Below are 56496 nucleotides of genomic sequence, written 5' to 3'. Positions count from 1 at the left end.
CGTCCACGCCGAGCTGCGGCCCCAGAAACAGCGCATTACCCTTGGCCGCGACGATCTGCGGCCAACTGATCGTCGCCTGGTACTGCGAGTGGCTCAACGCGGATTCCCAATCCCAGTGCTGCCCCAGTCGTCCCTTGAACCCGGTGGCGAGACTGAAAGTCTTCTGCCGGTTGCGAACCGTGCCGGCGTCCAGGCCGCCCATCTCCTCGGGCGCGAACTGACGCTGCCAGTATTCGACCTGGTCGGTGGCCCGGTTGAAGAAGTAGCCCCGCTCGTTGCCGTCGGGCGCTTGATAACTCCAATGGCCGACATCGCGAAACATCGACAATTCGTGATAACCCAATTGCATATCGGCGAACCACTGCGAGCCGCTGTCCAAGCGATACCCCAGCGAAGCGTAAGCGTTGAGGCCTTCACGCTTGCTGGTGATGGTGCCGTAGCTGATCGCTTGCTCGCTGCCGCAGAAATACCCTTCTCCGCCGTCGGGGCCCAAGCGCGGGCGCGAGGCGCGGCGGGTGGTGCCACCGTTGAGATACGCCAGGGGTCCGCATGCGGTACCAGGGTCCAGGAATTCGTCGTCGCCGTTGGTGCGCAGAAAGCCGCGGCGCGCAGCGCGAGCCGATGCGGTCGGCGCGTCGCCAGTGGAGTCCTGCCGCGCGCGATCGTAAGCCCACAACGGGTTCTGCGCTCGCAGTTCCACGCCGTAGATCGCATCGAAACGTTCGCCGCTGTAGCCGCTGGACACGCTGAGGTTGAACGACTCGCCGCCGCCGCGGGTGGTGTCGCCCATGCGGAAATCGACCGTGGTGCCGTCGGCCTGTTTCTTGAGGATGAAATTGACCACGCCGGAGATCGCGTCCGAACCGTAGATCGCCGACGCGCTGCCGGTCAGGATTTCGATCCGGTCGACCATGCCGAGCGGAATGTTCGAGATGTCGGTGAAGTTGCTGCGGCCCTTGAACGGCATCGGGAAATCGGCGATGCGGCGGCCATTGACCAGTACCAGGGTGTGGTTGGGCCCCAGTCCGCGCAGATCGACCTGTTGCGCGCCGGGCGAAAAGTCGCCGCCGCTGTTGGACTGCTGGCTCTGCGTCTCCCCGCTGTTCTGGGTCATCGCGCGCAGCACGTCGGGTACGGTAGTGAAACCGTTGGCCTTGATCTCCTGCGCGGTCATCACCGTTACCGGCGCCGGGCCTTCGATCTGCGCGCGCGGAATGCGCGAACCGGTGACCTGGACGACCTGCAGGTCGACGGCGGCCGGCTCATCGAGGTCGAGGCTGGCGCCGCGCGGCACCGGTTGCGGCCGCGGCGCCGCCGGCCGCGCGGGCGCGGCGGCCTTGACGATCGCGATCGCACCAGAAGCGTCGCGACGCGCGGCGTAGCCGCTGCCCTGAAGCAGACGATCGAGCGCATCGGCGGGCGTCATCGTGCCCTGCACGCCCCGAGTGCGCAGGCCCCTGAGCCGATCGGCCGAATACACGAACTGCACGCCCGACTGGCGCGCCAGCGCATCCAGCGCGACGGTCAGATCGCCGGCCGGAACGTCCACGCGCCCACTTTGCGCTTGCGCGGACAAGGCCGCGCCGCACGCCAGAGTCAACCACATCCCCCGCAGACGTCTCACCATCGACTCTCCCCCTCCCCGGTCCGGCGCTCGACGGCACCGTCGATTTAACTCAGACGAACCCACCCGACAAATCCCGCATACCCGCGGGTGCAGTGCGGATCGCGTCTTCGAACTAATCAAAAACCCGCGTACCAAGCCCCGCTCGCGCGAGAGGGTTGGGATGAGGGCGCGCCGGCGCCTGCAAATCCGCCCCGCTCCGCACGCCGCCGAAGAAGAACCCATCAACTTCGTATCGAGCCCCTCTCCCGCTTGCGGGAGAGGGGTTGGGGTGAGGGTCATCGCCGAGCGCAGCCTCCCCGCCCTACTCAGCGGCTGTGCAACACGATCCGATCCTCCAGCCGCTCCACCCGCACCGGCATCGCCTGTTCCAGCAGACCGACGAACACCTCGGCATTGGACCAGCGGAAATTGCCCCCGACCCGCAACTGGCCCGCCGCCGCGTCGCCGATCACCAGCTTGCGCGCGTTGTAGCGGTTGAACTCCGCCGCCGCGACGGCCAACGGCGTATCGCGGAACACCAGGTAGCCATTGCGCCAATCGACGTAACGCTCTGCCTCCTCGACCGACACGCTGCGCACCAGCACGCCGTTGGGTCCGGCCAGAGCGATGCTGCCGGCCGGCAACAGCGTGGTCGGCTGGTCGTGGCCGCCGATCGGCTGCGATTCCAATCGCACCGTGCCCTCGGTGACCACCACCCGCAGCTCGCCACCATCGCGGCGGACCGAAAAGTGGGTGCCGACCGCGACCACGCGGCGGCCGCCTGCTTCGACCGCGAACGGTCGGCGCGGATCCTTGGTCACATCGAAGAACGCCTCGCCCCGCCGCAACTCGACCCGACGTTGTCCGCGCGAGAGAGCGACGTCGATACTGCTGTCGCTGCTGAGCGTCGCGCGCGAACCATCGGCCATCGGCACCGTGTCGGTGGCGCCCATCGCGGTGCGGTAGGACGCGTGTTCGACCGCGCCGTATTGCCACCATCCCCACCACAACGACACCGCCACCAGTACCGCCGCGGCGACGGCGACATAACGCGCGCCGTGTCGGCGCCGCGCGCGCGCACGCGGCGCGAACACCAGCGCGTCGGCGCGCGCCGGCATCGCCTCGCCATGGCTGTCCTGCGCTTGCTCCGTGCGCGCCTCGGCGGGCCCCGCGAACGGCGACGACGCCCATTGCGCGCGCGCGGGCGCCTCGCCGGCCGTCGTGCCGGCCGCCAGCGCCTTCAAGCGGTCGCTCTCGTCCCACGCCGCGCTCAACCGCACGAATGCGACCCGGTGCGCCGTGGACTGCGTCAACCAGGCATCGAGCTGCGATTGCGCCTGCGCCGACCAGTCGCCGCCGTCGCGGCGGACCAACCATTCGGCGGCGGCTTGCTCAATCTGTCTGCTTTCCGCCATGTTCGCGATTCCTGTCGTCCTGCGCCGGTACTGCGCCATGGGATTGCGCCGGCCGCGCGTCCGGCGCGACGTCTTCGTCGCCGCCGCGCAAGGCCTGCTCGCCGCCGTAGTAATGCTCCGCCAGCAGGCGCATGCCCTTGGCGATCTGTTTCTCCACGGTCTTCTCGGTGATGCCCATGCGCTGCGCCACCTGTTTTTGCGACAGTTCCTCCACCCGGCGCAGCCAGACCACCTCCCGGCAACGTTCGGGCAGGCAGTCGAACGCGTCGGCCAGGCGCCGCAGGTTCTGCCGGGCGCTGAGTCGGCGTTCGGGAGAGACCTCGTCTATCAAGACGTTCAAGGACTCGAAATCACCCACTGGCTCGATCGACACCACCCGCTCGCGCCGCTGGCGGTCGGTCATCAGATGCCGCGCGGTGGCGAACAGGAACGATTTGGGCTGGTGCGGGCGGGCGTGGCCGGCGGCTTCGTACACCCGCACATACACTTCCTGGCGCAGGTCGTGGACCTCGTCGGCCCGCGGCCAACAACGCCGCAGATAGTGGACCAGCGCCTGTTCGTGCACGAGGATTTCACTGGCGAACCAGGCGTCGAGGGCGGTCTGCATGCGCGGACATTAGCCCAGCGCCAGGGCCGCCGCCACGCTCGCGCCCGGCATCGGCGCGATCTGCGACGGCCGTGGGGGATTGGGCCGTCTTGCTTCGTCACGGCTTGGGATCGATGCGGAGAACGAGCGATGCGCAGTGGTTCGACCCCCGACCGGCCCCGCTGGCGCGCGATCGCGCTGGCGGCGTTGTGGTTGACGGCGGGCGGCGCGGCCTGCGCGCAGCCCGCAACCGACCCGGCGCGCGACGCCACCGCGCCCGATCCCTCGCGACGCGACGGCTATCGCTATTACCAGATCGGCGATGTGTCCGCGCCGCGGCCCGCGCCGACCCAGGCCGGGCTGATGCTGGTCGGCGGCGGCGAATGGCCGCGCGAAGCCTTCGCCTGGATGATCCAGCGCGCCGGCAACGGCCGCATCGTGATCCTGCGCGCATCGGGCACGGTGGAAGCGCAGAACGAATTCTTCCACGACATCGGCGGCATCACCGCCGCGCAAACCCTGGTGTTCGACGATCGCCGCGCCGCCAGCGATTCGCGGGTGCTGGAGATCGTGCGCCGCGCCGACGGCATCTTCATCGCCGGTGGCGATCAATCCAACTACGTGCGTTATTGGAAAGGCACCCCGCTGGCGCGCGCGCTCGACGCGCACGTGCGCGCGGGCAAACCCATCGGCGGCACCAGCGCGGGGCTGGCGATCCTCGGCGCCTACGCCTACGGCGCGATGGACGGCGGCAGTCTGGTCTCGTCGACCGCGCTGGCCGATCCGGCCGGGCCGCAGCTGACCTTGGTCGAGGATTTTCTGCACATGCCGCATCTGCAGCGGGTCATCACCGACAGCCATTTCGGCAAGCGCGACCGCCTCGGCCGGCTGATCGCCTTTCTGGCGCGGCTGTCGAACGAGCACAAGCGCCAGGACCTGATCGGCCTGGGCGTGGACGAACACACCGCGCTGTGCATCGATGCGCGCGGTCAGGGCCGCGTATTCAGCGGCAACGGCGGCAAGGTCTGGCTGGTGCGAGCGCAGCAACCGGCACAGGTCTACGCGCCGGGCCGGCCGCTGAGCCTGCGCGCGGTGCCGGTGATCGGCCTGGACAGCGGCAGTGCGCTGCGGATGCGCGATCTCAAGATCGAACGACCCGCGTTCTCCGAGCTTTATGATGTCCAGGCCGGGCAGTTGATCCGGCGCCAGCCCGGCGCCTGAAAGCCGTGGCTTCGACGCCGCGCGGTTCGCCCGATCCGACCCCGCCCTCAGCGATCTCGCCCTCACCAATGTGGAGCCGCAGATGAAGCAGCCGTTGCGCCCTCGCCCTTCTCGCCTCCATCGCCGCGCGCGCGTCGCCGCGCTGTCGATGGCCTTGTCGCTGGCGCTGGCCTTGCCCGCCGCGGCGACGCCGCCGCCGATCCAGCCGGTGCTGGTCATCCACGGCGGCGCCGGCGTCGAACGCGCCGGCCTGAGCGAACAGGACCAGAAGGACGCGCGTGCCGCGCTGGACAAAGCGCTGCGCGCCGGCCATGCGCAACTGGCCGCCGGCAAGCCGGCGCTCGATGCCGTCACCGCGGCGATCACCGTGCTCGAAGACGCACCCCAGTTCAACGCCGGCCGCGGCGCGGTGTTCACCCACGACGGCAAGAACGAACTCGACTCGGCGGTGATGGACGGCGCCAGCCTGCGCGCCGGCGCGGTCGCCGGCGTGCAGCGGGTCAAGAATCCGATCCTGCTCGCGCGCACGGTGATGGAAAAATCCAAGCACGTGATGATGACCGGCGACGGCGCCGAAGCCTTCGCCAAGGAACAAGGCGTGAGCCTGGTGGAACCTTCGTACTTCCGCACCGAAAAACGTTGGCGACAGCTGCAGAAGGCGCTCAAGGAAGAAGCCTCCGGCCGGGCCCACGCCGATGTCGAAACCGCGAAACACTTCGGCACCGTCGGCGCGGTCGCGCTCGACGCGCAAGGCCATCTGGCCGCCGGCACCTCCACCGGCGGCATGACCAACAAACGCTACGGCCGCGTCGGCGATTCGCCGATCATCGGCGCCGGCACCTACGCCAACGCGCGCTGCGCGGTGTCGGGCACCGGCTGGGGCGAGTACTACATCCGAGCCGTCGCCGCGCACGAGATCTGCGCGCGCGTGCAATACGCCGGACAGAGCATCCGCGAAGCCGCCGAGGGCGTGATCAACGGCGACATCCCCAAGGCCGGCGGCGACGGCGGCGCGATCGCGCTGACCAGCGACGGCCGCTTCGCCCTGCCGTTCAACACCGAAGGCATGTACCGCGGCTGGATCGGCGCCGACGGCGTGCCGCACGTGGCGTTGTTCAAGGATGAGAAGCTCGCCGAGCCTGGGGGCGAGTAGTAAGTACAGATACCTGCTTGGTTGCAGCAAAATTCAATCGAGAATGGTGCATGACAACCTGACACGACTAGACTTCTACGCGACCTTGTTGATTTCACTGGTACTTACTGCTGCTTCGACGCTGTTCATACCAAGCATCCGCTGCCATTGGTTCCGTCTCAACATTACAGACAGCGCGGCCATACAATAGAACTGTACGTCTCCACTACTTTCAATCTCAACGCCGCAACAAGGATGTCTATGATCCACACGAATCGCCGCGCAGATCTCGTACTCGCCGGCATCGCCGCGTTGGCTTATTGTTCTAGCGCTTCTTGCGATGGCTTGGTGGGAAGTGGCCTGTCCTATCGAGAGTCTATTCTGGTCGAACAGCCGATGCTAAGTTCGGTCAATTCGAACTTGTACATAGGTACGCACGACAAGACTGGCCCCTGCCGCGGCCCTTCGGTTCCCGGACAATTGTCGTACTACGAAATGGCCGGTGGGCGTAAAGTATCCTCGATTCCTCAGGATCAGATGAACATGGTGCTGTGGGCCGATGACGAAACCGTACGCCTTCATGCCGCCTCGTCTTCGACTCACTTCACCCCATGGACAGGTCTACAAGTCGATTCGCCGTACGCGCTTCATCAAGCCGCGACCGATGCCTTGTGGCCGGGCTCCAGCGGCTTTCAAGTCAAGGATGGCGAGATCGGCATAAACATCCACTCGCCTGACTTCCCAGTACACAACGAGTACTGCAAAGCGACCTCGGTTCTGCAATACGACTTCAGCCGTTGGCATTACCCATTTCGCTATTCTTACCAGGACGAGATCGAGTTTTCGTTCGATCTTAGGGTGAAGACCTCCGACCGCGACACCCTCAACAAAGGACAGCTCAACGTCCTTGGCTACCTTCTCATCAACGAAGCCACCAGCGGCCACCAGCGCACCATCTGTCTCGGCGCCGCCGCATTCGACCCGCGTATCGACCAAGCCGAGTTCAATGTCATGAACGATCCCGATTCGGGCTGCCTGATAGTCAACTTGCCGCTAGGTCATATCCCAGAGCTCAACCTGTCGGATCAGGCCACGACCGCAATGAGACAGGATGCTTCACCCGATTACTATCCGTACAAACTGACAGTCAACGCCACCGGCTTCCGTGAAGTACTTAAAAGATCCAATGAATTCCTCAGCGCCAATAAGAAACCCCTGCTGTCCTATCGCCCTGAGGACTACTACGTTTCGACTCTGGTATTCAATCCTGAGGCTTATCTACCGGATAACTCGAATACTTATGCCCACCTGGGATTGAGCGTCAAGAATCTGAAGCTCGTTGCGCGGCAGACTTATCCGCTGATGGGCTATGTCGATGAAATACGCCAGCAAGGCGCGAATTGGATCGTCGATGGCTGGGCCTGTGCGCGCGCCTGGAATACACCGATCACCGTGGCGTTGTTTGGTGGCCAGTCCCACGAACGGGGCGGCGATTTGTTGACCGTCGCCACCGCGAACCTGCCGAATCTGGCGAGCGAGAATCAAGTCTGCGGCACGACCACGGGCACGCCCCATCGGTTTCAAGCGACATTGCCCGCATCAGCGGTTTCCGCCACGAACACCGCGCCTCTTTACATCCACGCGGTACGCAGCGGCAGCCCTGACCCGTCGGTACTCCTAGCCAAGTCCGGGCAATATCAAATCGGTAACGGCGCGGTCTCGGTGCTGCCGACCAAGCAGGTCTACCGCTGGGTGTCGGGCAACGACCGCGCCTACAGCACCGATCCGCATGAGTACGACGGCACCGGCTATGTGCTGGACACCAAAGCATCGCCATTCCGAATCAAGAGTACCCCGTCGACTGGCGCTGTACCGCTGTACCGTTGTTCAGTGATCGGTCGGGTCGATCACTTCCTGTGGACAGCGGCCGACTGCAATGGCCAAATCCAGGAAGGCTTGCTCGGCTATATCGAGGCCAACGCCATTCAAGGCACGCGCCCCTTGTACTTGTTCTACCACCCGAGTTCGCAAGTTCACTTGTCGACGACGGAACTGGGCGAAGGCTGGAGTTCAGAGTACGAGCTGCAGTACACGCCGCAGGCGCAGTTCGGTTACGTCTGGTAAGCGCAGATGTAGCGAGCATGCGCAGTACCGATGAAGATCAGGGAAACCGGGGCGCGCGGCATTCGCCGGCGCCGTGGCCGTTGGACGTTCGAACCCAGGCGGCAAAGAGTAATGGTCACCGCGCCGCCCTGCGCGGGTTCGGCTGTTTCTAATTGTTCTTCTTGTTCTTCTCGTTCTTCTTCGCCAGGCGCGCCAACACCGCTGCGCTGTTGAGCTCACGCAACGCATCCTTGCCGATCCAGCGCGGTGCGGACTGCTCCGATGCGGCCAGCCGCGTGGCCGTGGCCACGGCCGCTCGGTGCAGGGCCAGGTTGCGCTTGCCGATCGAACGCAGCGCCCAGTTGATCGCTTTCTTGACGAAGTTGCGCTCGTCGCCGGCGTGGGTTTCGATCAGTTCCAGCCCGCGCAGAAACAACGCGTCGTCGGCGGCCTTGTCGTGCACGGTCTTGCTGGCGAGCAGCGCGAACGCGGCGCGGCGGACGTATTCGTCGCGACGCGGCGCCCATTGTTCGATCTTGCGCCAGGCCAACGGGATGCGGTCGAACAAGGCGAAGCAGATCGTGTCGCAAACCGCCCAGTTGTCGAAGTCGCGGCTCCAGGCGTCCATCTGCGCGGCGGTGACTTGGGCGGGATCGTCGACATAGGACGCGAGCAGTCGCGCTTCGTACCAACCGCTGCTCCACAACGCGGCGGCGAGGTCGTGGTCGCGGCCTGAACGCTTGGCGATGGCCTGAATCGAACCCATGGGCACGCCGAAAGCACGGTCGGAGGGAATGGCGTAGCGCGCCAAACCGTCGCGATAGGCTTCGCTGGACGAGGTCCTGAGTTGATGCATGGCATCGTCGAGACGGGTCGCCAGCGTGCGCGGGGATGCGGCGCCATGGTCTGGACTGCGCGCTGTGGCGGCCTTCGTTTTGACAGGTACGGCCGGTTTCGCCGGCAGAACTGTCTTGACCGTTTTCTTGCTCGCAACCTTCGACGCCGCAGGCTTTTTCGCCGCAGGCGGTTTCGCTACGACTTTCTTTGCAGCCGGCTTGCTAGCCCCGGCCTGCTTCTGGGTCGCGCGCGTGATCGTCGATCGGCCCGCCGCCTTGGCGATGGTGGAAAGAGTGGCGGCTCTGGCCATGTCGCGACACCGTCGTTGGAGTTGGAAACGAAAAACGGACCGCGGCACCAATGTAACCATGGCGCCGCGGTCCGTCATGTCCCACGACTGGTGTTCGGGTGTTTCAGCCGGCCGTTCGTCCGATCGGGCCAGGTACGATCAGGCTGGGTACGATCAGGCCGCGCCCGAATCGGGCTTGGCCGGCGCCGGCTTGAGCAGGCTCAGCGCCACCGAGGTACCGATGATCGCCGCCACGCCGAGCAACGACACCAGGATCGGCACCTTGTAGATATCGATCAGCAGCATCTTGGTACCGATGAACACCAGCACCAGGGCCAGGCCGTAGGGCAGCAAGTGGAAGCGGTCGGCCATGCCTTGCAGCAGGAAGAACATCGCGCGCAGGCCGAGCACGGCGAACACGTTGGAGGTCAGCACGATGAAGGGATCGTCGGTGATGGCGAAGATCGCCGGAATCGAGTCCACCGCGAAGATCACGTCGGTTACGCCGATCAGCACGATCACCGCGAACAACGGCGTGTACCAACGCTGGCCTTCGCGCAGGATCGACAGCTTGCTGTCGTGATACTCGTCGGTCAGGCGCAGATGTCCGCGCATCCACTTGAGCACCGGGTTGTTGTCCAGATCCGGCGCCTTGCCCGCGGCGAGCAGCATCTTGACGCCGGTGATCACCAGGAACGCGCCGAAGACGTAAAGGATCCAGTGGAACTTGGCCAGCAGCAGGGCGCCGGCGAAGATCAGCACCGCACGCAGCACGATCGCGCCGAGCACGCCGATCACCAGCACGCGCTGGCGCTGTTCCTCGGGCACGGCGAAATACGAGAACAGCATCAGGAACACGAAGATGTTGTCGATCGCCAGCGATTTCTCGACCAAGTATCCGGTTAAGAACTCAAGCCCGATGCGGTTGCCTACTTCAGCGCCAGCTTGCTGGCTCAACCACCACCACAGGCCGGCGTTGAACAGCAGCGCGAGCACGATCCAGCCCAGACTCCACCAGGCGGCTTCCTTGAAGGTGACTTTGTGCGGCCCGCCATGGCGCATCAGCACCAGATCGACGAGCAGGGCGACGACGACGAAGGCGGCGAATGCGCCCCACAACATCGGACTGCCGATGGTTTCCATTTGAATCTCCCGATGAAAAAGCTCTGCGAAGAGCCGTGCTCCGCGAAGAGCCAGCCTGATGGCCGCAAGCCGCGAAGCGTCGTCCGGAGGAGATCGGGAGACGTGCCTTCGCCGCGTTCGGCGAAGGTCTTGCTCGCATCCGTCCGGCGCGTGGCTGGGGTTCGGACGCCTGTCGCACCGGAGCCGTGGGCCCGTAATGACGATGCGGCAGTTGGGAGCTACTCCCCTTCTGCAGGCACGATAGCACGCGGGCGGCTGAATTGCAGTTCACAATCCGCGACTTAGCGGATCTCGCCGCCGTATTCGCGGGGCTTTCGAGGCCGGGTGCGGTGCAGCGCTTGCGCACGTCAATTCACGAATCGCGCCGACGTGAAAGGCGCCGTGGCTGCAACACGACGGCGATTCGATCTGCGCCATTCAGACCGACCCGACCTGCACGGCCGCATCACCGCCAACAGCGATGGTTCGTATCCGCGCGTACCCGAACCTCGTGCCGACAACGAGTTGCGCAAACACGCGCTTGCTCGATAGCGCCGCGAACAGGCGCATCGCGGCGACGGCGCGCAGGCGGCGATCGCATCGCCTGCGAACCTGCCCGATACGATCGGACACGCCGATCGGATTGGCTCCGACCGAACGCCGGGCATTTAAGAGCCAACACTCGTTCAGGTACCTGATCGGCCCGCATCGGCGCGGGTGCCGCAACGCGTATCGCTTGTGTCGCGCCGGGTCAGTTTGTCATGGTCCGGCCGGTCGGCATCACAGTTCACACGCGACGAAACTCAAGAAATAGTCTTTATTTTTCAGTTTCTTACATTCTTTTTCATCACACCGTCTTTACGTAATGCCCTCGTAAATACAAGGACGTCAGGGGGCGTCATACATGAAAAACATCGAGGTTTTCAGCATTGCCACCGCGCGAATCTGCGCGGCGGCGCTTGAGCGGCATCCCGTCGTAGCCCGATTCAACGCCGAGGAATCGGCGCGTCATCTTCCGGGTGTGGACCCGTCCAATCGCGAAGCCATGGCCGCGGCGGTGCTCGCCTGCGGCGCGACCTTCGAGTGGCTGATGGACGAGGGGTATCTGCGCAGTACCGCTTGCGTCAAGGAGTCGTTGAACGGCGTTCCGTTCGTGCATCTGGCCTTGCGTTACCGGTTGACCGAAAAAGGTCTGGCGATTCTCGGAGCGCACGCCAGCAACACCACCGACGAACACAAGACCATCGGCGATCGCCTGATCGCCGCGGTCAAGCTCGGTGGCGCCGAACGCATCAAGGAATCGGTCAAGTTGATGATCGGCGCGGGCGCGAGCGCGCGGCCCGCGTTGCAAGCGTTGAGTTGAATGCCGCGGTCCGGCAGCGGACCGATAGCGATGGACCTACAGCGGTAACGACAACGCCCGCGATCGCGGGCGTTGTCGTTGTCGTTTATCGCGCAGCCGATAGCGCCGAAGCGCATCGCGCGATTCAGGCCACCGCGTTACGGCGTGGTGTAGCTCAGGATCAGCTGCGGCGCGTTGGCGCCTTCGCGCGAGGACCAGTCCACGCCGTCGGTGACGCCCGAGGCCGGCACCAGGATGACGCCGTTGTTGGCGACTGCGCCGGAGGCCCAGTTCTTGACCAACTGCAAGCCGGCCGCATTGAGCGTCACGTATTGCGCGCCGGTCGCGTTGGGCGTAACCGAACCGAGCTTGGTGCCCAAGGTGGCGCCGCTGTAGGTCGCGTTGGCTTCGGTCCACGTGGCGGCGACCTGGTACAGATCGTAAGCGCCGCTGGATTTGTCGCTGACCTGCAGCTTGATCTGCGCGCCGGTGAGGTTCAGACCGGCCGCGCTCGACAGGTTCCAGCCCATCAGCCCGCGCAGCACCTGGCCGCCGTCGCTGCCGTCGGCGAACAAGGTCGCGGTGTTGTCGCGGGTGCCGCCGGATTTCACCGTGACGTCGCGCACCGCGTTGAGCGTCAGCGATTGCGAGGGGCTGCCGCCCTTGTTGCAGGTGCCGGTGAAATGATCGGTGTAGCTGCTGCCCGCGCGCGGCACGAAGTCGCCGGTGTAGCCGCTCGCGGTCAAGCTCAGCTTGAGCACGCCGAAGGTGCTGTCGTTGCTGGCCTCCAGCAACGGATGGCTGCCGCTGATGTCGTAGAACGCGCGACCGCCGGTGCCGACCAGCACTTGGCGGATGCCGTCGCTGGCCGCGCCCTGACTGGCGTTCATCTTGCCGTAGCGCTGGTAGTTGTGGTCGTGACCGACCAGCACCAGATCGGCCTTGGCCGCATACAACGCATCCCAGAACGGCTTGACCTGGCTATAACCGCTGTAGCTGCCGCGGCTGACCAGCGGGTGATGGAAGTACGCCGCGGTGCAGGGCTTGGTGTTGGCGGCCAGATCGCTCTTGAGCCATGTGACTTGCGCGGTGGCAACCGTACCGCCCGACATCGTGTTCAGGGCAATGAAATGCCAGTCGCCGACATCCCAGCTGTAGTAACCCTTGCTGCGATCGCCGGCCGGGCCGGTCTGATTGCCGGCGCCGTTGAAGTAGTCGAAGTACCCCTTGGCGCCGGACGTGCTGTAGTCGTGGTTGCCCGGCGACGGGCTGGTCAGCGCCTTGAAGCGGCCCCAGGTCGGCGCGTAGCGGTTGTTGTATTCGCTCAGCGTGCCGCTGTTGTAGGCGTTGTCGCCGGCGGTGAACACCGCGGTCGGATTGATCGCGACGATCAGGTCGGAGGTGCCCTGGCAGGCGTTGCCGCTGGTGTCGCAGATATCGCCGGCGCCAGCGACCACCACGGTGGCCTTGTCCAGCGGCACCGCGCTGTACTCGTAGCGATCGAGCTGGAAGCCGCTGGCGGGCTGGCTGAAGTAAGGCTTGATGTCGACGCATTCGCCGCGCAAGGCGCGGGTGGTGAAGCTGCGATCGTTCCAGTGGCCGCCTTCGAACACCAGCTTGTCGCCGCCGCTGCTGGTGAGCACCAGCGAGTCGTAACCGGCCAGCTTGAGTTCCTTGAAGCCGATGCGCAGCCAGCGGGCGCCGGTTTCGCAGACCCGATCGGCCGCGGCCTTGGCCAGCGGCGTGGCGCGCAGCGATGCGGTCGCCGCGGCGATCGGCTTGCTGTGGGTGTCGTCTTCGGACAGTTGCAACGTGCGCTGGCCGGCCTGCGCGGGCGCGAGCGCGGCGGCGCCGATCAGCAGGGTGGCGATGGCGCCGTGGGCGGGCGCGCCCTTGAGCTTGGAATTCACTGGCTGTCTCCGGAGACGGGAGTGGCTGGGAAGGATCGGGCCAAGCCGCCTGCAAGCGGCCCACGATGGCTGCGGAGTGTGGCCGGAAAACTGCTACACGATTGCGACGGATTTCGCGGCCGTTGCGTGGCTGGCTGAGGCTGCGGTCACAAGTTGGGCGCTTGGCCGACGATCGGTGACGGAAGATGCGCCTGGAGCGCGGGCGTTTGCTGCGGCCGAGCGTAAAGCGTCGGGGCTGAAGCCCCTCCTACAAAAGGCCTCGATGGTCCGAAGTTTTTTGTGGGAGGAGCTTCAGCCCCGACGCTATTGCTTCCGGCCGAATCGATACCCGCCCTCACTCATCGTGCGTCGGCGTGCCCTGCCCGGCGATCTCCAGCAACTCGATCTCGAAATCCAGCACCGAATTGGGCTCGATCTGTCCGGCCATGCCGCGCTCGCCGTAGGCCAGCGAGGCGGGAACCCAGAAGCGGAACTTCGCGCCTGGCGTCATCAGCTGCACCCCCTCGGTCCAACCCGGCATCACCTGCGCCAGCACGAATTCGGCCGGGTGATCGGTGTCGTAGGTGCTTTCGAACTTGCTGCCGTCGAGCAGCCGGCCGACATAGTTCACCCGCACCGTGTCGCTGGCCTTGGGGTGCGCGCCCTTGCCTTCGGCGAGCACCCGGTACTGCAGGCCCGAAGCGGTGGTCTTGATCCCTTGCGCGGCGGCGTTCTTTTTCAGGAACGCTTCGCCCGCGGCGAGGTTGCGCGCGGCGATCGCCTTGACGTCGGCGTCGTGCTTGCCGCGCAGATGCTCGCTGAAGCCTTCGCGGATGCGCTGGCTCTGCGCCTGGTCGAACAGCGAGGCGCGTCCGGCCTGGGCGTCGCGGATTGCGCGCAGCACCAACGCTTGGTCGAGTTCGCCGCGGATCGGTTCGATGCTGGCGGCGAAATCGCGGCCGACGATGTAGCTGATCTTGGCTTTCTCGCTGCTGACCTCGGCCGCGGTCAGCGCCGGCGCGGCGGCCGCGGCGGCGCCGCGGTCGCTCGGCGAGTTGCAGGCGCTCAGCGCGAACAACATCGACAGCGACAGCGACATCGCGGAAAGACGAAAACGGGGACGCGGCATGACTATGCTCCAGGAATGGCGTAGACGAACGCCGCGATCAATCCGTCACCGCGAAGGTCAGCATCATACCCATGTCCTCGTGTTCGAGGTTGTGGCAATGAAGCATGTAGCGCTGGGTGCCGGCGAAGGGTTGCGAGAAATCGATGGCCAGCCGCACGATCTCGCCCGGCCACACCACCACGGTGTCGTTGAAACCCAGATCCTGCGGATTCAAACCGCCCGGCGCGACCTGACGGCCGCGGATGTCGGGCGGGCTGATCGCGCGCGACAGCACCCGGAACTGGAAGCCGTGCAGATGGATCGGGTGCGGCATGCTGGTCATGCTGTTGCGGATTTCCCAGACCTCGCGGCTGCCGCGCTTGATCGAGAACGACGGCTCGTGACCGCTGAGATGGAAGTTCCAGTCGTTGATGAACCAGCGCCCTTCTTCGTCCATGCGCAGACGCAAGGCGCGCACTGGCCAGCCGGCGGTGTCGGGCATGGGATCGATCTTCGACAGCGCCTGCAGGTCAGGCAGTCGCGCCGGCGGACGGTCGCGCGGCGCGCACTCGATCACCCGCAGCTCCATCAGATCCAACGCCTCGCCCATCGCCGCGGCGCCGGGGTGGTCGCCCATCGGATCGGGCAGGAACGCGCCGGACTCGTCCTCGTTCTCCATCGCCACGTAGTCCAGGCTGCGCAGCAGCACTTTTTCGCCCGGGGGCAGCGCGCCGAAGTCGACCAGCACATCGACCCGCTGGGCCGGCGCGAGAAACACGTCGTCGACCGGCCAGGCGCGTTCGAGCAGGCCGCCGTCGCAACCGATCAACTGCATCGGCAAGACCTTGTCGCCGTGCATGAAACACGGGCGCAGCATGCGCGCGTTGGCGACGTTGGCCAGGCGGAACCGGTACCAGGCGGGAATCACTTCCAGGTACGGTTCGGGCGTCCAGTTGATCAGCACCCGGTTGCCGATCCAGTCGTCGGCGCCGTCCTTGTAGACGATCGCGTTGTCGGCGCCGACCTGCTTGTCGCTGATCATCAGCGGCAGATCGCGCTCACCCCAACGCATGCCCAGTCGCGCGCGCAGCGCGAGTTCTTCTTCGTCCTCGATCAGCAGCAAACCGGCCAGGCCGCGCTGCAACTGCACACCGGTGCGGCCGTGCGGATGGGCGTGATACCAATACAGTCCGGCGCGATTGTCGATGCGCAGGCGATAACGCCGCCGCGCACCGGCCTCGACCGGATGCAGGCCGCTGCCGTCGTTGGCCTCGTCCACCGACAGGCCGTGCCAGTGGATGGTGGTGGCTTCGGCCAGACGATTGTCCAGGCCGACGTCGATGACCTCGCCGCGGCGCGCGCGCAATACCGGATTGATCGCCTCGCGTCCGCCGACGGTGGCGACATAGGACCACAGCGTGGTCGCCGCACCCGGAAACAAACCTTGGGCGATGCCGCGCGCGGCCAGTTCGAGCGGCTGCTTGAGATCGATTTGCGCCATCAGCCCGTCGCCACCGGGCAGGCGCAGCGGTTGCACGAAGCGCGCATCGGGCGGCAGCAACTGCAGATCCGGCGCCGAGGCCAGGCGATGGCCGTGGCCACCGGTCCAGCGCCACATCGCCACCGGCCCGGCCACGCAGGCCGCGCCGCCGACGGTGAGGCCGATCAGGAAACGGCGGCGTTGCGGATCGCTCATCGGTACGCGGTTTCCGATTGGTGGCGGGTTGGGGCCCTCGCACGCGACCGGCGCGAAGGACCCGACATCATCCATGCCGCAGATTGCAGTTTCCGCTTTGGCGCTGCGCTTCTGTGACGTGGATCAATGCCGGTGGCCGCAGCGGCTCAGCGCGCGGCGGCGGTCACAGCGAATCGTCGAGTTTGGCCTGCCAGACCCGGTCGCCCATTTCGTGTTCCTCCACGCCGGCGAAGAAGCTCTCGCCCAGCGCGTCGTAATCCGGATCGCTGACGCCGCGCCAATCGAGAAACTTGGGCCGGTGCACGGCGAAGCCCTGCGGATGGGCGGCGTTGCGGTAGGGCACGGCCATGGTCGCGGCCAGATCGCCGGGGTAATCGCGCACGCTCAGGATCAGCGCATCGGTGCGGCCCGAAGGCAGGGTGACGTAGCCGTCGTGGACCAGGACCGCGTGGCGGGCCTGATCCGGGTTGAGCGACAGCCGCGCGCGCGCCTCGCCGACGCCGGTCTCGATCTGCTCGCTGGCGTAGCGGACCATCTGCCGTTCGCCCTGCTCGGTTTCGAAGGCATAGATCGGAATCAGGTCTTCGCCATCGGCCACGCACCATACCGCGTGTGCGGCGAAGAACCCGGCCAATCGGATCGCTTGATTCATTCCCTTCCCTCGACATCGCTGCGCTCGCCCCCCGGCGCGGCCACTGTACACGTTGAGGGCGGATTCGATCAGGTCTCGTGTTTTTGCGTTGACGCAGTCGTTTCGCGGCGCAAGCCGCGACCGCGAAACCTCAACGACGTCGCGGGCCGAATATCGCGGTCGCGGCTTGCGCCGCTCCTACAGGAGGCTGGCCGATGCCTTCGCGGGCCGGGCGGGCGCCGGCAACGGCTCGCGGCTCACCCACTTACGGAACGCCACATAGAACACCGGCGTCAGGAACAAGCCGAACACGGTCACCCCGAGCATGCCGGCGAACACGGTCACGCCGGTCGCCACGCGCACTTCGCTGCCCGCACCCTGGCCGAACAGCAGCGGCACGGTGCCGGCGATGAAGGCGATGGAGGTCATCACGATCGGACGCAGACGCAGGCGGCAAGCCTCCAGCGCGGCCTCGACGATGCCGCGGCCCTGCAGTTCCAACTCGCGGGCGAATTCGACGATCAAAATCGCGTTCTTGCACGCCAGCCCCATCAGCACCACCAGGCCGACCTGCACGAACACGTTGTTGTCGCCGCCGCTCAACCACACCCCCGCCAACGCCGACAGCAGCGTCACCGGCACGATCAGGATCACCGCCAGCGGCAGGGTCCAGCTCTCGTACAACGCCGCCAGCACCAGGAACGCCAACAGCACCGCCAACGCAAACACGATCAGCGCCGCCTTGCCCTGAGTCGCCTGCTGATAGCTCAGGTCGGTCCATTCGATGCGCATGCCGTTGGGCAGGGTCTTGCGCGCCAGCTCGGCCAGGGTGTCCATCGCCTGGGTCGAGGACAGCAGACGCGGATCGGCCTCGCCGGCGAGGTCGGCGGCCGGATAGCCGTTATAGCGGATCACCGGATCGGGCCCGTAGGTCTGGGCGAAACTCACCATCGAACCCAACGGCACCATCTGCCCGCTGTCGTTGCGCACGCGCAATTGACCGATGTCCTCGATGCTGTCGCGATGCGCACCGTCGGCCTGGGCGATGACCTGATAGGTGCGGCCGAAACGGTTGAAGTCGTTGACGTAAGCCGAGCCCAGATAGGTCTGCAAGGTGTCGAACAACTCGCTCAGCGGCACGCCCTGGGCCTTGGCCTTGACCCGATCGACCTGCGCATCGAGCTGCGGCACGTTGGCCTGATAGGTGCTGATCGGATAGCCCAGTCCGGGCACTTGCGAAATCGCCGCGGTGTAGTCGTTGAGCGCGTTCTGCAGCGCGCCGTACCCTTGTCCGTCGCGGTCTTGCACGTACAGCGCATAACCCGAGCCGGTGCCCAGGCCGAGAATCGGCGGCGGCATGAACGAGAACGCCACGCCCTCCTGCAAGGCGGCGAATTTTTCGTTGAGCTCGGCGTTGATCTGCTCGGCGCTGCGTCCGCGTTCGGGCAGCGGCTCGAGTTCGAAGAACAAGGTGCCGGTGTTGGGAGTGTTGGTGTATTGCAGCGGATTGAGCCCGGGGTAGCTTTCCGAAGCGTGCACGCCCTCGGTTTTCATCGCGATCGCGCTCATCTTGCGGATCATCGCGTCGGTACGCGACAGCGACGCGCCTTCTGGCAGCTTGACTCCGCCGATCAGATACAGCTTGTCCTGGGTCGGAATGAAACCACCCGGAACCGCCTGGAACATCAGCCCGCTGCCGAGCAACAGCGCCAGATACACCGCCAGCACCGCGCCGCGACGGCCGAGCAGGCGGCCGATCGCGCCGTGGTAGCGCTGCGATCCGCTGCGGAAGAAGCGATTGAACGGGCGGAACAACCAGCCGAACCCGCGTTCGATCAGCCGCGTCGGCGCATCCTGGGCGGCGCCGTGCGGCTTGAGCAGCTTGGCCGCTAGCGCGGGCGACAGGGTCAGCGAGTTGATCGCCGAGATCACCGTGGAAATCGCGATGGTCACCGCGAACTGCTTGTAGAACTGACCGGTCACGCCCGACAGGAACGCCATCGGCACGAACACCGCGCACAGCACCAGCGCGATCGCGACGATCGGCCCGGACACTTCCTTCATCGCCTGATGCGCCGCATCCAGCGGGCTCAGTCCGGCTTCGATGTTGCGTTCGACGTTCTCCACCACCACGATCGCGTCGTCGACGACGATACCGATCGCGAGCACCAGACCGAACAGACTCAGGGTGTTGATCGAGAAGCCCAGCACGTACAACGCGGCGAAGGTGCCGACGATAGAGACCGGGACCGCGATCAGCGGGATGATCGAGGCGCGCCAGGTCTGCAGGAACAAGATCACCACCAGCACCACCAACAGCACCGCCTCGCCCAGGGTCGTCGCGACCGCGCGGATCGAGTCGCGCACGAACACGGTGGGATCGTAGACGATGCGGTACTCCAGACCGGGCGGGAAGCGCCGCGCCAACTCGTCCATGCGTTCGCGCACCGCGTCCGACAGCGCGATCGAATTCGCACCCGGCGCCTCGAACACGCCGATGGCGACCGCGTCGGCGTTGTCGAGCTGCGCGCGCATGGTGTAGTCGCCGGCGTCCAGATCGACCCGGGCCACATCGGACAGCCGCACGATTTCGCCGGCCGCGCCGCTCTTGATCACGATCTGTTCGAACTCGGCCTCGGTCTGCAGACGGCCCTGGCTGTTGATCGGAATCAGGAACTCGTTCGCGCCGGGCATCGGCTCTGCGCCGAGTTGTCCGGCCGAGACCTGCACGTTCTGTTCGCGGATCGCCGCGACCACGTCGCCGGCGCTGAGGCCGCGCGCGGCGATGCGCCCGGGATCTAGCCAGATCCGCATCGCGTAATCGCCGCTGCCGAACATCTGGGTCTGGCCGACGCCGGGCAGGCGCGCCAACTCGTCCTTGAGTTTCAAGGTCGCGTAGTTGCGCAGATACAGCGAGTCGTAGCGGCCGCTCGGCGACACCAGATGCACCAGCAGGGTCATGGTCGGCGACTGCTTCTGGGTGGTCACGCCTTGCCGGCGCACGTCCTCGGGCAAGCGCGCCTGCGCCTGGCTGACCCGATTCTGCACTTGCACCTGGGCCTGATCGGGATCGGTGCCGGGGCGGAAGGTGACCGTGGTGACCAACACGCCGTCGGTGCCGGCCACCGACTTGATGTACATCATGTCCTGCACGCCGTTGATCGCTTCCTCCAGCGGCGTGGCCACGGTCTGGGCGATGACCTTGGGGTTGGCGCCGGGATACACCGCGCGCACCACCACGGTCGGCGGCACCACTTCGGGGTATTCGCTGACCGGCAGTAACGGCAGCGCGATCAGGCCGGCGGCGAAGATCAGGATCGACAGCACCGCGGCGAAGATCGGGCGATCGATGAAGAAGCGGGAGAAGTCCATGGCGGCATCCGGACGCGGCGCGCGGCCGCAAGAGGTCGCGGCCGGCGCCGATGCGCCGGCCGGCATGCGAGTACGACGGGTTTGGTATCGAGCGGCGACCGCGATGGGCCGCCGCGATCAGGCGGCGATCGGTTCGGCCAACACGAGGTCGGGCTTGCGCTCGATGCGCACCCCGAACTCGGCCAGACGCTGCAGGTGGTAGGCCGGATCGATCAGTCCGTCCGGCGTATACAAGCCCGGCGCCACCGCCGCGCCGCCGGCCAGTCCGAGCAGGCGCTCGATGCCGAGCGCGATGCCGAGCGCGGTGATCGGCGCCTGGCCTTGCGGGTGCACCAGTTCGTGGCGGCTGCGCACCCAGGCGCCGTCGCGTCGCTCGCCTTCCAGCTCGATCACGATCTCGGTGGAAAAGGCTTCACCGCGGCGCCGGCTCGCGGTTTCGCCCAGCGCCAGATCGAGGCGGATCGAATGCGCGTCGGTCGCCGCGGCCAACGTGACCACGTCCATCGGCGAATACGCCGCCGCTTCGACTTGGGTGCCGTCGACGCTGAGAAAACGGCTCGCCGCCGCGGCGTCGCGCACCCAGCGCCAGCGGCCGTGTTCGAGTATCTGCGCGGCCGCCGCGCTGGTCAGGCGTTCGTAATCGGCGGCCGCGGCCGGGCCACCCATGTCCTGCTCGTCGAGCAAGGCGGCGATGCGGATCGTGTCGAGACGGCGGAAGTCCTGGGCGAAATGCAGCACGGGCAAGGTCGCCGCGCCGGCCAGCCAATGGCTGGCGAGCAGGATCGGCGCGGCGGCCGGGTGGCGCAGATGGCGGGCGACTTCCGGCGCGATTTCGAACGAGCCGCTGGAGGTGCTGATGTAGGGCAGACCATGGCGCTGCGCGTACTTGAGCGAGTTGAGCGTGTCGTCCTTGACGAACAACACCACCGCGGAGAACCGCGTGTCCTCGCCCAGACCCAGATCGGCGCGCTGCAGGTCCACGCGCACGCCCTGGGCGTTGCCGACCTGGGCGGCGACGGCCTCGGCCCGCGCCAGGTCGCGGCCGGCGATGGCGATCGGCAGATCGGGGTGCAGGCGGCGCAGCGCATGCGCGCCTTGCGCGCCGACCACGCCGGAACCGCCGATGATGAGAACGGGCTTGAGAACGTTTGCGTGCATGACAGCAACTCCGATGGGGACGTGGCCAGCGCGGGCCCGGCATGGGCACCGCCACAAGCTACGATTGGTAAGTTACCAATAGTAAGATACAATCTCCCTGGCGCTGTCAAGCGTTTTATCCGAGCACTGGAGACCCGTCGCATGAGCCCGACCGCCGCCCCGTCCAAGCGCCTGCCCAAGGCCGAACGCCGCGAACAATTGCTGGAAACGGCGATGACGATCGTGCGCGAGCAAGGCACCGACGCGCTTACGCTGGGCTATCTGGCCGAGCGCGCCGGGGTCAGCAAACCGATCGCCTACGAGCATTTCGGCACGCGCTCGGGCCTGCTGATCGCGCTGTACCGGCAGATCGACGAACGCCAGGCCGCGACGCTCGCGCAGGATTTCGAGCGCACCTCCAAGCGCCTGGCCGATGTCGCCGTGCTGATGGGCGACAGCTACATGAGCTGCTTCCGCACCGCCGGCCCGGAGTGCCATGCGATCTTCGCCGCGCTCAAGGGCGACGAGGAAATGGAGCGCGTGCAGCGGGACATGACCCAGGGCTACGTGCGGATGTACCGCGATCTGCTGGCGCCGTATTCCAAGGTCGGCGACGCCGAACTGCTGCGCCGCTGCGTGGCCATCATCGGCGCGGGCGAAGCGCTGTCACGCGAGATGAGTTTGGGACGGATTGAAGAGACGCAGGCCGCGGCGACGTTGGCGAATCTGATCGCGGGCCTGGTGGCACGCGCCTGAGCGTGTCGTTGCGCACGATCGGCTCGACGACGATTCGTACGCCTGCACGTTGCGGTCGATCCGCTATGCTTGCGATCTTTGCGAATGTTGCTTCGGTAAGCGCGCCCTGTGCAGATGTAAAGCGTTTGCACAGCGTGGCCACAGCCACACCGTGTTGTTCGGTTGAGAGAATGGAATCCCGTGCCATGAAAATGAAGTTGCATGCATGCGGTCTGGCGACCGTCTTGGCTCTGATCGTGGGCTGCTCGGCTTCGCCCGGCGAACCACCTGCTGCCTCGCCCGGCAAGCAAAGCGTGGCCGCGGATGCGGTCGCAGCCGAACCCGCACAAACCGCCGAGCCCCAGACCGCGCCGGTAGCTGCGGAACCTCCCGCCACGCAAGCGCCGGCCGCTACGCGCGCCTCTTACGACGAATGCCTGTCGCACACGCAAGGCGTCACGCCGGCGATCCAGGAATGCATAAGCGCCGAGCACGCATATCAAGACAAGCGGCTCAACGATGCCTACAAGACCTTGCTGAGCCAATGGCCCGCCGATCGCAAAGTGGATCTGCGCGAACGGCAGCGCGCGTGGATCAAGCAGCGCGACGCCGATTGCGCCAGTGACGACGAGCCTGAGCCTGGACAGGGGCAGGTCTTGGAAGCCAACTCGTGCCTGGTCGATGCGACCGCCGCACGCGCCGGCGAGCTGGAACGCATGACCGGCGGCGCGCAGTAATCGCTCACGGCGCGGTCCGCGCCGGCATGAAGCGATTCCGGCGAGTCGCACCCGCGGCGCGGCCCTGGGGTTGACCCAGGCGCGTTCGGCGAGGATCATGCGCCCGCCAACCCCTTTCCGCCCCAGAGGCCAACCCCTTGGACAGTCGATCTAGACCTGCGCTGCAGCGCAATCGCTGACGGATCGCCACAGGTCTGGGATGTCCCAGGTCGGCGCCGTTCGCGAAGAACGGAGCCGCAATCGCCGAACCGCAACCCGATGTAACGGGGTTCGCGCGTCTCTAACCCGCACTGCAGTTTCTCTCTGAAGACACCTGCCCAGGTGGCCTTTGGCGTTTCCGTGTCTCCGGAGATCGCCGATGCCCCCGAAGATCGCATCCGTCCTGTTTGCGGCGCTCTCGCTCGTACCCGTGTACGCGGCGCGCGCCGGCGCCAGCCTGTACGTCGATGACGCCGCCACCGTCGCGTCCGGCCGTTGCCAGCTGGAAAGCTGGCTGCGCGCCGCCGCGCCGTCGCGCGAGTCGACCCTGGTCCCGGCCTGCGACGTGGCCGGCAGCGAGTTCGGCCTGGGTTTGAGCGACTACGCGCAGCCGCGCGCGCCGGCGATCGCCGCGTTCGGCGCCAAGCGCGTGCTGCACACCGCGGCCTCGCAGCGCTGGGCGCTCGCGGCCTCGGTCGGCGCGAACTGGGATCCGCGCCATGGCGCGTTCGACGGTTGGAATTTCAATCTCCCGCTGAGCGTGGCCGATACCGCGCTACGCGGCCAGTGGCATTTCAACCTGGGCTGGAATGCGCCGCGCCACGGCCGCGCGGCCGTCACCGCGGGCATCGGCCTGGAGCATGCCTTGCATGCCGATTGGAGCGTGCTGGCGGAACTGTTCGCCGATCACCGCGGCGGCCGCGTCGCTCAACTGGGCCTGCGCCGCGGGTTCGGCGCCGGTCATAGCGTGGATGTGTTGATCGGCGACCGCAACGACGACCGCCGAAGTCCGTGGCTGACGCTGGGCGTGAATCTCCTGCTGCCGCGCTGAGCGCGCGCCGGCCACCGCACATCGCCGAGGTGAACCATGTTCTTCAAGCCGTTGCTCGCCCCACTGTTCATCGGGCCGCTGTTCAAAGCGCCCGGCTCCGACAAAGCCTGCGTCATCGGATCGTTGTTCATCGCATCGCGCACGTCCGCGTCGCGGCGCATCGCTTACGTGACATCGGCCGCGCCGATCGTAGTACCCGCGGATCTGCGCGCCGCCAACGACCCCGGCCGCGTACTCGCGCATTGGCGACGCAACGCCGTCACCGGTCGGCTCGAATGCCGCTGGCGCGTCGCCCGCGCCGACGACGCGGGCATCGGCGAAGAACCTCCACCTGTCGCGCGTGCCGACCCCGCCTTCGCAGTCGCCGTGTCCGGATTCGTCCGCGGCGCCGTCAGATCCGGCCGTACCGAGGTTCGCCATGCTGTCCATCTTCCGTCACCGCCCGCACTCCCCGCTGGTCGCCGCGCTGATCCGCGCGCGCGGCTGGCCCAATCTTCATGACCTGATCGCGTTCACGCTGCTGATCGCCGGCGCCGCGCTGCTCGGCCACGGCGCGGCGCAGATGCGCGAACCGCTCGTCGGCCTGGCCGCGCAGCCGGTATCGCTGCAGATCGCCCACCTGCCCGAGTACGCGCTGCGCACCACCTTGCGCATGTTCGCGGCGATGCTGGCCTCGCTGGTGTTCACCTTCCTCGTCGCCACCTGGGCGGCCAAGAGCCGGCGCGCCGAACAGGTGATCGTGCCGGCCTTGGACATCCTGCAATCGGTGCCGGTGCTGGGCTTTCTCAGCTTCACCGTGAGTTTCTTCCTGGGCCTGTTTCCCGGCAGTCAGCTCGGCGCCGAATGCGCGGCGGTGTTCGCGATCTTCACCAGCCAGGCCTGGAACATGACGTTCTCGTTCTATCAGTCGCTGCGCTCGGTGCCGCGCGATCTCGACGAGGTCGGCCGCGGCTTCGGGCTCAGCGCATGGCAGCGCTTCTGGCGTCTGGAGGCGCCGTTCGCGGCGCCGGGCCTGGTGTGGAACATGATGATGTCGATGTCGGGCGGCTGGTTCTTCGTGGTCGCCTCCGAAGCGATCACGGTCGGCGACACCACCGTCGAATTGCCCGGCATCGGTTCGTATCTGGCCTTGGCGATCGCGCAGAAGAATCTGGCCGCGGTGGCTTGGGCGGTGGTGGCGATGGCCGTGCTGATCGCGCTCTACGACCAGTTGTTGTTCCGCCCGATCGTGGCCTGGGCCGACAAGTTCCGGGTCGAACAGACCGCCGGCCAACAGCGGCCGGCCTCGTGGGTGTACGACATGGCGCGGCGCACCCGCGTGCTCAAGCGCGCGCTGCGACCGCTGATCTGGCTGTGGCAACGCGCGCTGCTGTGGCGCTTGCGTCCGCGTGCGATCGCCGCCGCGCCGCACGCAGCGACGAACCCGCGCCTGGGCGACCGCTTGTGGCTGGCGCTGGTGCTGGCGACGGCCGCCTGGGGCGCGTGGTTCGCGTTCGACTACGGCCGCCGCACGTTGACCCTGGCCGATGTCGCCGAAGCCTTCGGCGGCGGTCTGGCGACGTTGGCGCGGGTCGTGGTGCTGATCGCGGTCGCGACCGTGATCTGGGTTCCGATCGGCGTGTGGATCGGCCTGCGTCCGCGACTGGCGCAGCGGATGCAGCCGTTGGCGCAGTTGCTGGCGGCGTTTCCGGCCAACGTGCTGTTTCCGCTGGCGGTGATGGCGATCGTGGCGACCGGCGCCAATCCCGACGTGTGGCTGTCGCCGCTGATGGTGCTCGGCACGCAGTGGTACATCCTGTTCAACGTGATCGCCGGCGCGAGCGCGTTTCCCACCGATCTGCGCGAGGCCTCCAGCGTGTACCGGCTGCGCTCGTGGACGTGGTGGCGGCGGGCGATCTTGCCGGCGGTATTTCCCTATTACGTGACCGGCGCGCTGACCGCCTCGGGCGGTTCGTGGAACGCGAGCATCGTCGCCGAGCTGGTGCACTGGGGCGATCAACGGGTGCAGGCCTACGGTCTGGGCGCCTATATCGCCCGTGCCACCGAGGCCGGCGATTTCCATCGCGTGGTGCTCGGCGTGGCGGTGATGTCGCTGTTCGTGACGCTGTTCAATCGCCTGCTGTGGCGGCCGCTGTACGTCTACGCCGAACGTCGCTTGCGCCTGGATTGAATCGCCCGGCGCGGCGCAAACACACACTCGCGCGGTTCGCCCGCGCCTCATCGCCCATGCGGCCCTCATCGGCTGCCAGTCGGAGTACGACCATGAACTTCTCCCATCGCCTCCACCCCGCCGCACCCGCGCTGATCGAAGTGCGCGGCCTGCGCCAGAGCTACGACAAGAGCGGCGCGGCACCGCTGCTGGTGCTCGACCGGGTCGATCTGAGCCTGCGCTCGGGCGAGATCGTCGGCCTGCTCGGCCGTTCGGGCTCGGGCAAATCGACCCTACTGCGCGTGATCGCCGGATTGATCCGCCCCAGCGAAGGCGAGGTCGCGTTCTGCGGCACCTCGCTGGCGCGCGCGCCGGCCGACATCGCCATGGTGTTCCAAAGCTTCGCCCTGTTTCCTTGGCTGACGGTGCTGCAGAACGTCGAGCTGGGCCTGGAGGCGCGCGGCGTCCACGCGGCGCAGCGGCGCCAGCGCGCGCTCGCGGCGATCGATCTGATCGGCCTGGACGGTTACGAAGGCGCCTACCCGAAGGAATTGTCCGGCGGCATGCGCCAGCGCGTCGGCCTGGCCCGCGCGTTGGTGGTGCAGCCGCGCGTGTTGCTGATGGACGAACCGTTCTCGGCGCTGGACGTGCTCACCGCCGAAACCCTGCGCACCGACTTGCTGGATCTGTGGTCGGAAGGCCGCATGCCGATCGAGGCGATGCTGATGGTCACCCACAACATCGAAGAAGCGGTGCTGATGTGCGACCGCATCCTGATTTTCGGCTCCAACCCGGGCCGGGTAATCGACGAGATCCGCATCGAGCTGCCGCAACCGCGCGATCGGCTCGACCCGGCGTTTCGCGATCAAGTCGACCGGATCTATGCACGCATGACCGGCTCGCCGCGCGCGTCGGCGCCGCGCGAGGGCGGCATCGCGCGCCAGGGTCTGGCCATGGAATTGCCACAGGTCTCCAGCAATCTGATCGCCGGACTGATCGAAGCCGTCGCCGCCGCGCCCTACCACGGCCGCGCCGACCTGCCCGCGCTGGCCGCGCACCTGCGCATGGAGGTCGACGAATTGTTTCCCATCGCCGAGAGCCTGCAACTGCTGCGCCTGGCCGAACTCGACGACGGCGACCTGCATCTGAGCGAGGCCGGGCGGCGTTTCGCCGACGACGACGTCGATGCGCGCAAGCGCTTGTTCGCCCAGCAACTGGCGGCCTGCGTGCCGCTGGCCGGGCACATACGCCGCGTGCTCGACGAACGCGCCGCGCATCAGGCGCCGGCGCGGCGGTTCCGCGACGAGCTCGAAGACCACATGTCGGCCGACTACGCCGCCGCGACCCTGCGCGCAGTCACGGCGTGGGCACGCTATGCGGAGTATTTCGCTTACGACGAGGACGCCGATCGCTTCAGCCTGGACGACCCCAGCTGAGCCGCCAACGCGCTGTCGAACTCATCGCCCCGCAACCGCCCGACCGCATCGAACGGAGTCGCCCATGCGTTTCATCCAGACCTTCCAGCTGTTCCCGTTTCTCGACACCGTGTTGAGCCTGGCCGCCGCCTTCGTGCTGGGCACCTTGATCGGCGCCGAGCGCCAGTACCGCCAGCGCACCGCGGGCTTGCGCACCAACGCGCTGGTCGCGGTCGGCGCGGCGGCGTTCGTCGACTTGGGGATGCGCCTGGCCGGCAGCGTCGAGGCGGTGCGGGTGATTTCCTACGTGGTGTCCGGCATCGGCTTTCTCGGCGCCGGCGTGATCATGAAGGAAGGCATGAACGTGCGCGGACTCAACACCGCCGCGACCTTGTGGTGTTCGGCCGCGGTCGGCGCCTGCACCGGCGCGGACATGATCGCCGAGGGCGCGCTGCTGACCGGATTCGTGATCGCCGGCAACACCTTGCTGCGGCCGCTGGTCAATGCGATCAACCGCATTCCGATCAATGAGCAGACCTCGGAGGCGACTTATGAGGTGCGCCTGACGGTCGAACCGGAACTGGCGCCGGCCGCGCGCGAAGCCTTGGTCGAACATCTGGAGGCGGCGAACTATCCGGTCGGCGATGTCGATCTGGACGAGCATGGCGAGACGTCGGTGGAGATCGTCGCGACCTTGGTCAGCACCGCGGTCGATGCCGGCGAACTCGATGCGGTGGTGGAGCGATTGCGTCGTCTGCCGGGAGTGACGCATGCGGCTTGGGAGTCGAGCACCAGGGATTGAAGAGCCCGGCGATCGGCGCGAAGAGCGTCGGGCCTGAAGGCCCTCCCACAACAGACTTCGTGGCCACGAATACTTTTGTGGAAGGGCCTTCAGGCCCAATGCTTTTCGCTCAGTTGTCCGGCGCTCTCAAAGCGATCTGTTCGGTGGTTCTTTGGTCTCGCGAAGTCTTTCACTCACGATTCGAGATGACGGCGATCGGCGCGAAGAGCGTCGGGCCTGAAGGTCCTCCCACACAAAGACCTCGCCATATCGCGAGGCTTACGCCAATCGCGATGCTGGCGGACGTCGGCCGTGGAATGCGCTTGCATTCCGATGCAGATCACGGAGTCTTTTGTGGCAGGGGCTTCAGCCCCTACACCGCACTCTCAACGCAATCGCGCCCTCAAACGCTCTGCGCCGCGCGCGCCAGCAGCATCTCGCGTTCGCGCGCGTTGCGCGTCAGCGCGGCGGCGCGCTCGAACTCGGCGCGCGCTTCTTCGCGCCGGCCCAGCTTGAACAGCAGATCGCCGCGCACCGTCGGCAGCAAGTGGTAGTGCTTCATCGACGGCTCGTCGATCAGGGTATCGGCCAGTTGCAGGCCGGCCGCCGGGCCGAACGCCATCGACAGGGCGACCGCGCGATTGAGTTCGATCACCGGCGAGGGCGTGCGCAGCGCCAGCCGTTGGTACAGCGCGGCGATGCGCGGCCACGGCGTGTCCTGCGCGCTGACCGCGCGCGCATGACAGGCGGCGATCGCCGCCTGCAACGCATAGGGATTGTTGGAGCCGCCCAATTGCACCGCGCGATCGAGCGCGCTCAGGCCGCGTTGGATCTGGATCCGGTCCCAGCGCGAGCGGTCCTGGTCCAACAGCAGGATCGGCTGGCCGTCCGGGCCGGTGCGTGCCTTCGCGCGCGAGGCCTGGATTTCCATCAGCGCGACCAGACCGTGCACTTCCGGCTCGTCGGGCATCAGCCCGACCAGTATCCGGCCCAGGCGCAACGCATCCTCGCACAGGCCCGGACGCATCCAATCGTCGCCGGCGGTGGCCGAATAGCCTTCGTTGAAGATCAGATAGATCACTTCCAGCACCGAGGACAGCCGCTGCGCCAGTTCCTCGCCGCGCGGCACCTCGAACGGCACCTGCGCGTCGGCCAGGGTGCGCTTGGCGCGCACGATGCGCTGGGCGATGGTCGGCTCGCTGGCCAGGAACGCGCGCGCGATCTCGTCGGTGGTCAAGCCGCCGAGCAGGCGCAGGGTCAGGGCCAGTCGCGCCTCGGTCGACAGCACCGGATGGCAGGAGATGAACACCAGCCGCAGCAGATCGTCGCCGATGTCGTCGTCGAGCTTGTCGAAGAACGCGTCCTCGACCTCGTCCTGGCTGGATTCGATCTCATAGCCGATTTCCTCGTGCTTGCGATCGAGCAGCTTCTTGCGCCGCAGCCGATCGATGGCGCGGTTCTTGGCGGTCTGCATCAACCACGCGCCCGGATTGTCGGGTACGCCGCTCTCGGGCCATTTCTCCAGCGCCACCACCAGCGCGTCCTGGGCCAGTTCCTCGGCCAGACCGACGTCGCGCACCATGCGGGTCAGGCCGGCGATGAGCTTGGCCGATTCGATCCGCCAGACGGCGTCGATGGCGCGGTGGGTGTCGGTGGCCGTCATGGCGTCGGATGACACCACCTCGCGCGCCCGCTCGCAAGGGTCGGACGACGGGGACGCGACCCCTCGTCGCTTCAGGGGCCGCGATCTGGCCCTGCTTCCCGTAGGAGCGGCGCTAGCCGCGACTGCGACATTGGGCCTGCGACGCAAGCGAGGTTTCGCTGTCGCGGCTTGCGCCGCTCCTACAGGGGGCGTCGTACCGATGCGGCGACCGTGCTCAGCCGATCTGGCGCGCGACCTGTTCGCGCAGACGGTCTTCGGCCGCGCGCAGCTCCGGGGTCAGCGCCTCGCCGAAGTCGGCCGGGTCGAACACCTGGCGGATCTCGATCTGCGACTGCGCGCCATCCAGATTGGGCACGCGCTTGACCCACTCCACCGCCTCTTCCAGCGAACGCGCCTGGATCAGCCAGAAGCCGGCGATCAGCTCGCCGGTCTGCGCGAACGGGCCGTCCACCACCACCCGCGCGCGGCCGTCGAAATGAACGCGCGCGCCGCGCGAACTCGGATGCAGTCCTTCGCCGCCGAGCAGCACGCCGGCGCGCACCAGTTCCTCGTTGTAGGCGCCCATCGCCGTGAGCAGCTCGGTGTCGGGCATCGTTCCGGCCTCGCTGTCGGCGTTGGCTTTGACTATCAGCATGAATTTCACGGTCGTGGTCCTCGTCGGGCGGCCGGCGCCCCGGCGGGGCGCGTCGCGGCGGCTTATCAGGACGACGAACGGGTCAGGGCGGAATCGACATGGCCGGCGACGGAGAAGTGCGAACGGATGCCTCCGTTGCAAAAGGGGCGGCGCCCGGCGCGTATGGAGGTCTGAGTGAACTTCAGCGCGGGGGATTTGCGTTGGCTTGGGTAAGGCGGTGGAGCAAAAGCAAATCCCCCCGGGCTCCTCTTTTTCAAAGGGGGGAAACGGCAGGCGGGGCGCCGGGGCCGATCGGTATCGGCGCGAACAAAGAAACGGCCCGCTCCGCCGCGAGGGGAACGGGCCGGCAAGCGCGCATCCACGGGGAGCAGACGCGCGAAAACGCCTTAACGGCTGGAGAGTGGGTTCATTGGAAGGTGTACTTCACCCCCAAGGTGAAATAACGGCCGATCGCGCCGCTGGAATGCATCGGGTTGTAGTTGATCGCGCCGTAGGTCAAAGGATCGAGCGGAGCGATCTTGTCGGCCAGGTTCTGGATCGAGCCGAACACTTCCACGCCGTCGTTGGCCTTCCAGCGCCCGGACAGATCGAAGGTGGTGAACGAAGGAATCCGGCAACCGCCCGGCGCGGCGCTGCCGTCGGCGTAACGGCTGGCGCAAGGTCCGCCCTCGAAGCGCACGTTCTTGAAGCTGGACACGTAGTTGGCCACGCCGCTGAGGCTGAACTGACCGATTTCCCAGGTCGCGCCGAAATTGATCTTGTCCTTGGGCGTGCCGATGCAGTTGGTCACGTCGCAGTTGCCGTGGGTGCCGGCGAATTCGATCGTGCTGCCGTCTTCTTCCTCGCGTTCGAACTTGCTGATGTGGCTCCACTGCAGGTCCAGGCTCAGCTTGCCGTGCGCGTCGAGATCGAAGCGCTGGCGCACGTCCAGGTCGACGCCGCGCACCGTCGTGGAGGCCGAGTTGACGTAGTTGGCCAACGCCGCGAGCAAGCTGCCGCTGTTGGGCTGGCCGGGCAGGTTGTTGCCGCTGCGGATGACGTGGCCGGCGGCGATCGCCGCATCGGTGGTCTCCACGTTGATCTCGTTGGTGCGCTCGATCTGCCAACCGTCCAGGGTCATGGTGGTGTTCGGCGTGGGCTCGAACACCAGGCCGACGGTGTAGCTCTTGGATTCCTCGGCCTTGAGGTCGGGATTGGGGCTGGTGATCACCGCGATCTGAATATCGCAATCGCGCACGCTGGCGCCCGGCGCGGGATTGCCGCCCGGACAACGCAGCGAGTCGGCGGCGGCGGCGAAGCCGGCCAGACCGCCCTTGCCCGACTCGGCCGGATTGGGCGCGCGGAAGCCTTCGGCATAGGTCGCACGCAGCGCCAGTTGCTGGATCGGCTGCCATTTCACCCCGAACTTCGGCGTGGTCGCGTTTTCGCCGCCCTTGTAACTGTCGAAACGCACCGCGCCGGACAGCTCCAGGCTTTCCAGCACCGGCGCCACCACTTCGGCGTAGGCCGCGGCGACTTCCTGGCTGCCTTCGTAGGCCGAATAACCCAGACCGATGATGTCGCCCATATCGGTGTAGGTCTGCGGCTTGAGTTCGGCCTTCTGCCGGCGCCATTCCGCGCCGAGCGCGACGCCGAGCGAGCCGCCCTTGAGATCCATCAGCGAACGCGAGCCCTTGATGTCGAACAGATCCAAGGTGGTCTTGCCGTCGGCGTGGATGGTCGGCGAGATGTAGTCGTACAACGCCTGCGAATTGAGATTGGCGTTCTGGCCGATGCGCCAGTAGCCACCGGGGCCGGTGCCGTTGGTGAGCGCGTCGCGCACCGCGCCGTAGCGCAGGAAGCCGTCACGGGTGTTGGTCAGATCGCTCTGCGAATGCAGGTAGGCCACGTCCATGTCCCAGGCGCCGGCGGTGCCCTTGACGCCGACCAGGAAGCGGCTGAACTCGCTGTCGCTGCGGATGATGCGCGGACCGACGTCGAACGCGGCGTAACGCAGATTGGCGCTTTGTCCCGGGAACGGGTTGTCGGGATGGTTCGGCCCGAGCACCACAGCGCCGTCGCCTGAGTCGGCGTTGACCGGGCCGCCGGGATAGCCCCAGGCGCCGGACACGGTCGATGGGGTGTTGTAAAAGGTGCTCTTCTTCTTCGAGTACCCGGCTTCAACGTAAGCCTCGAAATTGTCCGAGATCGCGAAGGTGCCGCGGCCGAACAGATTCACGTACTTCTCTTCGGGCGTGAGGCTGTTGAACTGGCCGGACTGCCACAGGCAGCCGCCGCGCGGATCCTGCGGCGTCACCGGCGAGAGCTGCGCGCAACCCGGCAAACCCACGTATTGACCGGTGCCGGGATTCTTGACGCTGCCGGCCGGCGACTGAGTCGCGTCGCCGTCGAGGATGTAGCCGTTCATGAAACGCTTGGTCTGGCTGTAGCCCCAGCGCCGCGCGTCGCCGGTGCCGATCCATTTGCGATCGCGCCGGTCGGAAACTTGGATCTCGTCGGTCTGGCTACCTTCGATATTGAAGAACACGTTGTAGCGATCTTCGGCCAGGCTGCCGAAACCGAAGGTCGCCGAGGCCTTGGCCTGGGTGCCGTCGCCCTGGCCGGACACGCCGACCGAGCTGCGCACGGTGACGCCGGTGAATTCCTTGCGCAGGATGATGTTGACCACGCCGGCGATCGCGTCGGAGCCGTAGATCGCCGAGGCGCCGTCCTTGAGCACTTCCACGCGTTCGACCGCGTCCATCGGAATGGTGCTCAGATCGGTGAACACTTTCTGGCCGTCGTCGGCCAGGCCGTAGGGCGCGGTGCGGCGGCCGTTCAACAACACCAGGGTGGAACCGGCGCCCAGGCCGCGCAAGGACACGCCGGTGCCGCCGGCGGCGAAGCCGGTGCCGTAGCTGCGCGGCACCGAGCCGGAACCATCGGTGGTCAGGGTCTGCAGATATTCGGCGATGGTCGCCTTGCCGGTGCGATCGATTTCTTCGCGGCTGACCACCTGCACCGGCGATGCGGTTTCCATATCGCCGCGGCTGATGTTGGAACCAGTGACTTCGATGCGTTCGAGCGTGGTGGTGGGAGGCGCGTCCTGCGCTTGAGCCGCGAGCGGCGCGACGCTGACGATGGTGGCTGCGAACAGCGCGCGGCGGATGGCGCGGCTGAGTGTGGCGTGCGGCATGGTCGGCTCCTTTGGGTGGTTGCCTGCAATCGTTGCGATGTCGGCGATCAGTTTCGAAAAGACCTGCATGCGCCGTTGTGCTGCGCGATCAAGAACGCTGCGCGCGATTGCGGTACCGGATGTGCGCCGGTTGCGCAATCGCAGGAAAATGCCGTTTTTTCTGGTGTTTTCGAACGCCCCCTTGGATCGATCGCGACGGCGCGACGACATCCCCGGCATGCGTGACGCGCGAAGATCGACGTTAATACTCGAAGCGCGCGCGGACTTGGACGCAAGTCCGCTTAGGCCGCTTGCGACTTTGCGGAGTGTGTCGAACAGATGCGCGGCCCGATGCGGCGGCGGGTTCGCGGTAGCGATTCGCGTGGCGGGCTCGTGAGGCGATGCGCGAAGTCGTCGGGTTCGGCGCGATGCGATTCGCGTGGATGCTTCCGGCGGCCATCGACCGCACCGGAGCCACGCGATCGGCTCATGCACGCAGCGGGCGACGAGGGCGCAGTGCGCGCGGCATCACTCGCGCACGTGTCGGCGCACGGTCGAAGCCGACGGGATGGTTGCGACAGGCACGCATGATTCATCGCGCAGCATCATCGCGATCGGATCCGCGCAAACGCGCGACGTATCGTCTGAACGACGCCGACGGCGACCGCGAATCGCGCGAAGCCGCTTCAGCCGTTTCCGGGCGCGCGCTGCTTGGACGACGGCGCGGATGTCGAGGCCGCAGCGTCCGACCGGGACGGCGCGGCGCGCGTGTTGACGGTGACCCGGATCGCGCTGGCCAGCGGACTGGGCAGGCCGCAGCACGGCGCGCGAGTCGGCCCGGCGTCCGCGCCTGCGCGCTTGCTGCGGCCGGGCGCGCCGGCGTCAGCCATGGCCACGGCTCCGGACGGGTGCGATGTCTCCGCGAGGGCTAGTCAGGCTGTTGTCCATGCGCTGCCTCTGCGGTGGTCTGCAACTGGACCAGATAATCGTCGAGCCGCTGCAGGCGCTGGTCCCAGAACTCGCGGTAGCGGTCCAGCCAGCCCGAGACCTCCTGCAGGCGCGCGGTTTCCAGCCGGCACGGCCGCCACTGCGCTTCGCGGCCGCGTGCGACCAGGCCGGCGCGCTCGAGCACTTTTATGTGCTTGGAGATCGCCGGCAGGCTCATCTGGAAGGGTTCGGCCAGCTCGGTCACGCCGGCCTCGCCACTGGCGAGGCGGGCCAGGATCGCGCGCCGGGTGGGATCGGCGAGAGCGGCGAAAGTGGTGCTGAGCGAATCGGCGGGCATTGAACTGAACCAGTAGGTTAAATAGCTCGGATAATAGATGCCCGGCACAGCCAGGGTGTCAAGCGTCCCGTGACGGCGCCGTCCAGGCACGGCCTGAATTCGCGCGGCTTACCGTTCAGCATATTCATGAACGGAATCGACCAACGCAGCGCCCGGAGCGGTGCACGATCACATAATAAATGTGACGATGATCGCACTAATGGAGAAGGGCTGATTCGGCTGCATGTCCCGTTAGTCGTTCCGGCCAGGGCCCTGCGGTATCCGATGAATCTTCCGTACTCCAACGCGATCCTCGCTTGCGCGCGGCCGAACGCCAGCGCGGTCGTGGCCGCCTTGTGCGCAAGGGAATGGCGATGCGCATAGGCCTGGATTACCGCGCCGCCACCGCCGCGCCCGGCACCGGCGTGGGGCGCCAAATCCTGGCCTTGGAATGCGCCCTGCGCCGACGCACCGATGTGGAAACGGTGCTGTTCACCGAAGCCCCGCTCGACCACCCGCACCGCGCCATCGCGGTTGCCGCCGACCTGCCCGCGGTCGCCGTGGCCGACCCGCCCGGCCTGCGCCGCCGCTGGCGCTACCAGGCCGGCTTTCTGCCGGCGGCGTTGCGCGAGGAGCGGGTGGACATCTACATCGCCACCGCCAACGGCGGCATGCCGGTGTGGCGCAAGCCGGCGCAGCTGCGTCAGGTGTTGCTGTTGCACGATCTGTTTCGGCTGACCCAGCGTCAGCCACGCACCTCGCCGTGGCGCGCGCTGGCCTGGCGGCTGATCGACGAAGCCCGCATCGGCCACGCGGTGGCCGCCGCCGACGCCATCTGGACGCCGTCGCGCTACACCACCGCCGAATGCGGCCGCCTGTATCCGGCGCATGCGCACAAGCTCTACGTGCTGCCCGACGCGGTCGCGCCGCTGCCGGCTCCGGCCGATCGCGGCCGTCTGCAACGGCCGCTGCCGCCGCGCTACTGGCTGCTGGTCGGCACCCGCGAGCCGCGCAAGAACGCCGATCTGTTTCTATGCGCGTGGCTGGATGCGCGCCGCCAGCACTACGACACCCCGGATCTGGTGGTGGTCGGCGCGCCCGAACACGTCGCGCCGGAGTTGCGGCGCCTCAACGGCGTGCACTGGTTCACCGACATCGCCGCCGCCGAACTGGCGCGCCTGTATCTGGATGCCGAACGGTTGTGGCAACCGTCCTATGCGGAAGGCTTCGGCTTGCCGGTGCTCGAAGCGCTGGCCGCCGGCACGCCGGTCGCGGTGGCCGAGGGCAGCGCGCTGGAAGAAGTGGCGCCGATGGACATGCCGCGCTTCGATCCGCACGACCGCCACCAATTGGCGCAGTTGATGATCCGGTTGAGCCGCGAATCGGTGGTCGGCAGCGCCGAACAGCGGCGCGCGTTCGCCCAGCGCTTCGCGCCCAATGCTTATGCCGCGCGGGTGGGCGCGCTGCTCGACGAGTTGCTCAAGCCGGCCCGGCCCTAGCCGCCGTCGCGGCAGACACGCTTATTCGTAAGGCGCGTGCTGCAGGCCTTGCGAAACGATCAGGCGATTGATGTGCGAGATCACGTGACCGCGCTCGGGCCGCGGCGTCACCGTCAGCAAGCGTTCGATCAGGCTGTCTACGCGCGGCCAGAACACCTCGTCGTCGCGCCATTGCCGTCGCCAGATCGGCAACGCGGCGCTGAGCTGACACAGATCGCCATCCAGTTCGGCACGGGTTCGGTGCATGGTCACTCCCCTCGCAGCGACGGGACGCGCCCGTCTTTCAGCGTTGCGGCGGCGGCCGAAGCCGCGCGTTTGGACACTACAACCGCCACTGCCGGGGGACGCAGAAACGGGCCGGTCGGAACTCGCCACGTTTGCCAACGCGGACGACGCGGTTCCGGAAGCTCCCTGACACGAACGTGCTCCCATGCAGTGTGCCCCACCTTACTGCACGAAGTTTCTGTAGAAAAGGTGAATTTAGTCACGGCTTTTACGCTTTATGGCCGTTCAGCGGATTGGGGAGCCAGGCGGCGGCCACGGTTCCGTGCGCTGCGACGGCCGTCCGCCGTCGATGGCGCGCCCCAGGGCCCGGGTTGCGTGGCCGCAGGGTCCGACTCACGGCGAACGGAACGTGCGGCGATCGCGTGCGCGTGGATCGCACTGTTCCGGTGTCTCGCGTTGACCTGAAGTTTGGTTGAGGTCCCAAGGTAGCGACCATCGTCCCAACCCGATCGCCCGCATGAAATCCCTGGCTTTGACCTCGCACCCCAACGTTCCTTTGCCCTTGACCGGCACCCTGGAGCGCACCGACTGGCCGGCGGTCGCGGCGGTGTTCTTCGCCGGCCTGGCGGCCGCGCTGCAGGTCGGCAAGACCGCGATCGCGCTGCCTGCGCTGAGCCTCGACCTCGGCCTGGACCTGCGCATGGGCGGGTGGTTGATGTCGGTGTTCGGCGTGCTCGGCGTGATCGCCAGCCTGCCGGCCGGCGCGATGGTGGCGCGACTGGGCGATCGCGGCCTGCAAGTGGCCGGCCTGAGCGCGATGGCGGTAGGCAGCGCGCTGGGCAGCCAGGCGCACAGCCTGAACGCCTTGCTGGCCACGCGCGTGCTCGAAGGCGCCGGCTTCCTGCTGTTCGCGGTGGCCGGCGCGAGCGTGCTGCAGCGCCTGTCGCGGCCGCAGGACCGCACCGTGGTGTTCGCGATCTGGAGTTGCTACATGCCCGCCGGCATGGCGCTGGCGTTGGCCACCGGCGCGGCGCTCGACGGCTGGCGCGGTTTCTGGGAACTCAACGCGGTGTTGTGCGCGGCAGCCGCGGTGTTGCTGTGGTTCGGCGTGCGCGCGGGATCCGCGCCGGTCGCGGCCACGGCGTGGCGGCAGATCGCCCGCGATGCCTTGGCGGTGGCCGGCGCGCGCGGTCCGTTGTTGCTGGCGCTGATCTTCGGCCTGTATTCGCTGCAGTTCTACGCGATGCTCAGCTTCCTGCCGACCTTGCTGATCCAGCGCATGCAGGTCTCGACCGCCGACGCCGGCCTGCTCAGCGCGATCGCGGTGGGCTCCAACGTGATCGGCAATCTCACCGCCGGCGCGCTGCTGCGCCGCGGCGCGCCGCGTTGGATCCTGATCGCCATCGCCAGCGCCGCGATGGGCGCGGCCGCGGTCGGCGCGTTCGCGCTGGGCCTGCCGGCGCCGTGGGTGTTCGCCTTGTGCGTGCTGTTCGCGTTGGCCGGCGGTTTGCTGCCGGCCAGCACGGTCGGCGGTGCGGCGCAGTTGGTGCCTCATCCGGCGCTGATCGCGGTGGCGATGGGGCTGCTGATGCAGGGCAGCTACATCGGCCAGGTGATCGGCCCGTGGCTGTTCGGCAGCGTGGTGCAGGCGGCCGGCTGGCCGATCGCGTCGATCCCGGTCGCGCTGGCCGCGCTCGGCGCGGTCGGCGCGGCATTCGCGTTGCGCCGCTCCTTCGCCACCGAAGCCGCGCGCGCTGGATGAAGGGCCGCGCGCAACGGCGGCGCGCGGCTCAACACGCGGTTCAACACTCCGTTCAAATGGTAGCGGTCGCCCCGGCCGTATCGGCGGCCTGCGCGCGCTGCTGCACGAGACGCTCGCGCAGACGCAGGAACGGACGCTCGACCGAGTAGTACAGCAACGCGCCGCCGAGCAACGCCGCCGCGGCGTAGGCCGCCAACGCGAGCGGGCCGTTGGCTTCCAAAGTCGCGCCGTGGGCGCGTTCGAGCAAAGCGAAGCTCGCCTTGTGGGTCAGGTACAGACTGAACGACGCAGCCGCGAGCCAGGCCGCGCCGGGCACGCGCAAGCGTCCGGTCCAACGTTGTTCGGCCGCGCCCGCGGCGACCAGCAAGGCCATGCCGAGCGAGACCAGCGGGAATGCCCACACCGACGCCTGCAAGCCGAGCCGATCCCGCGACACCGCGATCGCCGCGCCCACGCCGATCAGGCCGAACAAAGCCAACAGGCCCGAGCGGCGCATCATCGCCTCCCAGGTCCGCGGCCGGTAAGCGCGGATCGCCGCCAGCGCCACGCCGAACACCAGACCGTCCAGACGCATCCAGGTCGGGTAGTAAACGTTCTCGACCCAGGCGTTGGCGCCGTCGGGCAAGCTGAGCTGCCACGCCCAGGCGCGCAGCGCCATGCCGCCGCCGACCAGCACGGCCACCAGCACGGCGGCCTTCCACAACGCCGGCTTGCGTGTCAGCCACAGCGCCAGCAACGGAAACACCAGGTAGAAATGTTCCTCCACGCACAACGACCAGGCATGCGAGAACGCCTTGTTGTTCCCGTAATCGATCAGCAAATTGACGCTGAAACTCAAGAACTGCCAGGCCGGCTGCAAACCGGGCTTTTCGCGGAATTCCGGCCACCACAGGTACAAGGCCAACACCACCCAGAACGCCGGCAATACGCGGAACGCGCGGCGCAGATAGAAATCGCCGAACGACAAACGCCGGCCCTGGCTCAACGGCCGCAGCGCCTGCCAGCCGATCAGATAGCCGCTCAGAGCGAAGAACAGATCCACGCCCATCCAGCCGAACTGCGACATCGGCGGCCATGGCGAACCCAGGCGCGCGGCATGGAAGAACATCACCCATACGATCGCGATCGCGCGCAGCAGATCGAGGCCAGGCAGTCGGCTCATGGAAATTCCGGAGTTGGGGGAAATGCGCGGATGCTGATCGCGTCCGTCGTTCGACATTGCATCGCAAGCCTGGCGCAAGTCGAAGTCTGCGCTTGCACGGCATGCGCAACAAGACGATATGCACGCCCGAATCGCCTGCATTGACGCGTTTGCGCAGGCAATTCGCGTATGCGCGTCGCCGCTATAGATTCTGTTTGTATCTGGCGAAAGCAGCGTTTGTGCGACGGCGTCGATCGCGATGTTCGGCATGGCGATCGCGTGCGGATTTCATCGCATGCGGATTTCGTCCGTCGTGCCGCATCGCCATCGAGAACGCCGGAGCGATACGGGCTGTCGCATCGGATTCGTGCGGCGACGCGCGCGCGTCGGCCGGCGGCGACTGGATCCGCCGTGCGCGCCATCGAACGCGCATGCACCTAGGGCCGCCCCGAGGATGCCGCCGCCGTGCGTCGGCAGTACCGTCCAGACAACGTCCCGGCAGTATCGGGCGATTGCGCGCGCGGTGCGGCCATGGCTATCGACTTCCCTAGCAATCCGTTGGGCAACCTGCTGTCGGGCCTGGGTGGCGGCGGCAGCGGCATGCCAGGCATGCCCGGAGGCCTGCCGCTGCCGGGCCTGAACGGCCCCGGCGTGCCGCCCGGGGTGCCGGGATCCGGCGACGGCGACGACGACGGCGGCCGCCCGCCGATGTCGGGCAATCCGCATGGAACGCCGGGCAGCCCCAGTACGCCGGGTACGCCCGGTAACCCAGGGCTGCCGGGCAACCCAGGCCTGCCGGGCGCCACACCGACGCCCGGCGGCGTCAGCGGCGCACTGCCGGGCAACAACGCCCCGCTGATCCATCCCGACAACCCGGTCAGCCGCCTCCTGCAGGGCCAGTCGCCGTCGCAGAGCAACTACAACAATCCCTTCGGCGGCACCACGCCCACCCAATACCCGGCACCGACCCTGTCCGAACGCGCGCTCAACGCGACCCAATACGCTTTGCTCGATCGCGGCGCGGTGCCGGCGGCGACCAGCGCGGCGGCCAGCGCGGGCATGCAGGGACAGGCGCTCCCGGCCGCAGTCTCGGCCTCGGCCGCGAGTGCGCTGCCGGGCGGCGCGACCGCCGGTGGCGCGGCCATGGGCGCGGCAGCGCAGAGCGCGGCGGCCACCGCCAATCTGAGCGGCACCGCGCCGGCGACCGTCCTCGTCGCCACCGCCACGCCCAATGCCATCGCCGCCTCGCCGATGGCCACAGCGCTGTCGCAGGACGCTCTGGCCATGCAGCAGGGCTTGCTGGCACGGCTGACCGGCGGCGCGCATGCGCCGGCCGGCACCACCGCCGCCAACGCCGCACCGCCGCCCTCAGAAACCACCGCGACCCTGCCCGCGATCAACACCCACACCGTGAGCAACGATCCGCGCACCCTGCCGGCCGCGGCCAACGACCGCGCGGTGCAACAACGCGGCGACGGGCCCAATCAACTGGTCTACACCGGCGATGCAGCGGTACGGCGCGGTGCGCGCCGCGGCGGCGTCGACGGCGCCACCCGGACCCATTGGCTTTGGCGTTTCGGTCGCGGCGGCACCCACCGGCCCAGCCACGGCGACGATCCCGAAATCGAAGCCACGCGCGCGCTGCAATGGTTGTTCTGGGTGCTGACCATCGTCGCCTACGTGTGCCTGGCGATGGCGGTGGTCTTGTTGCTGCCCAGCGGCAGCCTGGTCAGCCAGCGCATCGAAACCGGCGGCAGCGGAGCGGCGCTGATGCTCGGCGTAGCGGTCGCGGCCGGCGCGTGGTGGCTGGGGCGTCGGATCAACCGGCGCCGCTGAGGTCGCGGTGCGTGGCGTGCTCGAAGCGCGGCCGTATCCAGCGCCTGAGCCCGCGCGCGTGCTGCGCAGGGGCGCAACGCGCTTTGTAGCGCCACTGCTTTGTAGGCTATGTGTTCAAGCCGGCGAATGCCGGTCGCGGGCCTTATAAGCCCTGCTTATCGACGGTCGCGCAAACGCAGCGGATCTATCCGCGTCGCCGCACGACCCGCTGCGGGCTCGCATGCGTCCGCGATCCGCCGACGGCCAACCGCATCGCTCTCAGCGCCGCACCAAGCCGCTGCCGCTGAGCTGGAACTGGCGCAAATCCAATCCCTGATGCTGCACCTCACGGCGCATGCGCTCGCTGAGCGCGTCCAGTTCGGCGCGCGCACCGGTCTGGCGATAGACCTGATACGCCATGCCGTTGCGCACCGCGGAATAGGTCAGGCGTTCGGCCAATTCCTGTTTCTGCCCGTCGGTCATCCTGGCCAGCCCCGGGTTCGCCAACATCGCGCGGCGCAACTGCTCGCGCACCGCGCGCTCGCCGCCGGGCACGTCCTTGGCGTTGCGGTCGTTGGCGACTTCCCAGGCCATCACCAGATAGGCCGCGGCGACATCGCCCAGGTCGTCGCGCGAATAGCCGTAAAGCGTCAACAGCGCTTCGAAGCGCTCGCGCATCTGCGCCGGAGTCAGCGACAGCCCTTTCAGCGCGAGGCCGGCCTGTCGGCCCTGCAAGCGCGCGCTCAGCGCCGCATCGCGGCGAAAGCGCAGCGCCGACGCAGGCGCCGGCCGCGTCGCCTGCGCGCCGCGCGCGAGTGCAGTCAGCGACTGCTCCCATACATTGCCGGCCGCGGTCGGGACGGACCGGGTGCGCCCAGCGTTGAGCGCGCCCTGTTCGGCCGACAACACGTTGCCGGTATGCACCTGATGCTGTTGCATCAGCACCGCCTGACCGGCGGCGTCGAACTGCGCGCGGGCTGGCACGGACGAGACCGCGGCGAGCAGACCGCACGCGGCGATCAACGAACGGGTAAACACGGACTCGGCGAATACGCGCACCGGACACCTCCCGCGGCCGGACCCGGAGGAGCCCGGCGCAAAAACGAAAAACGCCAAGCAAGCTTGGCGTTCTTCTGCAGCCACGCAAGCCGCGCAGCGCACAGTTCTCGACATGCGCGCGCTGCGGTGCGATTGCTCAGCGCTTGCTGATTTCCTTCAGGCCGCCGCCGATGGAGTCGATCGCGGTCTTCACCGCATTGCTCTCCATGCCGAAGATCTGGCTCTGGACCTGGAAGTTGGTCATCGCCTGCATGTATTCCTTCGACTGCTGCTCGCCCTTCTCGGTATCGAGGTCTGCCTTGTAATTCTTAACCATGTCGTTCTTGGCCGTGATCATCGCGGAGACGCGCTCGCCGAGGATGTCGCCCAGCGCGCCGGCCAGCACTTCGAACCAGGAACCGCCCTTGCCGCCCTTCGCGCCGCTCACACTGCGGGCTTCGCCCGACTGGATGCGCTCGTTGGTCATGGAAATGCCGAGATCGGTAGTGGTCATTTCGTTGCTCCCTGTTTAATCGGTTGCCCGTCGATGGGGCGGTTCTTTTCGGATTCCGGCGCCGGCCCTCGCGTTTCGGGAGCGCTCGGCCGGCGGTGGTTTACGTCTTAGGTACGCATTCTCCATGCCGGGCCGCACGGCGTAAGTCGGGGCGTGCCCTAGCTAGGGTTTACCCCAGGGTCAACCCCAGGGACCGGGCTTGCGCGCCGCAGCGACCTTGCCGATCTGCGGCGGCAGGCCCTGCACCACCTGCACGGCGGCATCGGCGCCGCGGGTGCGCTTGATCTTGCCGATCTGCTCGTGCAGCCACTGTTGCGCCTTGGCCTCGCCTTCGCTGGCCAGCCGGCGCACGAACTCGTCGCCCAGGTCGCGGGTCTCGCCTTCCATACCACCGAAGGCCTGGTCGAATTTCTGCAGCAACGCGTCTTGTTCGGCCTCGCCCAGGCCGAGCTGGGCGACGCTGTCGGTCCAGGCTTGGCGGTCGAAGCCGCGGCCGCTGGCCTCGGCATTTTCGAAGGCGTCGCGGAAGTGCTTGAGCAGGAAGTCGCGGTCGGCCGCGTCCAGATTGGGCCGCTCGCGCAGCGAGGCTTCCAGTTGTTCGATGAACTGGCGGCCGGCGGCGGCAGTTTGGGCTTGGGAAGACATGGGCGATCCGCTCCTGCAGGTTTGTCCGTAGTGAATGAGGTCCGATCGCGGCGGCGGCGAAAGCGCGCCGTCCGCGCCGGCCGAGTGCGAGTATCGGCGCCGGGGCGGCGCCGATTCCCGGCGCTCAGTCGTGGAAATGCGGATCGATGCTGAGCTCGCCGAGGTTGCGCTCGGCGAAGCGGCGCATCAGCTCGGGCCCGGCTTCGCGGATCGCGTCGAAGCTGGAGCGCGAGCGCGAATCGGCGCGCAGCGACCAACCCGCGGCGGTCTTGGTCAGCAGCAGATCGGTACCGGGCAAGGTCTGGTCGGACAAGCGCATCAGCACCTGGCTGTCTTCGCCGTTCGCACCGCCCGAGCCGACCGCGAGCTGGCGCACATGCCGCTCGATCAGATCGGCGAACGCGGCCGCATTGGAGTTGGGCTGCATCGGCGCGGCCGGCGCGGCGTTATCCGAGCGCATCGCTAGCTGTGCCTGCCACATCGCCGAGTTCTCGGCCGAAGGTTGGCTGCCGTCGCCGCCGCCGCGGTCGAAGCCGACCGAATAGCGGCTGTCGTCGCGCGACTTCTCGCCGACCGCATGCTGCTGCCGGGCCATGTTGCCGGCGGCCTGATTGCGGCCGAGATCACTGGCCAGACGCTGATCGGTTTCTTCGGCCAATCCCTCGCCTTCGGCGGAGAGCATGCCCTTCATGGTCGGGCTGTGCTCCTCGCCGGGCAGGCCCTTCTGGCCCAGCGCCTGGCGCTGCTGCATCAGGGTACGGAATTGATCGACCGACTCCGGCGCCGGCGGCTGTCGCGGCGCGGGCTGGCGCTGCGCCTTGTGCGCCTCTTGCGCGGCTTCTGCGCGCTTGGCGTCGTCGTTCGAGGAGCTGTTGCGTATCGTGCTCATGGCGACCTCGTTCAAAAAGGGCCGTTGCTGGCGTTCTGGCGCGCGGCCAGCAGCAGATCGGCGGAGAGGGCTTCCTCGCGGCGCTGGGTGATCGCGTTCTGTTCCTTGCGCCACACGTCCTTGCGTTTTTCCAAGGCGTCCAGCCGCGCCTTGGCGCGGAAGAAGGCTTTGCGCGACTCGTCGAGCGCGACCTCGGCCTCGCGCAGCTTGCCCTGCGCATCGGCCAACCGCTGCCGCGCGGCGGTGGTCAGTTCGGCCAGATGATCGATATGCGCTTCGCGCTGCGACATCGCCATCGCCCAGGGCACGCCCGGCGGCGGCGGATCGAGCAGACGCAGGCGCTGATCGGCGCGCTCTTGATTGAGCGAGGCGATCTCGCCCTCGATCGCGGTGCAGGCGTCGCGCCGGTCCTGCACCTGGCGCTGGCGTTCGAGCACCAGCATGCGCGCGGTCTCGACCCGATGGGCGCGCAGTTGCAGCAGCGTGTGCAAGGGATAGCGTTTCATCCGAACAACCTGCGCAAGGCATCGACGGATTGTTTGTAGTCGGCCAGATCGACCGCGGACTGCTTGAGCAGTTTGCGGATCGGCTCGATCTTCTCGATCGCGATATCGGCCTCGGCGTCGCTGCCGCGTTTGTACTCGCCCAGTTGCAACAGCAGCTCGATGTCCTGGTGCTTGGCCAGGTACTTGCGCAGTTGTCCGGCCGCGCGCTGATGGCCTTCGTCGGTCACCCGCGGCATGGTCCGGCTGAGGCTGGTCAGCACGTCGATGGCCGGGTAGTGATACGCCGCGGCGAGCTTGCGCGACAGCACGATGTGGCCGTCGAGGATCGAACGCACTTCCTCGGCGACCGGATCGTCGCCGTCCTCGCCTTCCATCAGCACGGTGTAGAACGCGGTGATGCTGCCCTTGTCGTTGTTGCCGGCGCGTTCGAACAAACGCGGCATGGCGCTGAACACCGACGGCGGGAAGCCGCGCCGCGCCGGCGGTTCGCCGATCGCCAGGCCGACGTCGCGCAAGGCGCGGGCGAAACGCGTCACCGAGTCCACCAGCAGCATCACCCGCTTGCCGCGGTCGCGGAAATATTCCGAGATCGCGGTGGCGACCCAGGCCGCGCGGCTGCGCTCGAGCGCGGGCCGGTCGGAAGTGGCGACGACGATGATGGATTTCTTCAGCCCCGCTTCGCCCAGGTTGTCGTGGACGAATTCGTTGACCTCGCGGCCGCGTTCGCCGACCAGGGCGATCACGTTGACGTCGGCGTCGCCGCCGCGCGCGAGCATGCCGAGCAAGGTGCTCTTGCCGCCGCCGGCGACGGCGAAGATGCCCAGGCGCTGGCCGACGCCGGCGGTCATGACCGTGTCGATCGCGCGCACGCCGGTGGCGAAGGGACGGTCGATCAAGGTGCGCGTCAAGGGATTGGGCGAGGCGGCGTAGATCGGAATCTGCACGGTCGGGCCGAATCCTCCGCGGCCGTCGATGGGATCGCCGTTGGCATCGAGAATACGGCCGAGCAACCCGTCGCCGGCGCGCACCGAAGCTTGGCGGCCGGTGGCGATCACTTCGGTGTCGTGGGCCACGCCGTCGAGCGCGCCCAGCGGCGTGAGCAAGGTGTATTGGCGCGACACGCCGACCACTTCGGCGGCCAGGCGGAAATTGCGGTCGCGCGGGCTGCGCAGTTCGCACAGCTCGCCGATCATCGCCTTCAGCCCGGTGGCGCGGATCATCGTGCCGTAGGCTTCGGCGACCTTGCCGATGCGCACCACGCTGGGCACGCGCGCCAGGGCGGTAAGCAAGGGATCCTGCTGCGCCGGCGCGGGCACCGGCTGCAGGATGGTGCGCTGCAGGCTCGTGCTCATCGCGCGTCTCCGCGCGGACCGCGCTCGACCGACCGCATGAGCGCGCGGGCGTTCATTCGGCGTGCTCCGCGCCGTACTCGGCGCCCGACAGCGCGACCCGAATCGCTTCGATCTGCTGGGCCACGCCGGCGCGCACTTCGCCGACTTCCGAAACCACCACGCAGCTGAGCTTGTCCAGGCTTTCGTCGTCGACCAGTTCGATCACCCCGACCACCGGATGCGCCTGGCGCACCAGGCCCAGGCCCTTGGCGACTTCCTCGCGCACGCTGGGGTGCACGCGGATCAGCAGGAACTGCTCGGCCTGCGCGGCTTCCACCGCGTGCATGACCAGCGGCGGCACCACGCTGCGCGCATCGAATTCGGGCGAGATCCGCGCGACGATCGCGCAGGCCAGTTCGGTGACGCGGCTGCCGGCGTCGGCGAGCACGCGCGCGCGGCGTTCGTTGAGGTCGGCCAGCTGCTGCGCCATCTGTTGCTGCGCGCGCGCCAGGCCTTCGGCGAAACCGGCCGCATAACCGGCTTCGCGCGCTTGTTTGATTTCTTCGCCGGCCAACGCGTACAGCTCGTTGACCCGCGCCAGCATCTGGTCGAGTTCGGCGACCGCGTTCCACTGCTTGGCCGGCACCACCGTGCCGGCGAGCGCGCGCTCGAACTGCTTGCGCTCGAACACCGCGACCGTGCCGCCGGCGCGGCCCAGATCGCGCCGCGCGCCGCCGTCCGACGCGCCCGTGGCCGCCGCGTTGGCGGCGGCGGACGGGAAATCGGAATGGAGCGGATCGGCGTGCATGGGAAGTCCGTTGAAAGGCGGCGCAGGACGACGGCGCTCAGGCCGTCAGCGGCCGCGCGCCGTGATGAGTATGGAGTCGTTCGACGACTTCCGGCGGCACATGCGCGACCAGCGCCGGCGCGTTCTCGTGCGCCTCGCGCGGCAGCAGCAGACGCGACCAGTCTGCCAGACCGGGATCGCGCCGTTCGGCCCAGATGCGCAGTTCGGCGCGGCCGCGGCGATCGAGCAGATCGAACAGCGGCTGATCGCCGTCGCTGGTGCGCAGCGCGTGGTCGATCTCGGCCGCCAGCTGCGCGCCGAGCGTGGCCTGGACCTTGCCGTCCCACACCAGGCTGTCGAGCGCGAGCAGATAGGAATTGTCCAGCGCCAGCTTGAGCCGGCGCACCGGTTCGCGGCGCACCTCGGCGCGGATCGCCGGGGCGTAGGCCAGCGCACCCAGATCGCGCACCAGCCGGGCCACCCGTTCGCGCGGCCAACGCATCGCGGCGGCGCCGAAACCGGTGCCGGGTTGCGGCGCCAGCAGCGCCGGCGCATCGGAGGCGGCGAGCCAGCGCGCGAGCAGGCGCCGGCCGATGACGCTGTCGCGGGCCGCGGCGAGCAGCTCGGGAGCGATCCGGTCGTTGCCGGTCCCGTGCCAACTCGGATCGATCCCGCCCAGGATCGTCCGCAGCGCCGCGGCGGTGCTCATCCGTTCCAGACCCCGCTACGCGCATTCGACGGCTGCGGTTGCGGCGCCGGTGCGAAGCGCGCGCGCAGGCGGCCGAAGAAGAACGCCACGATCGCCAGCACCACCAGCACGCCGGCGCCGATGATCACCGCGCTCAGGTCGATCGAGCCGATCACCGCGTTGAGCGGGCCGCCGGTCTGATGCACCTTCGGCGGCGCGGTGACGGTGAAGAACTTCACCGTGACCTTGTTGACGTCGTCCAGGCCCTCGACGCTGTCCTTGACGAAGACTTTGATGTCGGTCTCGCGGTCGCGCAGGCTTTGTCCCGGACGCTCGAAGATCAACACCGAGGCCGAGGAATCCTGCACGTTGCCGCCGAGCGGATCGCGGTCGGGCAAGGCGATGTGCACGCGCGCCTCGACCACGCCGTCGATGCGCGTCAGCGTGCGCGACAGTTCCTGCGACAGGCCGTACAGATAGCGCGCCTTCTCTTCCAGCGCGGAGGACGCGAAGCCTTCCTTCTTGAACACCTCGCCGAGCGAACTGTACTGCGCGCGCGGCAAGCCGCGCGAGGTCAGCACCTGCATCGCGTACGGGATGTCGCCGCGGTTGACCATGACCTCCCAGCCGGTCTTGCTCGGCGAGGGGTCTTTTTCCGCTGGAATGCCCGCGTCCAGCAGGGCCGCCATCAGTTCGTTGGCCTGTTGTTCGTCGAGTTGGCTGTACAACGGCGTACGCGTGCAGCCGACGATCAACAGGCAGGCCAGCAGGGCCGCCATGACTCTTACCGCTTTGAAGCCTGACGCCCTACCCATGCATCCCCCGTGTTGTGGTGTGCCTTGCGTGTTACGACTGCTGACGGAACAACTGCTGGATGCCGTCCGAGGTGCGGTTGGCGACGTTGGAGGTCAGCTGCGAGGTGAACATGAATTGATGGCAGCGCATGGTCATCTGGATCATCTCGCCCGGCGTCAGATCGGCCGCGTTGGCCGACATGGTCTTGGTCGCCGCACCGATCTTGTCGGCGCCGCCGTTGAGGTTGTCGAGCGCGGCGAGCACGGCGCGGGTGCCCTGAGAGGGTTCGGTCGATCCGGCCTGCGCGACCTGCGCCGGAGCGCCGGTTTGCTGGGTGCCGCCGCTCGGAGCGCCGCGGTCGAACGCGGCCGCGAACTCGCGGATGTCGTAGGCCGAGGCCTGCGGCGACTGCGCCGGCGATGCGGCGGCCGGCTGCGCGGCTTCGGCCGCGACTTGAATGGCTTCGATCATGGTCCTGCTCTCCTGAAACGTTGGGACCGAACGAACAACGAAGAACGGCGCTTACCGAAACGGTCGTATCGCGGCGTCGGCAGCGGCTTCGGGCCGAGCGACGCACGGATCGCGAGATCCGGGCGCCGTCGCGGCAGGAAGCGGCGGACGTCGCGCCGCGCCCCGACTCAGTTCTTCTGCGCCAGGGTCTTGAGCGCGTCGGCCACGCTGTTCTGCGAGGTCGAAGCGTTGTTGGAAATGAACTGCATGCGCAAGCTCTCGGCGGTCAGCGAGATCATCGCCGAAGGCGTGTCGTTGCCGCCGCCGATCGCACCGGACAGATCGGTGATCTTCGCGGCCTGATTGTCCAGGGTCGAACCCCAGGCGCGGGACATCGCCTCGTACCAGCTGCCGCCGCCACCGCCGCCGGCACCGGCGGAGATGCCGCCGCCACCCGACGAGCCGGAGCCGGCCTGCGCGTTCTTACCGTTACCGACGTTGTTGCTCTTGTTCACGTCGGCGATGAAGCTGGTCACCAGGCCGGCGGTGCCGGCGCCCGGATTCACTGCATTAGTCATGACGTCTCTCCTGCTCGTTGCGGCGAGGCCGCTGAATGGCGTGGAACAACGGATGGCACTGAAACTGACTGCGCGATACGTACGGTTAGGTATGGCATTTTACGGATGCATGGTGCCATGTTGGATTTAATCGGTGATTCGGTGGTGAAACCACCTAGTGCTAACCCGGGGGTGTGGTTCCCTTATTGGCGGTTGCCGGGACGCGCGGGCGCCTCGGCGACGGCGGCGGGCGAGACCGGCTTGGTCCCGGGCTTGGCGGCCGGGGCCGGAGCGATCGGGGCCGGAGCCGGCGGAGTCATGGGCGCCACGGCCGGCGAGGTCGTCGCCGCCGAAGCGGCCGGCTTGGCGCCGGGCGCCGCCGGGCCGCTGGCCGCCGGCGTCGCTGCAGTCGCGCCGGCCTTGGCCGGATCGGCCGCGGGCGCGGTGCCGTTGGCGATCGCCAGCTCGGCCGCGGTCAACGGTTGCGCCTTGAGCTGTTCGGTCAGGCCGGTGAGTTTGTTCAGCGCCCAGGCCTTGTCGCCGATCGCGATCAGGCTGCGTCCGTCGGGCATCACGTCGCCCACCGCGTATTCGGCGCCGTCGATGTCGACCACGTGCGGGTTGGTCCCGCGCACGATCTGCACGATCCGGGTCGGCTCGGTGACGATCGGCTTCTTCTCGATTTCCGGCGTGGCCACGGTCGGGCCGGCGACGGCCGCGTGGGTCTCGTCCAGATTGCGCGGAATCAGCCGGCGCACGCCGTTGACGTCCTGCATCGCGCGCGAAGCCACCACACGCTTGAAGTGCCCCTCGTCGGCGAAACGGCCGCTGACCTCGACATCGCCGTTGCCCAGATAGCGCGTCTGCGTGCTCAGCCCCTGACTGCGCAATACCTCGCGCACGTCGGCGGCGATGTCGTCGCCGGTACGCAGATCCAGGCGCGCTTCGACCTCATCGGTGACCAGGCGCTTGCGGATCATCTCGCGGATCGACGCGTCCTTGACCGTGCCCGCCAGCACCAGGCTGCCGTCTTCGTTTTCGATCAGACGGCCGCCGGCGATCGAGAACTCCTGGATCAGCGGCTGCACCAGTTCCTTCGGCGTGGGCTGTTTCTCGAAGCCCGGCATCACCGCCGCGGCGATCGCCACCGACACCAGCGACAGCGCGGCCAGGCCGGCGATCAGCGGCAGATGGCGCATGCCCGACTTGGCCGGCTTGGGCATGTCGCCCTGGTTCGGCAGCATCGTCGCCCAACCCGGATCGTCGGCCGAACCGACCGCGAACGAAGCCCCGCCCAGATCGACCCGCTGCATCGCGGTGAGTTCGGCCGGATCGCCGGGATTGAGCGTCTGCCCGTCGATCAACAACGGCGCGTCGAGCGCGCGCAGCGACACGCTGCCGCCCATGCGGGTCAGGAAGGCGTGGCGCGGCGCGACGCCGGGATCGGACAGGACGATGTCGCAATCGCCGCTGCTGCCGATCAGCACGGTTTCCTGCGCCGACAACGGCCGGTTGCCGCCGGTGTGCAGGCCGGAGACCACGCGCAGCACGCTGATCACGGGCGAGACGCGGATGTCGCCGCGCGCCTCGGGCTTGGCGGGATGGGCGGTGCCGGCTACGTCGCCGGGTACGCTTTGAGTATGGTCGGTGGAGGACATGGCGGACTCCTGTCAGGCGCCGTCGCGAACGACGGCGTAGGCAGCCGGGACGCGCGATACGCGCGGGCCCGGCGGCCGATGAAGGGGGCGAAGCGAGCGGAGATGTCGGTTCATTCGTCTCAATCCTCAGGCGTTGACCTGGCCTGCCTGCACGATGCGCAGATCGGGGGCGAGTTCCTGGTAGGACAACACCGGCAGTTCGAAGAAGTCGATCTCCAGCAGCTTGCGCAAATGACGGCGAACATCCAGTGAACACAGCAGCACTGGCTTAACGCCTTCAGCTTGGCGGGCCAGGTGCGAACGCACTTCCGCGCCCAGGCGTCCGGCCAGTTCGGGCGAGATCGCCAATTGGGTCGCGCCGCCGGCCACCCGCACCGACTGGCGCAGGCGATCTTCCAATTCAGGATGGATCAGCAGCACTTGCATGGTGCGTTCGCCGTCGGCGTAACGGTCGGCGATCTCGCGCTTGAGCGCGACGCGCACGTATTCGGTCAGCAGCACCACGTCTTTTTCGCGGCCGCCGACATCGGTGATCGCCTCGAAGGCGTCGCGCAGATTGCGGATCGGCACGCCCTCCTCGACCAGCCGGCGCAGCACGTCGGCGACGCGTTGCGGCGCGACCACGCGCAGCATTTCCTTGATCAGGTCCGGATAGTCGCGCTGCATGCGCCCGAACAGGTTGGAGGTTTCCTGGATGCCGATGAAGTTGCCCATGCGCCGCTCCAGCGCACTGCGGCAATGCTCGATCACCGTGCTCAGCGCGTCGCGGATGCCGGTGCCGGCCTGACCGGTCCATTCGCCGGCCAACACCGGGAAGAACCCGGCCAGCTTGGGCGCGTTGGCGTCGCCGACACGGGCCGGACGGAACTGCGCGTTCGGCGAGATCCGGCCGAAGGCGATGCGCGCGCCGAACGCGGTCAGGCGGAAACCGCCCATGCCGTCGCCGTTGTCCAGATCGGCGGCGATCTTGATCACCGGCACCGGCAGCGGCACGCCGTATTCGTCGCGCAGACGGCGCGCGACGTCGACGATGCGTCCGCGCGCGACGTTCTCGCCGAACGTGGCCGCCAGCGACGGCGACAGCTCCAGTTGCAGCGGCGCGGGCGGCGCGATCTCGTCTTCGTTGATGGCCTTCTCGTCGACGCCGCGCTCGCCCTCGGGCACCTTGAACGCGCGCCGCAACACGGCCGATCCATGGCGGTAGCGCCAGGCGGCGAAGCCCAGCAGCACCGCCGACAGCAGCAGGAACACCAGCTTCGGGAAGCCCGGCACGAAGATCATCAGGAACGCCAGGCAGCCGGTGATCAGCAGCACGCGCGGCTGACCGGTGACCTGACGGGTGATCGATTCGCCCAGATGGCGATCGTCCTCGTCGCCGGCGGTGCGGGTCACCACCAGGCCGGCGGCGATGGTCGCCAGGATCGCCGGAATCTGCGAGACCAGGCCGTCGCCGATGGTCAGGATGCTGTAGGTATGGGTCGCGTCCGCCAGCGGCATGCCCTTCTGCAGCACGCCGATGGCCAGGCCGCCGAGCAGATTGATGATGATGATGACGATGCCGGCGATGGCGTCGCCCTTCACGAACTTCATCGCGCCGTCCAGGCTGCCGTGCAGCTGGCTTTCCACTTCCAGCAGGCGGCGCTTGCGCTTGGCCTCGTCCTTGTCGATCAGGCCCGAGCGCAGGTCCGAGTCGATCGACAACTGCTTGCCGGGCATCGCGTCCAGGGTGAAGCGCGCCGCCACTTCGGCCACGCGCTCGGCGCCCTTGGCGATGACGATGAACTGCACCACGGTGATGATCAGGAACACCACGAAGCCGACCACGAGATTGCCGCCGGCGACCATGCTGCCGAATGTTTCAACGATATGACCGCCGTTGGCCTCGAGCAGGATCGAGCGGGTGATCGCGATCGACAGCGCCAGCCGGAACAAGGTGGTCAGCAGTAGCACGCTGGGGAAACTGGAGAACGCCACCGGCGTGGGGATGTACAGCGAGATCAGCAGCAGGCCGAAGCCGATGGCGATGTTGACCGCGACCAGGGTGTCGATGATCGCCAGCGGCAGCGGCAGGATCATCACGCCGATGATGGTCACCGCGGCGACGGCCAGGACCAGATCACTGTAGCCGGCGCGGCGACGCGGCTGCGTGCCGGGCGGAACGGCGGTCAGGGAACTCAACAATGCACGCATTCGGTCAGCCCCTGACCCTGGAGTTGGACGTCCCCGATGGAGACTTCGCGGCGGCGGACGGACGCGCGGAGGCGGTCGCGCCATCCCGCGGGGTCGATCCGCAGGTCGCGATCATGTGATGGATTGCGCTGTCTCGAACGCTGAAAGCAGTCACTGCTCTGCCACGTACCCCTGAGCACCCACGCATGGCGCTGTCCTCAAACACGATGCCGGTTCGGACGGCCGATACTAAGTGCTACTTGTCACCCGTTGTATGAACAAAAACGTTCTTATGCGTGTTCTGCACAATTGCGTTCTTCTGCAATCCCCGGCACTACATTCGCGCGCATTCATCCCTGTTTTTGTGAACTTGTGCGCAATTGCGTCATCGCATTCGACTAACGTACGCGCGAAACGATCACGATTCGCGCTGCACCGGGGAGGCCGCGTCGGAGGTGGAGGAAGTTGCGGTTGAAACTGTCGTGTCGGCCGCGGGCGCCGCGGGGGCGATATCGGCCGGATCCAGTTCGGCGATCAGGTTGATCGCCTGTCCGCCCACGCCGACCGCCAACGCCCGTCCGCTGCGCGTGCGCAGCACGACGATCCGCTCGCGCGGACCGATCGGCAGGATCTGCAGGATCGACAGCGGCGCCTCGCGCGCGGTCAGGCCGTGCCGCTTGCGCAGATACAACAACACCGCGACCAGGCCGCCCAGGACCACCGCCACCGGCAGCAGGATCGCGATGAATTCGAAGAACAGCGAAGGCGGCGCCGCTGCCGCTGCCGGCTTGGCCGGTGCGGCTGCGGAGGCAGCGGCCAGCGCAGCCCAGGGCGCGCAGGCCAGGACGGCGCAACAGCGGACGACGAAACGCAGCAAGGGTAGGGTCGGCATGGCGAGTCGGTGCGGAACGCAGGATCGGATCGGAACGGACGCAAGGATGAGCTGCGGCCGCGCGGCGGCGACATACCGTACCAGCCCATCGCGCTTTCAGGCGGCCGGCCGCGGCGCGGACGGCTTCACATCGTCGGCCCGAGCCGCATGGCATTGATGTAAATATGGCCTCCGCCCCGTCCAACGCTCACTCCACAGGCGCGCCGGCGCGCGATGCCGCGACCCAGGCCGCCGGCCTGCTCGGCGCGGTGCCCTTCGCCTGCGCGATGTTCGGCGACGACGGCGCGCTGCGCGCGGGCAACGCCCGCTACGGCGAGGAATTCGGCGAACTGCCCGAGCACGATCGACGTGACGCGCTGCTCGCCCGCCTGCACGGCGACTCCGGCGCCGGCGAGCGCCCACGCGAAGTGCGCGCGCCGCACAGCGGCCGCTGGTACGCCTTGCACTGGGGTCGTGCCGAGCACGAGGGTGCGCCGGTCGACGTGCTGACCGCGGTCGACATCAGCGAGCGCATCGAAACCCTGGACTCGCACAAGACCCGCCAGGAAAAACTGCTGTTCACCTCGCGCCTGATGTCGGTCGGCGAAATGGCCGCGACCCTCGCGCACGAGCTCAATCAGCCGCTCGCGGCGATCATGAATTATCTGAACGGCAGTCTGCGCCTGGTCGAACAGGCCGGCGGCCCGGTCCAGGTCGAACGCGCGCTTCAAGCGGCGCGCACCCAGGCCGAACATGCCGCCGCGGTCATTTCGCGAGTACGCGAATTCGTGCGCGCGCGCGAACCGCGCCGCGACGCCCACGAACTGAACAAAATCGCTGAAACCGTATTGGAACTGCTGCGCCTGGAAGCCGAGCGCCTGCAACTGCGCATCGACCTGGGCCTGCCGGCCAACTTGGCGCCGGTATTCGCCGACCGGGTGATGATCGAGCAGGTGCTGCTGAACCTGGTCAAGAACGCGATAGAGGCCATGCGCGAGATCCCCACCGCGCGGCGCGAACTGCGCATCGACGCGCGCATGAACCTGGACGACCAGATCGAAGTGCGGGTTTCCGACCGCGGCGCCGGACTCAGTCCGGCCGAACAGGACCAACTGTTCTCGCCGTTCTTCACCACCAAGACCGACGGCCTGGGCATCGGCTTGGCGATCTGCCGCTCGATCATCGAGTACCACGAAGGCCGGCTGTTCTTCGAACCGCGCGAAGGCGGCGGCAGCGTATTCGGCTTCACCTTGCCGCGTTATGAGGCGCGCGCTTGATCGGCGCCGGTACGCCGCGCGATCGGCAGGGGGATGGTGAGATGACAAAGATCAGCATCGCCGCCCCCGTCGTCCGGGTTATACCGTGCGACTGGCGCGCGACCGGGCGAGGTGCGTTCGCGCCCTGGCCGAATCGGTTCGCACCGTTTTCGCATCCAAGGTTCACGCAAGGACCGCTTCGCGCTCGCGCGGGGCGCAATGCCGGGAGTGAGGCCGCATGACCGAAGCACGCATCTACCTGGTCGACGACAACGACGGTTTTCGCGACTCCACCGCGTGGCTGTTGGAGACGGCCGGGTTCCAAGTGCAGGCGCACGCTTCCGGCCCGGCGTTTCTGCAGGCCTACGCGGGCGAACGCCATGGCGGAGCGGCGACTTGCCTGGTCTCGGACATCCGCATGCCGCTGATGAGCGGGCTGCAACTGCAGGAAGAACTGCGCCGGCGCGGGATCGCGCTGCCGCTGGTGTTCGTGACCGCGCACGGCGACGTGCCGCTGGCGGTCGAGGCGATGCGCAAGGGCGCGGCCAACTTCCTGGAAAAACCCTTCAGCGACGAGGCCTTGATCGACGCGATCCGGGCCGCGATCGCCAATGCGCGCAACCACGCCGGCGGCGATGCCGGCGACGACCGGCTGGCCAAGTTGAGCCCGCGCGAGCGTCAAGTCATGGACCTGGTGGTGGCGAGCAAACCCAACAAGATCATCGCCGACGTACTCGGCATCAGCGTCAAGACCGTGGAACTGCATCGATCGAACATGATGAACAAACTCGGGGTACGCTCGCTGCCCGAATTGATGAAGGTGGCGTTGGGCCATGGCTGAGCCGCACGGCA

General features: G+C 67.5%; 52 protein-coding genes (2 of these 52 running past the window's edge). 18 read left to right on the top strand and 34 right to left on the bottom strand.

Annotated features, from left to right (window positions below; genetic code table 11):
- The 3 genes from ACTOWJ_RS14305 to ACTOWJ_RS14295 form a co-directional block, all read right to left on the bottom strand.
- Positions 1–1627, bottom strand: the 5' portion of a protein-coding gene (locus tag ACTOWJ_RS14305; RefSeq protein WP_441335298.1) for a TonB-dependent receptor domain-containing protein. Its footprint begins 1439 nt before the window's first position; only the first 1627 of its 3066 coding nucleotides appear in the window; it begins with the start codon at positions 1625–1627; its stop codon lies beyond the left edge, outside the window.
- 305 nt (positions 1628–1932) lie between these two features.
- The gene (locus tag ACTOWJ_RS14300; RefSeq protein ID WP_441335297.1) at positions 1933–3021 is read right to left on the bottom strand and encodes a FecR family protein; all 1089 of its coding nucleotides are present in this window, start codon (positions 3019–3021) and stop codon (positions 1933–1935) included.
- Positions 2999–3628: an RNA polymerase sigma factor gene (locus ACTOWJ_RS14295; RefSeq protein WP_441335296.1), complete on the bottom strand. Its 630-nt coding sequence runs from the start codon at positions 3626–3628 to the stop codon at positions 2999–3001. Before ACTOWJ_RS14295 ends, ACTOWJ_RS14300 begins: the two co-directional genes overlap by 23 nt.
- A gap of 129 nt (positions 3629–3757) precedes the next feature.
- On the opposite strand from ACTOWJ_RS14295, the gene ACTOWJ_RS14290 reads away from it, so the two are divergent.
- The 3 genes from ACTOWJ_RS14290 to ACTOWJ_RS14280 all read left to right on the top strand — a co-directional run bounded on the left by ACTOWJ_RS14290 (position 3758) and on the right by ACTOWJ_RS14280 (position 8084).
- On the top strand, positions 3758–4828 hold the full coding sequence (locus tag ACTOWJ_RS14290; protein ID WP_441335295.1) for a cyanophycinase: 1071 nt from the start codon (positions 3758–3760) through the stop codon (positions 4826–4828).
- Between the two features lie 148 nt (positions 4829–4976).
- A complete protein-coding gene (locus ACTOWJ_RS14285; RefSeq protein WP_441335451.1) occupies positions 4977–5981 on the top strand; it encodes an isoaspartyl peptidase/L-asparaginase family protein in 1005 nt (334 codons plus the stop codon).
- A 240-nt stretch (positions 5982–6221) separates the two neighbouring features.
- On the top strand, positions 6222–8084 hold the full coding sequence (locus tag ACTOWJ_RS14280) for a hypothetical protein (protein WP_441335294.1): 1863 nt from the start codon (positions 6222–6224) through the stop codon (positions 8082–8084).
- Positions 8085–8232: 148 nt separating this feature from the next.
- Here the strand turns inward: ACTOWJ_RS14280 and ACTOWJ_RS14275 are convergent, their stop codons facing one another.
- The 3 genes from ACTOWJ_RS14275 to ACTOWJ_RS14265 all read right to left on the bottom strand — a co-directional run bounded on the left by ACTOWJ_RS14275 (position 8233) and on the right by ACTOWJ_RS14265 (position 10944).
- Positions 8233–8919 carry a DNA alkylation repair protein gene (locus ACTOWJ_RS14275; protein WP_441335293.1) on the bottom strand — a complete coding sequence of 229 codons (687 nt, stop codon included), beginning with the start codon at positions 8917–8919 and terminating at the stop codon, positions 8233–8235.
- Positions 8920–9363: 444 nt separating this feature from the next.
- Entirely contained in the window at positions 9364–10332 is a 969-nt protein-coding gene (locus ACTOWJ_RS14270; RefSeq protein WP_441335292.1) for a TerC family protein, read from the bottom strand.
- 417 nt (positions 10333–10749) lie between these two features.
- Positions 10750–10944, bottom strand: coding sequence for a hypothetical protein (locus ACTOWJ_RS14265; RefSeq protein ID WP_441335291.1), 195 nt, complete (start codon positions 10942–10944; stop codon positions 10750–10752).
- Positions 10945–11215: 271 nt separating this feature from the next.
- Here ACTOWJ_RS14265 and ACTOWJ_RS14260 point away from each other — a divergent pair, with 271 nt between their 5' ends.
- Positions 11216–11674 (top strand): hypothetical protein, encoded by a 459-nt coding sequence (locus ACTOWJ_RS14260; protein ID WP_441335290.1) that lies wholly within the window; start codon positions 11216–11218, stop codon positions 11672–11674.
- Positions 11675–11811: 137 nt separating this feature from the next.
- Here the strand turns inward: ACTOWJ_RS14260 and ACTOWJ_RS14255 are convergent, their stop codons facing one another.
- The 6 genes from ACTOWJ_RS14255 to ACTOWJ_RS14230 form a co-directional block, all read right to left on the bottom strand.
- Entirely contained in the window at positions 11812–13563 is a 1752-nt protein-coding gene (locus tag ACTOWJ_RS14255; RefSeq protein WP_441335289.1) for a DNRLRE domain-containing protein, read from the bottom strand.
- A 334-nt stretch (positions 13564–13897) separates the two neighbouring features.
- Positions 13898–14671: an FKBP-type peptidyl-prolyl cis-trans isomerase gene (locus ACTOWJ_RS14250; RefSeq protein ID WP_441335288.1), complete on the bottom strand. Its 774-nt coding sequence runs from the start codon at positions 14669–14671 to the stop codon at positions 13898–13900.
- A gap of 37 nt (positions 14672–14708) precedes the next feature.
- Positions 14709–16346, bottom strand: a complete 1638-nt coding sequence (locus ACTOWJ_RS14245; RefSeq protein WP_441335287.1) for a multicopper oxidase family protein — start codon at positions 16344–16346, stop codon at positions 14709–14711.
- A 163-nt stretch (positions 16347–16509) separates the two neighbouring features.
- Positions 16510–16998 carry a hypothetical protein gene (locus tag ACTOWJ_RS14240; protein WP_441335286.1) on the bottom strand — a complete coding sequence of 163 codons (489 nt, stop codon included), beginning with the start codon at positions 16996–16998 and terminating at the stop codon, positions 16510–16512.
- Between the two features lie 177 nt (positions 16999–17175).
- Entirely contained in the window at positions 17176–20349 is a 3174-nt protein-coding gene (locus tag ACTOWJ_RS14235; protein ID WP_441335285.1) for an efflux RND transporter permease subunit, read from the bottom strand.
- Between the two features lie 117 nt (positions 20350–20466).
- On the bottom strand, positions 20467–21507 hold the full coding sequence (locus tag ACTOWJ_RS14230; RefSeq protein ID WP_441335284.1) for a hypothetical protein: 1041 nt from the start codon (positions 21505–21507) through the stop codon (positions 20467–20469).
- Between the two features lie 141 nt (positions 21508–21648).
- Between ACTOWJ_RS14230 and ACTOWJ_RS14225 the strand changes: the two genes are divergently transcribed.
- The 7 genes from ACTOWJ_RS14225 to ACTOWJ_RS14195 all read left to right on the top strand — a co-directional run bounded on the left by ACTOWJ_RS14225 (position 21649) and on the right by ACTOWJ_RS14195 (position 28354).
- On the top strand, positions 21649–22242 hold the full coding sequence (locus tag ACTOWJ_RS14225; protein ID WP_441335283.1) for a TetR/AcrR family transcriptional regulator: 594 nt from the start codon (positions 21649–21651) through the stop codon (positions 22240–22242).
- 185 nt (positions 22243–22427) lie between these two features.
- Complete coding sequence (locus ACTOWJ_RS14220; protein ID WP_441335282.1) at positions 22428–22958, top strand: lysozyme inhibitor LprI family protein; 531 nt, start codon at positions 22428–22430, stop codon at positions 22956–22958.
- 358 nt (positions 22959–23316) lie between these two features.
- On the top strand, positions 23317–23988 hold the full coding sequence (locus ACTOWJ_RS14215) for a hypothetical protein (RefSeq protein ID WP_441335281.1): 672 nt from the start codon (positions 23317–23319) through the stop codon (positions 23986–23988).
- A gap of 36 nt (positions 23989–24024) precedes the next feature.
- Entirely contained in the window at positions 24025–24489 is a 465-nt protein-coding gene (locus tag ACTOWJ_RS14210) for a hypothetical protein (protein WP_441335280.1), read from the top strand.
- Entirely contained in the window at positions 24407–26158 is a 1752-nt protein-coding gene (locus ACTOWJ_RS14205; protein WP_441335279.1) for an ABC transporter permease, read from the top strand. The genes ACTOWJ_RS14210 and ACTOWJ_RS14205 overlap by 83 nt, the downstream gene beginning before the upstream one ends.
- A gap of 92 nt (positions 26159–26250) precedes the next feature.
- Entirely contained in the window at positions 26251–27573 is a 1323-nt protein-coding gene (locus tag ACTOWJ_RS14200) for an ABC transporter ATP-binding protein (RefSeq protein WP_441335278.1), read from the top strand.
- Positions 27574–27637: 64 nt separating this feature from the next.
- Positions 27638–28354 (top strand): MgtC/SapB family protein, encoded by a 717-nt coding sequence (locus ACTOWJ_RS14195; RefSeq protein WP_441335277.1) that lies wholly within the window; start codon positions 27638–27640, stop codon positions 28352–28354.
- A 169-nt stretch (positions 28355–28523) separates the two neighbouring features.
- Here the strand turns inward: ACTOWJ_RS14195 and ACTOWJ_RS14190 are convergent, their stop codons facing one another.
- The 6 genes from ACTOWJ_RS14190 to ACTOWJ_RS14165 all read right to left on the bottom strand — a co-directional run bounded on the left by ACTOWJ_RS14190 (position 28524) and on the right by ACTOWJ_RS14165 (position 35069).
- Positions 28524–28586 carry a DUF6053 domain-containing protein gene (locus tag ACTOWJ_RS14190; protein ID WP_441335450.1) on the bottom strand — a complete coding sequence of 21 codons (63 nt, stop codon included), beginning with the start codon at positions 28584–28586 and terminating at the stop codon, positions 28524–28526.
- 150 nt (positions 28587–28736) lie between these two features.
- A complete protein-coding gene (locus tag ACTOWJ_RS14185) occupies positions 28737–29996 on the bottom strand; it encodes an RNA polymerase sigma factor (RefSeq protein ID WP_441335276.1) in 1260 nt (419 codons plus the stop codon).
- 214 nt (positions 29997–30210) lie between these two features.
- A complete protein-coding gene (locus ACTOWJ_RS14180) occupies positions 30211–30639 on the bottom strand; it encodes a YciI family protein (RefSeq protein WP_441335275.1) in 429 nt (142 codons plus the stop codon).
- A gap of 397 nt (positions 30640–31036) precedes the next feature.
- Positions 31037–33805, bottom strand: a complete 2769-nt coding sequence (locus ACTOWJ_RS14175) for a TonB-dependent receptor (RefSeq protein WP_441335274.1) — start codon at positions 33803–33805, stop codon at positions 31037–31039.
- A gap of 665 nt (positions 33806–34470) precedes the next feature.
- Positions 34471–34674: a hypothetical protein gene (locus ACTOWJ_RS14170; protein WP_441335273.1), complete on the bottom strand. Its 204-nt coding sequence runs from the start codon at positions 34672–34674 to the stop codon at positions 34471–34473.
- A 38-nt stretch (positions 34675–34712) separates the two neighbouring features.
- Complete coding sequence (locus ACTOWJ_RS14165) at positions 34713–35069, bottom strand: ArsR/SmtB family transcription factor (protein ID WP_441335272.1); 357 nt, start codon at positions 35067–35069, stop codon at positions 34713–34715.
- Positions 35070–35422: 353 nt separating this feature from the next.
- On the opposite strand from ACTOWJ_RS14165, the gene ACTOWJ_RS14160 reads away from it, so the two are divergent.
- Entirely contained in the window at positions 35423–36547 is a 1125-nt protein-coding gene (locus tag ACTOWJ_RS14160) for a glycosyltransferase family 4 protein (RefSeq protein WP_441335271.1), read from the top strand.
- 21 nt (positions 36548–36568) lie between these two features.
- Here ACTOWJ_RS14160 and ACTOWJ_RS14155 read toward each other — a convergent pair whose 3' ends face one another.
- Positions 36569–36793, bottom strand: coding sequence for a hypothetical protein (locus ACTOWJ_RS14155; RefSeq protein WP_441335270.1), 225 nt, complete (start codon positions 36791–36793; stop codon positions 36569–36571).
- Positions 36794–37289: 496 nt separating this feature from the next.
- Here ACTOWJ_RS14155 and ACTOWJ_RS14150 point away from each other — a divergent pair, with 496 nt between their 5' ends.
- The gene (locus ACTOWJ_RS14150; RefSeq protein ID WP_441335269.1) at positions 37290–38534 is read left to right on the top strand and encodes an MFS transporter; all 1245 of its coding nucleotides are present in this window, start codon (positions 37290–37292) and stop codon (positions 38532–38534) included.
- A gap of 52 nt (positions 38535–38586) precedes the next feature.
- Here the strand turns inward: ACTOWJ_RS14150 and ACTOWJ_RS14145 are convergent, their stop codons facing one another.
- Positions 38587–39696, bottom strand: coding sequence for an acyltransferase family protein (locus ACTOWJ_RS14145; protein ID WP_441335268.1), 1110 nt, complete (start codon positions 39694–39696; stop codon positions 38587–38589).
- A 510-nt stretch (positions 39697–40206) separates the two neighbouring features.
- Between ACTOWJ_RS14145 and ACTOWJ_RS14140 the strand changes: the two genes are divergently transcribed.
- A complete protein-coding gene (locus ACTOWJ_RS14140; RefSeq protein ID WP_441335267.1) occupies positions 40207–41511 on the top strand; it encodes a hypothetical protein in 1305 nt (434 codons plus the stop codon).
- A 258-nt stretch (positions 41512–41769) separates the two neighbouring features.
- Here the strand turns inward: ACTOWJ_RS14140 and ACTOWJ_RS14135 are convergent, their stop codons facing one another.
- The 13 genes from ACTOWJ_RS14135 to sctV form a co-directional block, all read right to left on the bottom strand.
- Positions 41770–42549, bottom strand: coding sequence for a hypothetical protein (locus ACTOWJ_RS14135; RefSeq protein WP_441335266.1), 780 nt, complete (start codon positions 42547–42549; stop codon positions 41770–41772).
- Positions 42550–42685: 136 nt separating this feature from the next.
- Positions 42686–43042: a hypothetical protein gene (locus ACTOWJ_RS14130; RefSeq protein WP_441335265.1), complete on the bottom strand. Its 357-nt coding sequence runs from the start codon at positions 43040–43042 to the stop codon at positions 42686–42688.
- Between the two features lie 180 nt (positions 43043–43222).
- Positions 43223–43687 (bottom strand): hypothetical protein, encoded by a 465-nt coding sequence (locus ACTOWJ_RS14125; RefSeq protein WP_441335264.1) that lies wholly within the window; start codon positions 43685–43687, stop codon positions 43223–43225.
- A gap of 124 nt (positions 43688–43811) precedes the next feature.
- Complete coding sequence (locus ACTOWJ_RS14120; protein ID WP_441335263.1) at positions 43812–44576, bottom strand: hypothetical protein; 765 nt, start codon at positions 44574–44576, stop codon at positions 43812–43814.
- Positions 44577–44587: 11 nt separating this feature from the next.
- Entirely contained in the window at positions 44588–45082 is a 495-nt protein-coding gene (locus ACTOWJ_RS14115) for a hypothetical protein (protein WP_441335262.1), read from the bottom strand.
- The gene (locus ACTOWJ_RS14110; protein ID WP_441335261.1) at positions 45079–46434 is read right to left on the bottom strand and encodes a FliI/YscN family ATPase; all 1356 of its coding nucleotides are present in this window, start codon (positions 46432–46434) and stop codon (positions 45079–45081) included. Before ACTOWJ_RS14110 ends, ACTOWJ_RS14115 begins: the two co-directional genes overlap by 4 nt.
- 52 nt (positions 46435–46486) lie before the next feature.
- Positions 46487–47221: a FliH/SctL family protein gene (locus ACTOWJ_RS14105; protein WP_441335260.1), complete on the bottom strand. Its 735-nt coding sequence runs from the start codon at positions 47219–47221 to the stop codon at positions 46487–46489.
- Positions 47222–47258: 37 nt separating this feature from the next.
- The gene (locus tag ACTOWJ_RS14100) at positions 47259–47909 is read right to left on the bottom strand and encodes a hypothetical protein (protein WP_441335259.1); all 651 of its coding nucleotides are present in this window, start codon (positions 47907–47909) and stop codon (positions 47259–47261) included.
- Entirely contained in the window at positions 47906–48667 is a 762-nt protein-coding gene (sctJ, locus tag ACTOWJ_RS14095) for a type III secretion system inner membrane ring lipoprotein SctJ (protein WP_441335258.1), read from the bottom strand. The genes ACTOWJ_RS14100 and sctJ overlap by 4 nt, the downstream gene beginning before the upstream one ends.
- Positions 48668–48734: 67 nt before the next feature.
- Positions 48735–49154, bottom strand: a complete 420-nt coding sequence (locus ACTOWJ_RS14090) for a hypothetical protein (RefSeq protein ID WP_441335257.1) — start codon at positions 49152–49154, stop codon at positions 48735–48737.
- Positions 49155–49321: 167 nt separating this feature from the next.
- Positions 49322–49711: a hypothetical protein gene (locus ACTOWJ_RS14085; RefSeq protein WP_441335256.1), complete on the bottom strand. Its 390-nt coding sequence runs from the start codon at positions 49709–49711 to the stop codon at positions 49322–49324.
- 182 nt (positions 49712–49893) lie between these two features.
- Entirely contained in the window at positions 49894–51348 is a 1455-nt protein-coding gene (locus ACTOWJ_RS14080; protein WP_441335255.1) for an FHA domain-containing protein, read from the bottom strand.
- A 126-nt stretch (positions 51349–51474) separates the two neighbouring features.
- Positions 51475–53526 (bottom strand): type III secretion system export apparatus subunit SctV, encoded by a 2052-nt coding sequence (gene sctV, locus ACTOWJ_RS14075; protein ID WP_441335254.1) that lies wholly within the window; start codon positions 53524–53526, stop codon positions 51475–51477.
- 2 nt (positions 53527–53528) lie between these two features.
- On the opposite strand from sctV, the gene ACTOWJ_RS14070 reads away from it, so the two are divergent.
- Complete coding sequence (locus ACTOWJ_RS14070; RefSeq protein ID WP_441335253.1) at positions 53529–53657, top strand: hypothetical protein; 129 nt, start codon at positions 53529–53531, stop codon at positions 53655–53657.
- Positions 53658–53935: 278 nt separating this feature from the next.
- Here the strand turns inward: ACTOWJ_RS14070 and ACTOWJ_RS14065 are convergent, their stop codons facing one another.
- A complete protein-coding gene (locus tag ACTOWJ_RS14065; protein ID WP_441335252.1) occupies positions 53936–54409 on the bottom strand; it encodes a flagellar biosynthetic protein FliO in 474 nt (157 codons plus the stop codon).
- 164 nt (positions 54410–54573) lie between these two features.
- On the opposite strand from ACTOWJ_RS14065, the gene ACTOWJ_RS14060 reads away from it, so the two are divergent.
- The 3 genes from ACTOWJ_RS14060 to sctQ form a co-directional block, all read left to right on the top strand.
- Positions 54574–55665, top strand: coding sequence for a sensor histidine kinase (locus tag ACTOWJ_RS14060; RefSeq protein ID WP_441335251.1), 1092 nt, complete (start codon positions 54574–54576; stop codon positions 55663–55665).
- A 217-nt stretch (positions 55666–55882) separates the two neighbouring features.
- Positions 55883–56485, top strand: coding sequence for a response regulator transcription factor (locus tag ACTOWJ_RS14055; protein ID WP_441335250.1), 603 nt, complete (start codon positions 55883–55885; stop codon positions 56483–56485).
- Positions 56478–56496, top strand: partial view of a type III secretion system cytoplasmic ring protein SctQ gene (gene sctQ / locus ACTOWJ_RS14050; RefSeq protein WP_441335249.1) — the 5' end (the start) only. It continues 1094 nt past the right edge of the window; 19 of the gene's 1113 nt are visible here — the first part of the coding sequence; the start codon lies at positions 56478–56480; the stop codon falls past the right edge of the window. Before ACTOWJ_RS14055 ends, sctQ begins: the two co-directional genes overlap by 8 nt.

It is taken from the genome of Lysobacter sp. CA199, from assembly GCF_052078715.1.
In the GTDB taxonomy this organism is placed as follows: domain Bacteria; phylum Pseudomonadota; class Gammaproteobacteria; order Xanthomonadales; family Xanthomonadaceae; genus Lysobacter.
This window is presented reverse-complemented; position numbering and strand designations above follow the sequence as displayed.

Excerpts from the sequence above, each read along its gene's own strand:
- sctJ (WP_441335258.1), bottom strand. The coding sequence starts at position 48,667 with ATGGCGGCCCTGCTGGCCTGCCTGTTGATCGTCGGCTGCACGCGTACG.
- ACTOWJ_RS14165 (WP_441335272.1), bottom strand. The coding sequence starts at position 35,069 with ATGCCCGCCGATTCGCTCAGCACCACTTTCGCCGCTCTCGCCGATCCC.
- ACTOWJ_RS14140 (WP_441335267.1), top strand. The coding sequence starts at position 40,207 with ATGGCTATCGACTTCCCTAGCAATCCGTTGGGCAACCTGCTGTCGGGC.
- ACTOWJ_RS14290 (WP_441335295.1), top strand. The coding sequence starts at position 3,758 with ATGCGCAGTGGTTCGACCCCCGACCGGCCCCGCTGGCGCGCGATCGCG.
- ACTOWJ_RS14275 (WP_441335293.1), bottom strand. The coding sequence starts at position 8,919 with ATGCATCAACTCAGGACCTCGTCCAGCGAAGCCTATCGCGACGGTTTG.
- ACTOWJ_RS14175 (WP_441335274.1), bottom strand. The coding sequence starts at position 33,805 with ATGCCGCACGCCACACTCAGCCGCGCCATCCGCCGCGCGCTGTTCGCA.
- ACTOWJ_RS14295 (WP_441335296.1), bottom strand. The coding sequence starts at position 3,628 with ATGCAGACCGCCCTCGACGCCTGGTTCGCCAGTGAAATCCTCGTGCAC.
- ACTOWJ_RS14240 (WP_441335286.1), bottom strand. The coding sequence starts at position 16,998 with ATGAATCAAGCGATCCGATTGGCCGGGTTCTTCGCCGCACACGCGGTA.
- ACTOWJ_RS14205 (WP_441335279.1), top strand. The coding sequence starts at position 24,407 with ATGCTGTCCATCTTCCGTCACCGCCCGCACTCCCCGCTGGTCGCCGCG.
- ACTOWJ_RS14220 (WP_441335282.1), top strand. The coding sequence starts at position 22,428 with ATGAAAATGAAGTTGCATGCATGCGGTCTGGCGACCGTCTTGGCTCTG.
- ACTOWJ_RS14150 (WP_441335269.1), top strand. The coding sequence starts at position 37,290 with ATGAAATCCCTGGCTTTGACCTCGCACCCCAACGTTCCTTTGCCCTTG.
- ACTOWJ_RS14195 (WP_441335277.1), top strand. The coding sequence starts at position 27,638 with ATGCGTTTCATCCAGACCTTCCAGCTGTTCCCGTTTCTCGACACCGTG.
- ACTOWJ_RS14215 (WP_441335281.1), top strand. The coding sequence starts at position 23,317 with ATGCCCCCGAAGATCGCATCCGTCCTGTTTGCGGCGCTCTCGCTCGTA.
- ACTOWJ_RS14070 (WP_441335253.1), top strand. The coding sequence starts at position 53,529 with ATGCACGCATTCGGTCAGCCCCTGACCCTGGAGTTGGACGTCCCCGAT.
- ACTOWJ_RS14055 (WP_441335250.1), top strand. The coding sequence starts at position 55,883 with ATGACCGAAGCACGCATCTACCTGGTCGACGACAACGACGGTTTTCGC.
- ACTOWJ_RS14130 (WP_441335265.1), bottom strand. The coding sequence starts at position 43,042 with ATGACCACTACCGATCTCGGCATTTCCATGACCAACGAGCGCATCCAG.
- ACTOWJ_RS14120 (WP_441335263.1), bottom strand. The coding sequence starts at position 44,576 with ATGAGCACGATACGCAACAGCTCCTCGAACGACGACGCCAAGCGCGCA.
- ACTOWJ_RS14200 (WP_441335278.1), top strand. The coding sequence starts at position 26,251 with ATGAACTTCTCCCATCGCCTCCACCCCGCCGCACCCGCGCTGATCGAA.
- ACTOWJ_RS14270 (WP_441335292.1), bottom strand. The coding sequence starts at position 10,332 with ATGGAAACCATCGGCAGTCCGATGTTGTGGGGCGCATTCGCCGCCTTC.
- ACTOWJ_RS14105 (WP_441335260.1), bottom strand. The coding sequence starts at position 47,221 with ATGCACGCCGATCCGCTCCATTCCGATTTCCCGTCCGCCGCCGCCAAC.
- ACTOWJ_RS14170 (WP_441335273.1), bottom strand. The coding sequence starts at position 34,674 with ATGGCTGACGCCGGCGCGCCCGGCCGCAGCAAGCGCGCAGGCGCGGAC.
- ACTOWJ_RS14235 (WP_441335285.1), bottom strand. The coding sequence starts at position 20,349 with ATGGACTTCTCCCGCTTCTTCATCGATCGCCCGATCTTCGCCGCGGTG.
- ACTOWJ_RS14085 (WP_441335256.1), bottom strand. The coding sequence starts at position 49,711 with ATGACTAATGCAGTGAATCCGGGCGCCGGCACCGCCGGCCTGGTGACC.
- ACTOWJ_RS14300 (WP_441335297.1), bottom strand. The coding sequence starts at position 3,021 with ATGGCGGAAAGCAGACAGATTGAGCAAGCCGCCGCCGAATGGTTGGTC.
- ACTOWJ_RS14145 (WP_441335268.1), bottom strand. The coding sequence starts at position 39,696 with ATGAGCCGACTGCCTGGCCTCGATCTGCTGCGCGCGATCGCGATCGTA.
- ACTOWJ_RS14155 (WP_441335270.1), bottom strand. The coding sequence starts at position 36,793 with ATGCACCGAACCCGTGCCGAACTGGATGGCGATCTGTGTCAGCTCAGC.
- ACTOWJ_RS14260 (WP_441335290.1), top strand. The coding sequence starts at position 11,216 with ATGAAAAACATCGAGGTTTTCAGCATTGCCACCGCGCGAATCTGCGCG.
- ACTOWJ_RS14285 (WP_441335451.1), top strand. The coding sequence starts at position 4,977 with ATGGCCTTGTCGCTGGCGCTGGCCTTGCCCGCCGCGGCGACGCCGCCG.
- ACTOWJ_RS14110 (WP_441335261.1), bottom strand. The coding sequence starts at position 46,434 with ATGAGCACGAGCCTGCAGCGCACCATCCTGCAGCCGGTGCCCGCGCCG.
- ACTOWJ_RS14280 (WP_441335294.1), top strand. The coding sequence starts at position 6,222 with ATGATCCACACGAATCGCCGCGCAGATCTCGTACTCGCCGGCATCGCC.
- ACTOWJ_RS14210 (WP_441335280.1), top strand. The coding sequence starts at position 24,025 with ATGTTCTTCAAGCCGTTGCTCGCCCCACTGTTCATCGGGCCGCTGTTC.
- ACTOWJ_RS14160 (WP_441335271.1), top strand. The coding sequence starts at position 35,423 with ATGCGCATAGGCCTGGATTACCGCGCCGCCACCGCCGCGCCCGGCACC.
- ACTOWJ_RS14185 (WP_441335276.1), bottom strand. The coding sequence starts at position 29,996 with ATGACGGCCACCGACACCCACCGCGCCATCGACGCCGTCTGGCGGATC.
- ACTOWJ_RS14065 (WP_441335252.1), bottom strand. The coding sequence starts at position 54,409 with ATGCCGACCCTACCCTTGCTGCGTTTCGTCGTCCGCTGTTGCGCCGTC.
- ACTOWJ_RS14060 (WP_441335251.1), top strand. The coding sequence starts at position 54,574 with ATGGCCTCCGCCCCGTCCAACGCTCACTCCACAGGCGCGCCGGCGCGC.
- ACTOWJ_RS14090 (WP_441335257.1), bottom strand. The coding sequence starts at position 49,154 with ATGATCGAAGCCATTCAAGTCGCGGCCGAAGCCGCGCAGCCGGCCGCC.
- ACTOWJ_RS14080 (WP_441335255.1), bottom strand. The coding sequence starts at position 51,348 with ATGTCCTCCACCGACCATACTCAAAGCGTACCCGGCGACGTAGCCGGC.
- ACTOWJ_RS14115 (WP_441335262.1), bottom strand. The coding sequence starts at position 45,082 with ATGAAACGCTATCCCTTGCACACGCTGCTGCAACTGCGCGCCCATCGG.
- ACTOWJ_RS14125 (WP_441335264.1), bottom strand. The coding sequence starts at position 43,687 with ATGTCTTCCCAAGCCCAAACTGCCGCCGCCGGCCGCCAGTTCATCGAA.
- ACTOWJ_RS14245 (WP_441335287.1), bottom strand. The coding sequence starts at position 16,346 with ATGAGCGATCCGCAACGCCGCCGTTTCCTGATCGGCCTCACCGTCGGC.
- ACTOWJ_RS14250 (WP_441335288.1), bottom strand. The coding sequence starts at position 14,671 with ATGCCGCGTCCCCGTTTTCGTCTTTCCGCGATGTCGCTGTCGCTGTCG.
- ACTOWJ_RS14100 (WP_441335259.1), bottom strand. The coding sequence starts at position 47,909 with ATGAGCACCGCCGCGGCGCTGCGGACGATCCTGGGCGGGATCGATCCG.
- ACTOWJ_RS14230 (WP_441335284.1), bottom strand. The coding sequence starts at position 21,507 with ATGCACGCAAACGTTCTCAAGCCCGTTCTCATCATCGGCGGTTCCGGC.
- ACTOWJ_RS14225 (WP_441335283.1), top strand. The coding sequence starts at position 21,649 with ATGAGCCCGACCGCCGCCCCGTCCAAGCGCCTGCCCAAGGCCGAACGC.